At 71.7% G+C, this 55,638-nt stretch carries 56 protein-coding genes and 1 pseudogene (1 of these 57 only partly in view); 23 read left to right on the forward strand and 34 right to left on the reverse strand.

Features of this window, described 5'->3' with window-relative positions:
- Both FDO69_RS39015 and kbpA read right to left on the reverse strand, forming a co-directional pair.
- A partial coding sequence (locus tag FDO69_RS39015; RefSeq protein ID WP_324828675.1) for a serine/threonine-protein kinase occupies window positions 1–1,031 on the reverse strand: 1,031 nt, incomplete at its 3' end.
- A gap of 193 nt (window positions 1,032–1,224) precedes the next feature.
- Window positions 1,225–1,947 carry an AfsK-binding protein KbpA gene (gene kbpA / locus FDO69_RS39025; protein WP_104788511.1) on the reverse strand — a complete coding sequence of 241 codons (723 nt, stop codon included), beginning with the start codon at window positions 1,945–1,947 and terminating at the stop codon, window positions 1,225–1,227.
- Between the two features lie 122 nt (window positions 1,948–2,069).
- Here kbpA and FDO69_RS39030 point away from each other — a divergent pair, with 122 nt between their 5' ends.
- Complete coding sequence (locus FDO69_RS39030) at window positions 2,070–2,717, forward strand: TetR family transcriptional regulator (protein WP_167345935.1); 648 nt, start codon at window positions 2,070–2,072, stop codon at window positions 2,715–2,717.
- Window positions 2,718–2,812: 95 nt separating this feature from the next.
- Here the strand turns inward: FDO69_RS39030 and FDO69_RS39035 are convergent, their stop codons facing one another.
- Together FDO69_RS39035 and FDO69_RS39040 are read right to left on the reverse strand one after the other, a co-directional pair.
- Entirely contained in the window at window positions 2,813–3,283 is a 471-nt protein-coding gene (locus tag FDO69_RS39035; RefSeq protein WP_104788514.1) for a nitroreductase family deazaflavin-dependent oxidoreductase, read from the reverse strand.
- Complete coding sequence (locus tag FDO69_RS39040; protein ID WP_104788517.1) at window positions 3,280–4,596, reverse strand: acyl-CoA dehydrogenase family protein; 1,317 nt, start codon at window positions 4,594–4,596, stop codon at window positions 3,280–3,282. The genes FDO69_RS39035 and FDO69_RS39040 overlap by 4 nt, the downstream gene beginning before the upstream one ends.
- 110 nt (window positions 4,597–4,706) lie before the next feature.
- On the opposite strand from FDO69_RS39040, the gene FDO69_RS39045 reads away from it, so the two are divergent.
- A complete protein-coding gene (locus tag FDO69_RS39045; protein ID WP_104788520.1) occupies window positions 4,707–5,876 on the forward strand; it encodes a thiolase C-terminal domain-containing protein in 1,170 nt (389 codons plus the stop codon).
- A gap of 91 nt (window positions 5,877–5,967) precedes the next feature.
- Window positions 5,968–6,645 carry a pyridoxine/pyridoxamine 5'-phosphate oxidase gene (locus FDO69_RS39050; protein ID WP_104788523.1) on the forward strand — a complete coding sequence of 226 codons (678 nt, stop codon included), beginning with the start codon at window positions 5,968–5,970 and terminating at the stop codon, window positions 6,643–6,645.
- A gap of 87 nt (window positions 6,646–6,732) precedes the next feature.
- Here FDO69_RS39050 and FDO69_RS39055 read toward each other — a convergent pair whose 3' ends face one another.
- The 5 genes from FDO69_RS39055 to FDO69_RS39075 form a co-directional block, all read right to left on the reverse strand.
- Window positions 6,733–7,650 (reverse strand): GNAT family N-acetyltransferase, encoded by a 918-nt coding sequence (locus tag FDO69_RS39055; RefSeq protein ID WP_104788525.1) that lies wholly within the window; start codon window positions 7,648–7,650, stop codon window positions 6,733–6,735.
- Window positions 7,651–7,719: 69 nt separating this feature from the next.
- Window positions 7,720–7,932: a DUF4287 domain-containing protein gene (locus FDO69_RS39060; RefSeq protein ID WP_104788528.1), complete on the reverse strand. Its 213-nt coding sequence runs from the start codon at window positions 7,930–7,932 to the stop codon at window positions 7,720–7,722.
- Window positions 7,933–8,064: 132 nt separating this feature from the next.
- On the reverse strand, window positions 8,065–8,667 hold the full coding sequence (locus tag FDO69_RS39065) for a GNAT family N-acetyltransferase (protein ID WP_104788531.1): 603 nt from the start codon (window positions 8,665–8,667) through the stop codon (window positions 8,065–8,067).
- Window positions 8,668–8,813: 146 nt separating this feature from the next.
- Window positions 8,814–9,251: a Zn-ribbon domain-containing OB-fold protein gene (locus tag FDO69_RS39070; protein ID WP_104788533.1), complete on the reverse strand. Its 438-nt coding sequence runs from the start codon at window positions 9,249–9,251 to the stop codon at window positions 8,814–8,816.
- Entirely contained in the window at window positions 9,251–9,700 is a 450-nt protein-coding gene (locus FDO69_RS39075) for a DoxX family protein (protein WP_104788536.1), read from the reverse strand. The genes FDO69_RS39070 and FDO69_RS39075 overlap by 1 nt, the downstream gene beginning before the upstream one ends.
- A gap of 280 nt (window positions 9,701–9,980) precedes the next feature.
- Between FDO69_RS39075 and FDO69_RS39080 the strand changes: the two genes are divergently transcribed.
- The 4 genes from FDO69_RS39080 (at window position 9,981) to FDO69_RS39095 (ending at window position 14,992) form a co-directional block, all read left to right on the forward strand.
- A complete protein-coding gene (locus FDO69_RS39080; protein ID WP_104788539.1) occupies window positions 9,981–11,186 on the forward strand; it encodes a flavin-containing monooxygenase in 1,206 nt (401 codons plus the stop codon).
- Between the two features lie 127 nt (window positions 11,187–11,313).
- The gene (locus FDO69_RS39085) at window positions 11,314–13,539 is read left to right on the forward strand and encodes an acetate--CoA ligase family protein (RefSeq protein WP_104788541.1); all 2,226 of its coding nucleotides are present in this window, start codon (window positions 11,314–11,316) and stop codon (window positions 13,537–13,539) included.
- On the forward strand, window positions 13,539–14,330 hold the full coding sequence (locus FDO69_RS39090; RefSeq protein ID WP_104788675.1) for an enoyl-CoA hydratase/isomerase family protein: 792 nt from the start codon (window positions 13,539–13,541) through the stop codon (window positions 14,328–14,330). The genes FDO69_RS39085 and FDO69_RS39090 overlap by 1 nt, the downstream gene beginning before the upstream one ends.
- 56 nt (window positions 14,331–14,386) lie before the next feature.
- Window positions 14,387–14,992 carry a flavin reductase family protein gene (locus FDO69_RS39095; protein WP_104788544.1) on the forward strand — a complete coding sequence of 202 codons (606 nt, stop codon included), beginning with the start codon at window positions 14,387–14,389 and terminating at the stop codon, window positions 14,990–14,992.
- Between the two features lie 204 nt (window positions 14,993–15,196).
- Here FDO69_RS39095 and FDO69_RS39100 read toward each other — a convergent pair whose 3' ends face one another.
- The gene (locus tag FDO69_RS39100; RefSeq protein WP_104788547.1) at window positions 15,197–16,318 is read right to left on the reverse strand and encodes a methyltransferase; all 1,122 of its coding nucleotides are present in this window, start codon (window positions 16,316–16,318) and stop codon (window positions 15,197–15,199) included.
- Between the two features lie 283 nt (window positions 16,319–16,601).
- Window positions 16,602–17,798, reverse strand: coding sequence for an MFS transporter (locus FDO69_RS39105; RefSeq protein ID WP_234388300.1), 1,197 nt, complete (start codon window positions 17,796–17,798; stop codon window positions 16,602–16,604).
- Between FDO69_RS39105 and FDO69_RS39110 the strand changes: the two genes are divergently transcribed.
- Window positions 17,799–19,205, forward strand: coding sequence for a recombinase family protein (locus FDO69_RS39110; protein ID WP_104788549.1), 1,407 nt, complete (start codon window positions 17,799–17,801; stop codon window positions 19,203–19,205).
- A gap of 82 nt (window positions 19,206–19,287) precedes the next feature.
- Here FDO69_RS39110 and FDO69_RS43265 read toward each other — a convergent pair whose 3' ends face one another.
- From FDO69_RS43265 to FDO69_RS41695, 6 genes are all read right to left on the reverse strand, one after another.
- Window positions 19,288–19,509, reverse strand: coding sequence for a DUF7848 domain-containing protein (locus FDO69_RS43265; RefSeq protein WP_104788551.1), 222 nt, complete (start codon window positions 19,507–19,509; stop codon window positions 19,288–19,290).
- Complete coding sequence (locus tag FDO69_RS39120; RefSeq protein ID WP_234388295.1) at window positions 19,506–19,721, reverse strand: hypothetical protein; 216 nt, start codon at window positions 19,719–19,721, stop codon at window positions 19,506–19,508. Before FDO69_RS39120 ends, FDO69_RS43265 begins: the two co-directional genes overlap by 4 nt.
- A gap of 299 nt (window positions 19,722–20,020) precedes the next feature.
- Window positions 20,021–20,854: a helix-turn-helix domain-containing protein gene (locus FDO69_RS39130; RefSeq protein WP_104788557.1), complete on the reverse strand. Its 834-nt coding sequence runs from the start codon at window positions 20,852–20,854 to the stop codon at window positions 20,021–20,023.
- Window positions 20,838–21,365, reverse strand: coding sequence for a DUF6879 family protein (locus FDO69_RS39135; protein ID WP_104788560.1), 528 nt, complete (start codon window positions 21,363–21,365; stop codon window positions 20,838–20,840). The genes FDO69_RS39130 and FDO69_RS39135 overlap by 17 nt, the downstream gene beginning before the upstream one ends.
- Window positions 21,349–21,555 (reverse strand): hypothetical protein, encoded by a 207-nt coding sequence (locus FDO69_RS39140; RefSeq protein ID WP_104788680.1) that lies wholly within the window; start codon window positions 21,553–21,555, stop codon window positions 21,349–21,351. The genes FDO69_RS39135 and FDO69_RS39140 overlap by 17 nt, the downstream gene beginning before the upstream one ends.
- Before the next feature lie 587 nt (window positions 21,556–22,142).
- Window positions 22,143–22,658, reverse strand: a complete 516-nt coding sequence (locus tag FDO69_RS41695) for a hypothetical protein (protein WP_138430278.1) — start codon at window positions 22,656–22,658, stop codon at window positions 22,143–22,145.
- Between the two features lie 31 nt (window positions 22,659–22,689).
- On the opposite strand from FDO69_RS41695, the gene FDO69_RS43270 reads away from it, so the two are divergent.
- Window positions 22,690–22,803: a phage terminase small subunit gene (locus tag FDO69_RS43270; protein ID WP_442802785.1), complete on the forward strand. Its 114-nt coding sequence runs from the start codon at window positions 22,690–22,692 to the stop codon at window positions 22,801–22,803.
- A 41-nt stretch (window positions 22,804–22,844) separates the two neighbouring features.
- On the opposite strand, the gene FDO69_RS41465 is transcribed toward FDO69_RS43270, so the two are convergent.
- Window positions 22,845–23,003: a hypothetical protein gene (locus FDO69_RS41465; RefSeq protein WP_159030689.1), complete on the reverse strand. Its 159-nt coding sequence runs from the start codon at window positions 23,001–23,003 to the stop codon at window positions 22,845–22,847.
- Between the two features lie 485 nt (window positions 23,004–23,488).
- On the opposite strand from FDO69_RS41465, the gene FDO69_RS41470 reads away from it, so the two are divergent.
- From FDO69_RS41470 to FDO69_RS39175, 5 genes are all read left to right on the forward strand, one after another.
- Entirely contained in the window at window positions 23,489–23,710 is a 222-nt protein-coding gene (locus tag FDO69_RS41470) for a hypothetical protein (protein WP_159030690.1), read from the forward strand.
- 2 nt (window positions 23,711–23,712) lie between these two features.
- Complete coding sequence (locus FDO69_RS41475; protein ID WP_159030691.1) at window positions 23,713–24,144, forward strand: hypothetical protein; 432 nt, start codon at window positions 23,713–23,715, stop codon at window positions 24,142–24,144.
- 438 nt (window positions 24,145–24,582) lie between these two features.
- On the forward strand, window positions 24,583–25,149 hold the full coding sequence (locus FDO69_RS39165) for a hypothetical protein (RefSeq protein ID WP_104788572.1): 567 nt from the start codon (window positions 24,583–24,585) through the stop codon (window positions 25,147–25,149).
- 7 nt (window positions 25,150–25,156) lie between these two features.
- Complete coding sequence (locus FDO69_RS42575) at window positions 25,157–26,152, forward strand: hypothetical protein (protein WP_234388296.1); 996 nt, start codon at window positions 25,157–25,159, stop codon at window positions 26,150–26,152.
- A gap of 305 nt (window positions 26,153–26,457) precedes the next feature.
- Entirely contained in the window at window positions 26,458–27,090 is a 633-nt protein-coding gene (locus tag FDO69_RS39175) for a hypothetical protein (RefSeq protein ID WP_104788574.1), read from the forward strand.
- Between the two features lie 438 nt (window positions 27,091–27,528).
- Here FDO69_RS39175 and FDO69_RS39180 read toward each other — a convergent pair.
- A pseudogene (locus tag FDO69_RS39180) lies at window positions 27,529–27,702 on the reverse strand (MFS transporter); the annotation flags it as partial.
- 84 nt (window positions 27,703–27,786) lie between these two features.
- Between FDO69_RS39180 and FDO69_RS39185 the strand changes: the two are divergent.
- Window positions 27,787–28,800, forward strand: a complete 1,014-nt coding sequence (locus FDO69_RS39185; protein WP_104788577.1) for a GlxA family transcriptional regulator — start codon at window positions 27,787–27,789, stop codon at window positions 28,798–28,800.
- A 152-nt stretch (window positions 28,801–28,952) separates the two neighbouring features.
- Here the strand turns inward: FDO69_RS39185 and FDO69_RS39190 are convergent, their stop codons facing one another.
- From FDO69_RS39190 to FDO69_RS39200, 3 genes are all read right to left on the reverse strand, one after another.
- Window positions 28,953–30,002 carry a Zn-dependent alcohol dehydrogenase gene (locus FDO69_RS39190; protein WP_104788580.1) on the reverse strand — a complete coding sequence of 350 codons (1,050 nt, stop codon included), beginning with the start codon at window positions 30,000–30,002 and terminating at the stop codon, window positions 28,953–28,955.
- Window positions 30,002–31,150, reverse strand: a complete 1,149-nt coding sequence (locus FDO69_RS39195; protein WP_104788582.1) for an acyl-CoA dehydrogenase family protein — start codon at window positions 31,148–31,150, stop codon at window positions 30,002–30,004. The genes FDO69_RS39190 and FDO69_RS39195 overlap by 1 nt, the downstream gene beginning before the upstream one ends.
- Window positions 31,151–31,260: 110 nt before the next feature.
- Window positions 31,261–32,172 (reverse strand): SDR family oxidoreductase, encoded by a 912-nt coding sequence (locus FDO69_RS39200; RefSeq protein WP_104788585.1) that lies wholly within the window; start codon window positions 32,170–32,172, stop codon window positions 31,261–31,263.
- A gap of 104 nt (window positions 32,173–32,276) precedes the next feature.
- On the opposite strand from FDO69_RS39200, the gene FDO69_RS39205 reads away from it, so the two are divergent.
- Window positions 32,277–33,203 carry a cyclase family protein gene (locus FDO69_RS39205; RefSeq protein WP_104788588.1) on the forward strand — a complete coding sequence of 309 codons (927 nt, stop codon included), beginning with the start codon at window positions 32,277–32,279 and terminating at the stop codon, window positions 33,201–33,203.
- A gap of 511 nt (window positions 33,204–33,714) precedes the next feature.
- Here FDO69_RS39205 and FDO69_RS39210 read toward each other — a convergent pair.
- The 4 genes from FDO69_RS39210 to FDO69_RS39230 form a co-directional block, all read right to left on the reverse strand.
- Window positions 33,715–34,194 (reverse strand): ATP-binding protein, encoded by a 480-nt coding sequence (locus FDO69_RS39210; RefSeq protein WP_167526774.1) that lies wholly within the window; start codon window positions 34,192–34,194, stop codon window positions 33,715–33,717.
- A 443-nt stretch (window positions 34,195–34,637) separates the two neighbouring features.
- A complete protein-coding gene (locus tag FDO69_RS39215) occupies window positions 34,638–35,519 on the reverse strand; it encodes an acyl-CoA dehydrogenase family protein (protein WP_104788683.1) in 882 nt (293 codons plus the stop codon).
- Window positions 35,520–35,798: 279 nt separating this feature from the next.
- A complete protein-coding gene (locus FDO69_RS39225) occupies window positions 35,799–36,932 on the reverse strand; it encodes an acyl-CoA dehydrogenase (RefSeq protein ID WP_104788594.1) in 1,134 nt (377 codons plus the stop codon).
- Window positions 36,932–38,128, reverse strand: a complete 1,197-nt coding sequence (locus FDO69_RS39230) for an amidohydrolase family protein (protein ID WP_104788596.1) — start codon at window positions 38,126–38,128, stop codon at window positions 36,932–36,934. Before FDO69_RS39230 ends, FDO69_RS39225 begins: the two co-directional genes overlap by 1 nt.
- A 101-nt stretch (window positions 38,129–38,229) precedes the next feature.
- Here FDO69_RS39230 and FDO69_RS39235 point away from each other — a divergent pair, with 101 nt between their 5' ends.
- Window positions 38,230–39,738, forward strand: a complete 1,509-nt coding sequence (locus tag FDO69_RS39235) for a class I adenylate-forming enzyme family protein (RefSeq protein ID WP_104788598.1) — start codon at window positions 38,230–38,232, stop codon at window positions 39,736–39,738.
- On the opposite strand, the gene FDO69_RS39240 is transcribed toward FDO69_RS39235, so the two are convergent.
- Both FDO69_RS39240 and FDO69_RS39245 read right to left on the reverse strand, forming a co-directional pair.
- A complete protein-coding gene (locus tag FDO69_RS39240; RefSeq protein ID WP_104788601.1) occupies window positions 39,717–40,229 on the reverse strand; it encodes an EF-hand domain-containing protein in 513 nt (170 codons plus the stop codon). The genes FDO69_RS39235 and FDO69_RS39240 overlap by 22 nt on opposite strands.
- Window positions 40,230–40,397: 168 nt before the next feature.
- Window positions 40,398–40,778 (reverse strand): STAS domain-containing protein, encoded by a 381-nt coding sequence (locus FDO69_RS39245; RefSeq protein WP_104788604.1) that lies wholly within the window; start codon window positions 40,776–40,778, stop codon window positions 40,398–40,400.
- 362 nt (window positions 40,779–41,140) lie between these two features.
- Here FDO69_RS39245 and FDO69_RS39250 point away from each other — a divergent pair, with 362 nt between their 5' ends.
- Window positions 41,141–41,722, forward strand: a complete 582-nt coding sequence (locus FDO69_RS39250; protein WP_104788607.1) for a sigma-70 family RNA polymerase sigma factor — start codon at window positions 41,141–41,143, stop codon at window positions 41,720–41,722.
- Between the two features lie 119 nt (window positions 41,723–41,841).
- The gene (locus FDO69_RS39255; protein ID WP_420878582.1) at window positions 41,842–43,449 is read left to right on the forward strand and encodes a maleylpyruvate isomerase N-terminal domain-containing protein; all 1,608 of its coding nucleotides are present in this window, start codon (window positions 41,842–41,844) and stop codon (window positions 43,447–43,449) included.
- Between the two features lie 122 nt (window positions 43,450–43,571).
- On the opposite strand, the gene purU is transcribed toward FDO69_RS39255, so the two are convergent.
- Together purU and FDO69_RS39265 are read right to left on the reverse strand one after the other, a co-directional pair.
- Entirely contained in the window at window positions 43,572–44,453 is an 882-nt protein-coding gene (gene purU, locus FDO69_RS39260) for a formyltetrahydrofolate deformylase (RefSeq protein ID WP_104788610.1), read from the reverse strand.
- A 95-nt stretch (window positions 44,454–44,548) separates the two neighbouring features.
- Window positions 44,549–45,049 (reverse strand): SCO4402 family protein, encoded by a 501-nt coding sequence (locus FDO69_RS39265; protein ID WP_104788613.1) that lies wholly within the window; start codon window positions 45,047–45,049, stop codon window positions 44,549–44,551.
- A 117-nt stretch (window positions 45,050–45,166) separates the two neighbouring features.
- On the opposite strand from FDO69_RS39265, the gene FDO69_RS39270 reads away from it, so the two are divergent.
- Entirely contained in the window at window positions 45,167–46,477 is a 1,311-nt protein-coding gene (locus FDO69_RS39270) for an ABC transporter substrate-binding protein (protein ID WP_104788616.1), read from the forward strand.
- Between the two features lie 88 nt (window positions 46,478–46,565).
- Here the strand turns inward: FDO69_RS39270 and FDO69_RS39275 are convergent, their stop codons facing one another.
- Window positions 46,566–48,506 (reverse strand): chromosomal replication initiator protein DnaA, encoded by a 1,941-nt coding sequence (locus FDO69_RS39275; protein ID WP_104788619.1) that lies wholly within the window; start codon window positions 48,504–48,506, stop codon window positions 46,566–46,568.
- A gap of 201 nt (window positions 48,507–48,707) precedes the next feature.
- Window positions 48,708–50,093, reverse strand: a complete 1,386-nt coding sequence (locus FDO69_RS39280) for an NsdA family TPR-like regulatory protein (protein ID WP_104788622.1) — start codon at window positions 50,091–50,093, stop codon at window positions 48,708–48,710.
- A 305-nt stretch (window positions 50,094–50,398) separates the two neighbouring features.
- Here FDO69_RS39280 and FDO69_RS39285 point away from each other — a divergent pair, with 305 nt between their 5' ends.
- From FDO69_RS39285 to FDO69_RS39295, 3 genes are all read left to right on the forward strand, one after another.
- On the forward strand, window positions 50,399–51,061 hold the full coding sequence (locus tag FDO69_RS39285; RefSeq protein WP_104788686.1) for a bifunctional DNA primase/polymerase: 663 nt from the start codon (window positions 50,399–50,401) through the stop codon (window positions 51,059–51,061).
- Window positions 51,062–51,177: 116 nt separating this feature from the next.
- Window positions 51,178–51,969, forward strand: a complete 792-nt coding sequence (locus tag FDO69_RS39290; protein ID WP_104788625.1) for an ABC transporter ATP-binding protein — start codon at window positions 51,178–51,180, stop codon at window positions 51,967–51,969.
- The gene (locus FDO69_RS39295) at window positions 51,966–53,558 is read left to right on the forward strand and encodes a transporter (protein ID WP_104788628.1); all 1,593 of its coding nucleotides are present in this window, start codon (window positions 51,966–51,968) and stop codon (window positions 53,556–53,558) included. Before FDO69_RS39290 ends, FDO69_RS39295 begins: the two co-directional genes overlap by 4 nt.
- Before the next feature lie 31 nt (window positions 53,559–53,589).
- On the opposite strand, the gene FDO69_RS39300 is transcribed toward FDO69_RS39295, so the two are convergent.
- Complete coding sequence (locus tag FDO69_RS39300) at window positions 53,590–54,498, reverse strand: alpha/beta fold hydrolase (RefSeq protein ID WP_104788631.1); 909 nt, start codon at window positions 54,496–54,498, stop codon at window positions 53,590–53,592.
- 721 nt (window positions 54,499–55,219) lie between these two features.
- On the reverse strand, window positions 55,220–55,638 hold the 3' portion of the coding sequence (locus FDO69_RS39305) for an iron-dependent transcriptional repressor DtxR (protein WP_053671441.1). The gene runs 274 nt beyond the window's last position; only the last 419 of its 693 coding nucleotides appear in the window; the start codon falls outside the window, past its right edge; it ends in the stop codon at window positions 55,220–55,222.

The raw sequence follows: 55,638 nt of genomic DNA on the forward strand, positions 1-55,638 counted from the left end.
ACGGACCCGGCGGGCACGGGCGCCGGGACGACGGGGTCGTGCACGGGCGGGGGCGGGATGGGCGCGGGACCCGGACCCGGGCCGGGGCGTCCGCCGCCGCTGCGGCCGGTGCCCGGGGCGGGCTTGCCGGCCGGGCGGCCGTTGCGGCGGGACTCGATCAGGCCCACGGCCTGCTCGGGCAGCCACGCGGAGGCCGTGCCGCTGTCGTCGGAGCCGGAGCCGAAGAGGTGCGGGGCGAGCTGGGCCTGGAGGTCGGCCGGGTTGGGGCGGGCCGTGGGGTCCATCTGCATACAGGACTCGATGAGCGGACGCAGCTCGTCCGGGAGCCCCTCCAGGTCCGGGCCCTCGCGCAGCAGCATGAAGACCGTCTCGACCGGGTTGGCGCCGTGGAAGGGCGGGTGTCCGGTGGCGGCGAAGACCAGCATCGAGCCCAGGGAGAAGACGTCGCTGGCGCCGGTGACACTGCGGGAGTCCTTGGCCTGCTCGGGCGACATGTAGGCGGGGGTGCCGACGGCGACGTTCGTCATCGTCAAACGCGTGTTCGACACACCCGATGCGATACCGAAGTCGATCACCCGGGGGCCGTCCTCCACGACGAGGACGTTCGACGGCTTGAGGTCGCGGTGCACCAGGCCCGCGCCGTGGATGGACTGGAGCGCCTCGGCCACGCCCGCCGCCAGCCAGCGCACCGCCTGGGCCGGCATCGGGCCGCAGTCGTTCACTATCTCCTCGAGGGAGGGCGCGGGAACGTACGCGGTGGCCAGCCACGGCACGGCGGCGCGCGGGTCGGCGTCCACGACCGCGGCCGTGTAGAAGCCGGAGACGGCGCGGGCCGCCTCGACCTCGCGCGTGAAGCGGACCCGGAACAGCTGGTCCTCGGCGAGCTCCGTGCGGACGGTCTTGATCGCCACGCGCCGGCCGGACGCCGAACGCGCGAGATAGACCAGCCCCATGCCGCCGGCACCCAGCCGTCCCAGCACCTCGAACGGCCCGATCCGCCGCGGATCGTGCTGCGTCAGCTGATCCACCACTCTGCCTGCCACCTCCCCGTACGAGCCGCGCCAGGCCACATGTTCCACGCGACCTTCGTGCAGCGTCTCACCACCGCACCGCCATGGCGGCACGCACCCTGATTCTTCCTGGCCGGAGCCCTGGTGGCGAACCCGGTGACAATTGGGATGTCTCGGCATGGAAGTGATCGAATGATGACCAAACAATGCCTGCTCAGCGACGCAGCAGCGCGAACGACGCCCCCTGATTGTCCGTGACGACGGCGACCTCTCCGTACGAGGTCGTGAAAGGCGGGGCCTGGACCCGGCCACCGAGCCGCCGCACGTCCTCCAGAGCGGCCGGTACGTCCTCGACGGCGAAGTGCACGAGGAAGTGGGGCGGCATCCGGTCGGAGAACACGTCCGTCACGGGGGCCCGGCCGAAATCGGGCTCGGCGTCCGGCCCGAACAGGGCCTCCCGGAAGAGATCGCCGTAGAACGCGTTGGCCGCCTCGGTGTCCCGGGCGTACAGCTCGACCCAGGCGAAGGTGCCCGGCTCGTGCCGGGTGCCGAAGCCGGGGTAGTCCTCCGGCTGCCACAGGGCGAAGACGGCGCCCTCGGGGTCGGTGACGAGCGCGGTGACGCCCAGTTCGCCGGCCGGTACCGGGGCCGAGACGACCTGACCGCCCGCGTCCCGGATGCGCCGGGCGAGGGCCGGTGCGTCGGGGGTCGCGAAGTACACCGTCCAGACGGTGGGCAGCCGTCCGTCCACCTTGCGGACCAGAGCGGCCACGGGTTCGCCGTCTTTCAGCGCCTGCGCGAAGGAGCCGAACCAGTCCTCGAAGGTCCACCCGAAAAGTTCACCGTAGAACCGCTTGCCCGCCTCGACGTCCGGGAGCTGCGCGTCCACCCAGCAGGGGACGCCCTCTCCGTACACCGATGCCCTGTTTTCGGCCATGCCGACAACGTAACCGCGACTGCCGCACCCCGCAGACCAGGCACACCAGCCCCCGTACTCCCTTACACCCCATTTGCAGTCGGCCGAATCGCGCCCCGATCGCGCCTCGGTAAGCTGACGTCATGACAGGACAAGTGCGTACCGTCGACGGCCGCGTGGCCGGCCGGCGTGGGCAGGCGACCCGGCAGAAGCTGCTCGACTGCCTCAGCGAGATGCTCAGCTCCTCCCCGTACCGGGACGTCAAGGTCATCGATGTCGCCCGGAAGGCGGGCACTTCGCCCGCGACCTTCTACCAGTACTTCCCGGACGTCGAGGGCGCCGTCCTGGAGATCGCCGAGCAAATGGCGACCGAGGGCGCCGCGTTGACCGAGCTCCTGGAGGGCCGCTCCTGGGCCGGCAAGGCCGGCTGGCAGACGGCTCAGGAACTCGTCGACGGTTTTCTGGAGTTCTGGCGCAAGAACGACGCCATCCTCCGGGTCGTCGATCTCGGCGCCGCCGAGGGCGACAAGCGCTTCTACAAACTCCGCATGAAGATCCTCAACTCGGTGAACAACTCCCTCGCGGACGCCGTCGCCGAGCTCCAGGCCAAGGGCAGGGTCGACAAGGACGTGAACCCGGCGGCCGTCGCCGGTTCGCTGGTCGCGATGCTCGCGGCCGTCGCCTCCCACCAGAAGGGCTTCTCCTCCTGGGGCGTGAAGCAGGCCGAACTGAAGCCGAACCTCGCCCTGTTGGTGCACCTCGGCGTCACCGGCCGGAAGCCGACCAAGTAGCGCGGCGCGGCAGCCTCTTACCCACCCAAGTCCTGTCTGGCAGGCGGTGGTCCACCCGGGTGGACCACCGCCTGTCGCGCTTTCGCCCGCCGCCCCTACCTCCGTACGAGCCGGAACACCCGGATCTCCCGCTCCACCCGCGCCTGGTACGCCGCGTACGGCGGCCAGAACGCCAGCAGCGCCTGCCACGCCGCCGCCCGCTCCTCCCCCGCCAGCAGCCGGGCCGTGACCGGCACGTCCCGGCCCTTCCAGCTGATCTCCGCCTCGGGATGTGCGAGGAGGTTGTGGCTCCAGGCGGGGTGCCCGGGCCGTCCGAAGTTGGACCCGACGAGGATCCAGTGGCGCCCGTTGTCCTCCGGCATGCAGGCCAGCGGGGTACGACGGGGCAGCCCGCTCCTCGCCCCGGTCGAGGTCAGCACCACACCGGGGAGCATGTGCGCGCTGAGCAGCACCCGGCCCTTGGTGAGCCGGTGGACGGCCCGGTCGAGGGCGGGCACCACGTGCGGCGCCACCCGCGCGAAGCCCCTGGTCGACGACACCTTCTGCACCACGCGTGCGCCCCTCATGTGCCGGCCTCCTCGAAGACGTGTGCCGCGTCGGCCGCGTGCGCCCGCAGCCGGTGCACCGGCCCGAACAGCAGCTCGTCGCCCGCGGCGCGCTTGAAGTACAGGTGAGCCTCGTGCTCCCAGGTGAACCCGATGCCGCCGTGCAGCTGGATCCCCTCGGCGGCGGCCCGGCGCAGCGCTTCGAGCGCCTGGGCAAGGGCTAGAGCACCGGCCTTCTCCTCGGGGGCGGTTGCGGCGGCGGTCGCGCTCGAGGGTGCGGTGACGGCGGCGGTCGCTTCGGTTGCGGCCGCGCTTGCTGGTGCGGCGGCGGGGGCCTCGGTGGCGGCCGCGCTTGTCGGTGCGGCGGCGGGGGCCTGGGTGGCGGCCGCCCAGGCCGCGTAGTACGCCGCCGAGCGGGCCGCCTGGACCTCGACGTACGCGTCGGCCAGACGGTGCTTGACCGCCTGGAAGGAGCCGACCGGCCGCCCGAACTGCTCGCGCTGCCCCACGTACTCGACGGTCCGCTCCAGCACCCGGGCAGCGGCCCCCACCGCCTCGGCGGCGAGGCAGGCGGCGGCGGTGTCGCCGAGCCGGGCGAGGGCGGGGAGGGCGTCGGAGTCCTCACCGCCCAGCAACTCGGCGGGCACGTACCGCAGTTGGATCCGCCCCTGTGGGCGGGTCGCGTCCAGTGTGGTCTGCCGTACGCGGGTGAGGCCGGTGGCGTCCCCGCGCACCAGGAAGAGCAGGACCCGGGAGCGTGCGAACCCCCCGGTGTGCGCGGGGACCACGAGCAGCTCGGCGCTGTGCCCGTCGAGGACCTGGTCGGCCTGCCCGTACAGCTGCCAGCCGCCCTCCGCCCGCCGGGCCTGCACGCCCCCGGCCCGTCCCCCACCGGCCCACCGCCCACGCCGGTCGTGGCCGGTGAGCGCGAGGGCGGTGGCGAGGGCGGGCCCCGGCACGGCGAGGGCGGCGGTGAGTTCGCCGGAGGCGATGCGGGGCAGGAGCGCGGCGCGCTGGGCGCCGGTACCGAGGGCGAGCAGCAGCGGGGCGGCGAGGACGGCGGTGGCCGACAGCGGGGTGGGGGCCAGGGCCCGGCCCGTCTCCTCGCAGGCCAGGGCCAGTTCGGTCACGGTGCAGCCGGCACCGCCGTAGGTCTCGGGAAGGGCGAGGGCGGGCAGGCCGAGTCGCCCGGCGAGGAGGGCCCACAGGGCGGGGTCGTGCCCGGCCGGGGTGTCGACTGCGGCCCGCAGCTCCTCCGGACCGCACCGCTTGCCGAGCAGTTCGCGCAGGGTGCGGCGGATCTCGTCCTGTTCGTCGGTGAAGCGGGCGTCCATGGCGCACCTCTCTCCGCATCTGACGGTGCGTCATATTAGGGCGATGAAATGGAACAGGGAAGCCCGGAGCCCTACCGCCCCGGGCCCGTATCTGATGTACCGTCAGGTTTATGGTGGCCCGGAAGAAAGTGGCCGTCGTCGGCGTGGCCCTCTCGGACTGCGGCCGTGTGGACGACGCGACCCCGTACGCCCTGCACGCCCAGGCGGCCCGGCGCGCCCTGGCCGACGCGGGCCTGGACCGGTCGCTGGTCGACGGCTTCGCCTCGGCGGGTCTGGGCACCCTGGCCCCCGTCGAGGTCGCCGAGTACCTCGGCCTGCGCCCGACCTGGGTCGACTCCACCTCCGTCGGCGGCTCCACCTGGGAGGTCATGGCGGCCCACGCGGCGGACGCGATCGCGGCCGGGCACGCCCGCGCGGTGCTGCTCGTCTACGGCTCGACGGCCCGCGCGGACGTCCGGGCCGGCCGCCGCACCGCAACCCTGTCCTTCGGCGCGCGCGGCCCCGTGCAGTTCGAAGTCCCCTACGGCCACACCCTGATCGCCAAGTACGCCATGGCGGCCCGCCGGCACATGATCGAGTACGGCACGACGATCGAGCAGCTGGCGGAGGTGGCCGTGCAGGCCCGGGCCAACGCGGCCCTCAACCCGGAGGCGATGTTCCGCACGCCGATCACGGTCGAAGAGGTCCTGGCCGGGCCGATGATCGCCGATCCCTTCACCAAGCTGCACTGCTGCGTCCGTTCCGACGGCGGGGCGGCGGTGCTGCTGGTGGCCGAGGAGTACGCAGGGGACTGCCGTACGGCGCCGGTGTGGGTGCTGGGGAGCGGGGAGTCCGTCTCGCACGCGGCGATGTCCGAGTGGCCGGACTTCACGGTGTCGCCGGCGGCGGTGAGCGGGAGGCTGGCGTTCGAGCGGGCCGGAGTGCGGCCGTCGGAGATCGACTTCGCCGAGCTCTACGACGCGTTCACCTACATGACGTTGGTGACGCTGGAGGACCTCGGCTTCTGCGGCAAGGGCGAGGGCGGGGCGTTCGTGGAGAAGGGGCGGCTGCGGGTCGAGGGCGGCGAGCTGCCGGTGAACACCGACGGGGGCGGGCTGTCGGCGCAGCATCCCGGGATGCGGGGACTGTTCCTGCTGGTGGAGGCGGTGCGGCAGCTGCGCGGGGAGTGCGGGGAGCGGCAGGTACGGCGGGGCGACGGTTCGCTGCCGCGGCTGGCGGTGGCGTCGGGGACGGGTGGCTGGTTCTGCTCGTCGGGGACGGTGGTGCTGGGGGTGGGGTGAGGGGCGGGGGATGAGAGGGCTGGGACATGGGGGTTGCACCTCTCTCGGCGTGCACGGTCCGTCCCTCGGGGGAACCGGTGACAATCGAGGCATGGCAACCGATCTTCACGAGCTGCTGAGGTCACTGCGGGTCTGGGACCCGAAGGTCACCGACCTGCCCTCCTTCGAGCCGGCCGGCGCACCGGCCACCCCGCTGCCCCTGTTCACCGAGTGGTTCGCGGCGGCGGTGGCGGCGGGCCAGACCGAGCCGCACACCATGTCGCTGGCGACGTCGGACGGGTCGGGCCTGCCCGACGTACGGATCGTGATGCTGCACGGCGCGGACGCCGACGGCTGGTCCTTCGCGTCCCACACCGGCAGCCGCAAGGGCCGGCACCTCGCCGGCCGCCCGTACGCCGCGCTCGGCTTCTACTGGCCGGTGCTGGGCCGGCAGGTCCGGGTGCGCGGCCCGGTGACGGCGGCCCCGTCCGAGGAGGCCCAGGGCGACCTGCACGCCCGGTCGACGGGCGCGCTGGCGGCGGCGCTGACCGGCAGGCAGAGCGAGGTCCTGCACTCCCTGGACGACCTGGCCCGGGCCTCGGAGTCGGCGTGGGAACGGGCGTCGCGGGAGCCGGAGGCACCGGTCCCGTCCTGGACGCTGTATCGGCTGCGGGCCGAGGAGGTCGAGTTCTTCCAGGGCGACGAGCGACGGCGGCACGTCCGGCTCCGCTACCGCCGGGAAGGGCAGCGGGACGGAGAAGGGTGGTCACGGGAGCTGCTGTGGCCCTGACGACGGGCGGCCCCGGGCCTCGGCCTGGGGGCGTCCTGGGGGCGTCCTGGGGGCAGGGCCGGGGGCGTTGGCCGGCGATGATGACGCCTACGTGAAGTCGTACACCGCGAAGTCCGCGACCGGGCGGTAGCCGATGCGCTGGTAGAGACCGTTGCTGGTCGGGTTGGACAGGTCCGTGAAGAGGAGGACCTCGTCCGCTCCGGCGGCCAGGGCGGTGCGGCTGACCTCGGCGGTCGCCGCGCCCGCGTAGCCGCGTCCGCGGCGGTGGGGCGGGGTGTAGACCGTGGTGACGCGGACCTGACCGGCCACCCGGGGGCTTGTGCCGGCCATGGCGACGGGTGTGCCGTCGGGCGTCTCCCAGAAGGTGATGCTGCCACTGTCGATGCGGGCGTCCGCCCACTCCGCGGAGTCGCGGACGGTGCCCAGGCCGACGGATTCACTGAACTCGTCGTGCCAGCGCCACAGCCGCTCGCGGTCGGACTCGACGGCGACCCTGGGGCGGCCGGGCGGTACGGGCCCGGGTGCGGTGAGGGTACCGAGCCGGTAGAGCCGCTGGCGCTGGCGCAGGGCCGCCGGGGCGCCCGTGTGCCGCTGCCAGGCCGCGGCGAAGGCGGCTGCGGTGTCGCTGTCCGCGTTCACGCCGGGCAGGCGTCGGCCGAGGGCGGCCAGACGGGCGGCGAGGGCGTCGGCGTCCTCGGGGGTGAGGGCCGTGAGGTTCAACCAGTGCGGCGGGGTGCGGAAGAAGGTCGCCCGGACCCCACCGTCCCGTTCCAGTACGCCGAACTGCGGTGCTCCCTGTCCGTACACGCTCCGGCCGCGGGCCCGCAGTGTCTCCGTGACCGTCAACGGCACGGTGTGCAGCGCCGGCCGGGAGCGGAGGAAGGCGCCCGCTCGGGTCAGGAACTCGTCGAGGTCATGGGTGAGATGCCAGCCGCCCGTACCGGGATGGGGATCGGTATCGGTATCGGTGTCGGTATTGGTGTCAACTCCGGTTCCGGTGTCCATGGTTCATGGTGCCGTGTGCCGCCGCCCGGGCACCCTTGATTTTTCGGCGGTCCCGTCGGCCGACACCGCTCATGTGCCGCCGGCCTCGGCGAGCGTGTGTGCCACCAGCGCGTTGGCGTGGCCGTGGCCCAGGCCGTGTTCGGTCTTGAGCCAGTTGACGAGCTCCATGTGCCGGGTCAGCGGCGAGGAGCGGATGAGCTCCTGCCAGTCGGCGATCGGTCGGCCGTACTTCTTCTCGATGGAGGGGAAGTAGGCGGCGGGGCCCTTCACGGGTGCGGTCATCTCGGCCGGTCCCTTCACTTCTCGGCGGTGCGGCTGCGGTCGCGCTGCGGTTGCCGGGTATGACCGGCGGGGCCGGGCGGACTGATCGCCCAGCCGACGTGACTCGCGTCACACCGCCCCGTTCAACCCTCCTCAGGGATCCGCAGGCTCCGGGTCCGTGGCCAGGCGGGCGTGCAGATGGGCGTCCCGGAACGCGTCGTGCCGATCCTCCTGGAAGATCGCGCCGCGCAGGGTGCCCTCGTACGGGAAACCGCATCTCTCGGCGATCCGGCACGAGGCGTCATGGCCGACGGCGTGGTCCAGCTCCAGTCGGTGCAGGCCGAGTTCCGTGAGGGCCCAGCGTGCGGCGATCAGGAGGGCACGGGTGGCGACGCCCTGACCGCGGGCCTCGGGGAGCACCCAGTAGCCGACCCGGGCGACCTTCAGGTGGTACTTGATCTCGTTGACGCCGATGTGCCCCAGCGGGGTGTCGCTGCGCGCGTCCGCGACGCGGAACGACACCGACGTCCCCTCCAGCGCACTCTGCGCCCGCGCGAGCAGCGACTCCCGTGCACTCGCCCGGTCGATGACCGGCCGCAGCGGGGTGTTCCAGCGCCGGAACTCCGGATCACGCAGCCCCCGCAACCAGGTGTCCACATCGGCCCCCGCCCCTGCGTCCCAGGGGCGCAGGGCAAGGCCGTGGCCGTGCAGATGCGAGTGGGGGCCGGTCGGGGAGTGGTCGCGTATGGGGGCCATGGGTCTTATTGAATCCCGTGGTGCCGGGTGATCGACCCGTCATGTCGGAAGGACGGCCACGTTTCGGATCGCCTCGACAGGCCGTGCCGACCGGCCGTGCCGACCGGTGGCGGTCGCTCGCCCGCCCGCCCCTCCGGCGGCTCCGCTCAACCCCTCGACACCGCCCGGAACACCGGGACCCCCTCCCGGAACGCCACCTCCAGCTCCGCCCCGGCCGACAGGGTGGGCGGAGGGTCCGGATCCGCACCCGCGCGGGGGTGCAGTGGGTCCCCCGCGTGCACGATCTCCGTCATCATCCGCGGCCCCTCGGCCAGTTCGACCAGGGCGGCGACATACGGGACGCGGTCCGGGAACGGCGGCAGGTCGTTGCGGTGGACGACGGACCAGGTGTAGAGCGTGGCGCGGCCGCTCGCCGTCTCCCACCTCACGTCCTCGCTCCAGCAGTGGGGGCAGAACTCGCGCGGGTAGTGGTGGGCCCGGCGGCAGGCCACGCAGCGGCGGATCAGCAGCCTGCCCTCGGCGGCAGCGTCCCAGTACGTCCGTGTGAAGGCGTCCGGCTCGGGCAGATCGAAGCGGCCGGTCATCAGAACAGCCCCAGCGCGCTGTCCAGCGACCACGTCTGCCAGGACATGCCGAACAGCCCCACCACCGACATCAGCGCCATCATCGAGCTCTGCCCCTGCTCGGCGACGTCGTGGACCATGAGCGTGAAGTACAGCGCGTTGAGGAGGAACCCGCCTACCAGGGCGATGGGGGTGAGGAAGCCGGTGATCAGGCCCAGTCCGAGCGCGAGTTCCGCGTAGACGACGACGTACGCCATCACGCGCGGGTGCGGCGCCACGGCCGCCTCGAATCCCGAACGGACGGCGCTCCAGCGGTGCTCGGCGGCTATGCCGGCGGCCCACGTGATGCCGGTGCCCCGCTCGAACCACGCCTTGCGGTCCTTGTGCCGCCAGCTCTCCAGCCACCACAGCCCGAGCCCGAGCCGCAGCACGGCCAGCCATTCCGCTCCGGTGAGCCAGATCGCGTCCATGCAATCTGACGGTACGTCAGATCAACGGATGCGCAAGCCCCCCGCGCAGCGTCCGGACCCCGGCCGGCCGGCAGACCCCGGCCCCGGAACCCAGGGCCGAGCCCGCACCCAGCACCCTGCGCCCCACACCCCGCACCCCGCACCCGCCACCCCGCCACAACCAGCCCCCCCCTCCCGGCGCCACGAGTCCGACCCCCTCCCCTGCAGCCGTGATCAATCCGAAATCAATTCAGGTCTTGACCGAGACCCATCAAGCAGTCCCGTGATTACGCTCGCGCTCATGGCCGACTCCACACCTCCCACACACGCCTCCGCACAGCCCCCACCCGACCGCCCCGTCTACGTCATCGGCGGCGGCCCCGGCGGGCTCTCCGTGGCGTACGCGCTGCGTGCCCGGGGCGTACGGGCCGTCGTCCTGGAGAAGTCCGACCATGTCGGGGCGTCCTGGCGCCGCCACTACGACCGGCTGCACCTGCACACCACCCGCCGCCTCTCGGCCCTGCCCGGACTGCCGATGCCGCGCCGGTTCGGACGGTGGGTGTCCCGGGACGACGTGGTGCGGTACCTGGAGAAGTACGCCGAGCACCACCGCCTGGAGATCGTCACCGGCGTCGAGGTGTCCCGCGTCGAGCGCACCGCCGACGGCACGGGCTGGCTGCTGCACGCGACCGGCGGCCGGGAGCTGACCGGCGCGGCGGTGGTCGTCGCCACCGGCTACAACCACACCCCGCGCCTGCCCGACTGGCCCGGCCGGTCCGCCTTCACCGGAGAGTTCCTGCACGCCGGCGAGTACCGCAGCGGCAAGCCCTACGCGGGTCGGGACGTCCTCGTCGTCGGGGTCGGCAACACCGGCGCCGAGATCGCCGTCGACCTGGTGGAGAGCGGTGCCTCCCGGGTCCGGCTCGCCGTGCGCACCGTCCCCCACATCGTGCGCCGTTCCACCGCCGGCTGGGCCGCCCAGTACAGCGGCGTCCTCGTCCGCCGGCTGCCGGTCGGCCTGGTCGACCGGATCTCCCGGCTGCAGGCCAAGGTGGCCGTGCCCGACCTGTCCGCCCACGGGCTGCCGCGTCCCGACACCGGGCTGTACACACGGGTGAAGCAGGGGGCCATCCCGGTGCAGGACGTCGGCCTGATCGACGCCGTGCGCAAGGGCAGGGTGGAGATCGTGGCGGCCGTGGAGGGCTTCGAGGGCGGCGACAAGATCGCCCTGGCCGACGGCAGCCGGATCTCCCCGGACGTGGTGGTCGCCGCCACCGGTTACGTCCGCGCCCTGGAGGACCTGGTCGGCCACCTCGACGTCCTCGACGACCGCGGCAGGCCCGTAGCGCACGGCGCCCGCACCCCGAGGACCGCTCCCGGCCTGTACTTCACCGGCTTCACCAACCCGATCAGCGGCAACCTCCGCGAGCTGGCGCTGGACGCGGTGAAGATCGCGAAGGCCGTCGCGCGGAACGGGGCGGGGAGCCTGTCCCGCCTGCCGGACTGAGAGGCCGGGGCTCCTCGGTCGACAGCTTCGGCAACTTTGCCCGCCCACACCGTTCCTGACGTCGCATCAGTTCAGTAACCTGACAGAGCGTCAGTTAGCGGCTGTCTCACAGGAGCGGGCGGAAACGATGCTTGGATCGACTCACGGCACCCTCACCACCGACTCCCGCCGGACCCGGGCCATCGCCTGTGGCGAGCGGTCCGGGCCCGTCGTGCACGGCAGGCCGGCCCAGTCGGGCGACCTCGACGTCAGCGGACGGCCACTGCACGCCGACGTACCCGATCTCGACCGTTTCTTCCGCCCGCGGTCCGTCGCCGTGATCGGCGCCTCCGACGCCGAGGGCCGCCCGAACACCGGCATCACGCGGCAGCTGGCCGACTGGGCGGAGCGGGTCGGCGCCCGGCTGTACCCGGTGCATCCCAGCCGGCCGTCCGTCTTCGGCATCCCCTGCTCCCCTTCCGTCACCGGTCTGCCCGAGCAGGTCGATCTGGCCGTGGTGCTGGTCGGCGACCCCCTGCCGGTGATCGAGGAACTGGCCGAGGCCAAGGCCCGGTTCGCGGTCGTGTTCGCGTCCGGGTTCGCGGAGACCGGGCCCGAGGGCGAGGCCGCGCAGCTGCGACTGACCGCCGCCGTCGCACAGTCCGGGCTGCGGCTGCTGGGCCCCAACACCAACCTCAACGCCTTCGAACGGTTCCGCGACGACCTTCAGGGCCCGGCGATCGCGCTGATCACCCAGTCCGGACACCAGGGCCGCCCCGTCTTCGCCCTCCAGGAACTCGGCATCCGCCTCACCCACTGGGCCCCCACCGGCAACGAGGCCGACCTGGACAGCGCCGACTTCCTCTCCTACTTCGCCGAGCAGCCCGAGATCGGCGCCATCGCCTGCTACCTCGAAGGGCTGAAGGACGGCCGCTCCTTCCTGCTCGCCGCCGACCGGGCCGCCCGGCGCGGAGTCCCGGTCGTCGCCGTCAAGGTGGGCCGTACCGAGACCGGCGCCCGCACGGCCGCCTCCCACACCGGCAAACTGACCGGCGCCGACGCGGTGGTGGACGCGGCGCTGCGCCAGTACGGCGTGATCCGCGTCGACGGGCTCGACGAACTCCAGGACACGGCCGCCCTCCTGGCCCGGGCCCGGCCGCCGCGGGCCGACGGCGTCGTCGTCTACTCCATCTCCGGGGGCACGGGCGCGCACGTCGCCGACCTGGCGACCGAGGCGGGCCTGAGCCTGCCGGTCCTGTCCGAGGCCAAACAGGCCGAGCTGCACCAGTGGATCCCCGAGTACCTGTCCGTCGCCAACCCGGTCGACAACGGCGGGCATCCGGTCGGGGACGAACGCGGCCGGAAGATCATCGACGCCCTCCTCGACGATCCCGCCGTGGGCGTGCTGATCTGCCCGGTCACCGGGCCGTTCCCGCCGCTCAGCGACCGGCTCGTACGAGACCTGGTGGACGCGGCCGAGCGGACGGACAAGCTGGTGTGCGTGGTGTGGGGGTCGCCGGTCGGCACCGAGCCCGCCTACCGCGAGGTGCTGCTCGGCTCCTCCCGCGTGGCCACCTTCCGCACGGTCGGCAACTGTCTCACCGCCGTCCGCGCCCACCTCGCCCACCACCGCTTCACGACCGCCTACCGCTCCCCCTTCGACGAGGCCCCGCGCACCCCCTCGCCCTCCTACCGCAAGGCGCAGGCGCTGATGCAGCCCGGCCGGCAGCTGAGCGAGCACGCGGCGAAGCAGCTGCTGCGGGCGTACGGCATCCGCGTACCGCGCGAGCAGCTGGTGACCAGTGCGGCGGCGGCCGTCCGCGCGGCCGGGCTCGTGGGCTACCCGGTGGTGATGAAGGCCTCCGGCGCGCGGATCGCCCACAAGACGGAGCTGGGCCTGGTGAAGATCGGGCTGACCTCGGCCAGCCAGGTCCGCGACGCCTACCGCGAGCTGACCGACATCGCCCGCTACGAGGACGTCGCCCTGGACGGCGTCCTGGTCTGCCAGATGGTCGAGCAGGGCGTGGAGATGGTGGTCGGGGTCGCCCACGACGACCTGTTCGGCCCGACGGTGAGCGTCGGACTCGGCGGTGTGCTCGTCGAGGTGCTGCGTGACACCGCCGTGGGGGTGCCGCCCTTCGGGGAGGAGCAGGCGCGGGACATGCTCGCCGGGCTGCGCGGACGGGCACTGCTCGACGGGGTCCGGGGGCGCCCCCCGGCGGATCGGGACGCGCTGGTCGAGGTCGTCCTGCGGGTGCAGCGCATGGCGCTGGAACTCGGGGACCAACTGGCGGAACTGGAGATCAACCCGCTGCTGGTCCTGCCGCAGGGGCAGGGTGCCGTGGCGCTGGACGCGCTGGCGGTGTGCCGCTGATGACGGAGCCCGCGGTGCTGCACACGACCACGGACCAGGTCCTCTCCCTCACCCTCAACCGGCCCGAGAGCCTCAACGCCCTCACGCCCGGGCAGCGCGAGGAGATCATCCGGCTGATGGCGGAGGCCTCGGCCACGGCGGAGGTGCGGGCTGTCGTGATCACCGGGGCGGGCCGCGGCTTCTGCTCCGGAGCGGACCTCCGGGGCGCCGGCACGCCCGGCAAACGCCTCGCGGGCGATGTCGCACGCACGCTGCGCACCGGTGCCCAGCGTCTGATCGCCGCCGTACTCGACTGCGAGAAGCCGGTGATCGCGGCGGTGAACGGCACGGCGGCCGGCCTCGGCGCGCACCTCGCGTTCGCCTGCGATCTGGTCCTCGCGGCCGAATCCGCCCGGTTCGTCGAGGTGTTCGTCCGGCGCGGACTGGTCCCCGACGGGGGCGGCGCCTACCTCCTGCCGCGGCTCGTCGGCCCGCAGCGGGCGAAGGAGCTGATGTTCTTCGGCGACGCGCTCACCGCGCCGGACGCCGAACGCCTCGGGCTCGTCAACCGGGTCGTGCCCGACGAGGAGCTTCAGAAGACGGCGCGCGCCTGGGCCGAGCGCCTCGCCGCCGGCCCGACCCGGGCCCTCGCCCTGACCAAGCAGCTCGTCAACGCCTCCCTCGACACCGACCGCGCCGCCGCCTTCGCCGCGGAGGCCGCCGCGCAGGAGATCAACATGACGACGGCGGACGCACGAGAGGGCATGCGGAGCTTCGTGGAGCGGCGGAGCGCGGAGTTCGGGGGACGCTGACCCTTCCTATCTGACGAAGTGTCAGCTTCAATGACGGTGTGATGGGACAAGCAGGGATGGCGGAAGCCGCCGTCCGTTACCTCAGGTCCGTGGGCACAGCCGTCCCGGCGCCGGTCGAGGCGCTGCCGCGGCCCGAACTGCGCTGTGTCGGCGCCGACGAGCGGGCCCCGCTCGACCCACGGGAGTTCCGCAGGGTCCTGGGGAACTTCGCGTCGGGCGTGGCCGTCGTCACGGCACCCGCCGCCACGGTCGGCGACCCTCCCGCCGGCTTCGCCTGCCAGTCCTTCGCCTCCCTCTCCCTCGACCCGCCCCTGGTCGCCTTCATGGTGGGCCGGACGTCGACGACCTGGCCGCGGATCGCCCGCGCGGGGGTGTTCTGCGTGAACGTCCTGGGGTCCGGCCAGGGCGAGTTGTGCCGCTCCTTCGCGGTGAGCGGCGCGGACAAGTTCGCGGGGGTGGCGTACGACGCGGCGCCGCTGTCGGGCTCGCCGCGGCTGACAGGGGCCGTGGCGTGGATCGACTGCGCGATCCACGCCGTACACACCGGCGGCGACCACCTCATCGTGGTCGGCCGGGTGAACGCCCTCGGTGCGGGCGAGGACGATCCGGACGGACCGCTGCTCTTCCACCGAGGGCGCTTCGCGCGAGTGACGACCCCGTAGGGCTCAGGCTGCCGCCTCCCCAGGCCACAGGCTGCCGCCCCGAAGGGCTCAGGCCGCCGTCCCGGAGGACTCAGGCTGCCGCCCCGGAGGCCACAAGCTGCCGCCCCGGAGGGCTCAGGCTGCCGCCCCGAAGGCCACAGGCCGCCGCCCCCGTGGGGCTCAGGCCGGCGCCCCGGAGGCCACAGGCCGCCGCCCCCGTGGGGCTCAGGCCGGCGTCAGCCGCCACAGGGACGTGACCTCGGCGGATCGCGCGGCATGGAGCGGATCGCCGGTGTCCCGTACGCGAGAGTGGCGCGGGCGGGTGTGGAGCCGGTCGGCGACGCGCAGGCCCGCCGCCGCGATGGCGGCCGGCACCGCGCCCCGGTCGCGCAGCCCGAGCCGTTCGGCGAGGTCGGACAGGACGAGCCAGCCCTCGCCGCCGGGTTCCAGCCGTTCGGCGAGCCCGCTCAGGAAGCCCTGGAGCATCGAACCGCCCGCGTCGTAGACGCCCAGGTCGAGGTCGGAGGTGGGCCGGGCGGGGAGCCAGGGCGGGTTGCAGACGACGAGGCCGGCACGGCCGTCGGGGTACAGGCCGGGCCCGGTGACGCGGACGGTGCCCGCGAGCCCCAGCCGCCGTACGTTCGCCCGGGCGCACTCCCGTGCCCGGGCGCCGACGTCGGTGGCGACCACCTGCCCGACCCCGCGCCGGGCCAGCACGGCGGCCAGCACACCGGTGCCCGTGCCCAGGTCGAACGCCGTACGCACGGTCCCGCCGCCCGGCAGGGGCGCCCGTGCGACGAGGTCGACGTACTCGCTCCTGGTCGGCGCGAACACCCCGTAGTGCGGGTGGATCCGCGCGCCGAGCGCCGGTACGGCAACGCCCCTCTCCCGCCACTCCCGGGCGCCGATCACCCCCAGCAGTTCGGTGAGAGCGACGGCGACGGGCCCGCCGGACGGGGGCCCGTAGGCCTCGTCGCACGCCCGGCGTACATCCGGCGCGCGGCGCAGCGCCAGGGTGTGGTCGGCCTCCAGCAGGACGAGCAACTTGCCGAGCACACGCGCACGGTGGGCGCGGTACCGGCGGTGTGCGTGAAACGCCTCGGCCGGGCATTCCGGCGCTTCGGGCGCGCTGCGGCCGACACGGCGGTCCATGGCACGCAGCAGCTGTCGGGCGTTGTGGAAATCCCCGCGCCACAGCAACGCGGTGCCCTCGCAGGCGAGTCGGTGGGCGACGGCGGCCGGCATCAGGTCGTCGGCGACGACGACCCGGCGGGGCAGGGGCAGCCCGGACTCAGAGTGCCAGCGGGCGGAACGGGGTTGAGCCTCGACCCAGTGGATCGTGGACACGGCAGACTCCTCGGAAGGTCGAACGTGAGCGAACGCGCGAAGTCACGACGACCACGTCACCGAGGACCATGCCGAGTGTCATCAAGTCACCTTTCGAGGCAGTGCGGTAGCAGCACTCAGAATAGGCCGACCAGCCGGAGCGTCGCGGCGGATCGGGGAGACAGAGCCATGAACACCGAGCGCACAAGCGGATCCGCAACACCGCCCGGACGGGCCTCGGGCGGCGCGGCAAGGGCTGAACGCCGGTGACCGGCCCGGTCTCGAGCCGGGTGACGGCCCGGGTTCAGGCCACCGCCACCTCGCCCCCCGCCCTCCGCCGGATCACCAGCGCCATCAGCGCCGCCGCCGCGCACAGCGCCCCCGACGCGTACCAGACCACGTCGTACGTGCCGAACGTGTCGCGGGCGACACCGCCCAGGAAGGCGACGAGGGCGGCGCCGACCTGGTGGGAGGCGAGGACCCAGCCGAAGACGATCGCGCTGTCCTCGCCGTACTGCTCGCGGCACAGGGCGAGGGTGGGCGGGACGGTGGCGACCCAGTCGAGGCCGTAGAAGACGATGAAGAAGATCATCGGAGGGTGGACCGCGGGGCCCAGCAGGAGCGGCAGGAACATCAGCGACACGCCCCGCAGCGCGTAGTACACCGCCAGCAGGCGGCGCGGCTCGAAGCGGTCGGTGAACCACCCGGAGGCGATCGTGCCGACGACGTCGAAGACGCCGATGACGGCGAGCAGGGACGCGGCGGCCTGGACGGGCATGTGGTGGTCGTGGGCCGCGGGGATGAAGTGGGTCTGGATCAGGCCGTTGGTGGAGGCGCCGCAGATCGCGAAGGTGCCGGCGAGCAGCCAGAACGGGCCGGTGCGCACGACGGAGAGCAGCACGGTCACGGCCCGGCGGGCCGCACCGCGGACGGGCGGGGGCTTCGGCACGAACTCGGCCGCCCCGTACGGCTTCTGGCCGACGTCGGCCGGGTGGTCGTGCAGCAGGAGCCATACGAACGGCACGACCGCGAGCGCGGCGAGCGCGACCGTCACGGCCGCCGGTCGCCAGTCGTACCGGTCGATGATCCAGGACAGCAGGGGCAGGAAGATGAGCTGGCCGGAGGCCGAGGCGGCGGTGAGGATGCCGCTGACCAGGCCGCGTCGTGCGGTGAACCAGCGGTTGGTGACGGTCGCCGCGAAGGCCAGCGCCATGGAGCCGGAGCCGAGGCCGACGAGCAGGCCCCAGCAGAGCATCAGCTGCCAGGCCGCGGTCATCCACACGGTGAGCCAGGAACCGGCGGCGATCACGGTCAGGGCGACCGCGACGACCCGGCGGATGCCGAAGCGGTCCATCAGGGCCGCCGCGAACGGGGCCGTCAGACCGTACAGGGCGAGGTTCACCGAGACGGCGGCGCCGATGGTGCCGCGCGACCAGTCGAACTCGTGGTAGAACTTTGGGGCATACAGCACGGTGAGCAGGAACAAGGGGGGCCAGGCCAGATGGATGTCACCATCTACGTACGACTCAGCCTCGATCAGCACGGCGACGAGTTGGGCGTTCAGCGGCAGCAGGACGAGTGTCGGGCGTTCGCCGCAGCCCGTGGCTGGACCGTACGAGAGGTGATCGCGGACAACGACATCAGCGCTACCTCGGGGAAGGTGCGACCGGGGTTCGAGCGGCTGTTGGCGTCCAAGCCTGACGCCATCCTCTGTTGGCACACCGACCGGCTCGTCCGCAAGACCGAAGATCTGCTCCGAGTGATCGAGCTCGGGGTGAACGTCCACGCCATCCACGCCGGACACCTGGACCTGTCCACTCCTGCCGGTCGGGCCACGGCCAAGACGGTCACAGCGTGGGCGGAGTACGAGGGCGAGCAGAAGGCGCTACGGCAGAAGGCGAGCAACCTTCAGGCGGCGAAGAACGGCACCCCGCACAAGGCAGGCATCCGCCCCTTCGGTTACGCCGACGACTACGTGACCGTGGTCGAGGAGGAGGCCGAGGCCATCCGCAAGGGTGCCGAGATGATCGTTCAGGGTGAGACCCTGGCGGCCGTCGCTCGTCTCTGGACCGGCCTCGGTCTGCTCGCCCCCCGCTCCTCGTCCGGGAAGGCGAAGGGCGAGGCGAAGGGGTGGGGCGTCGGCGGAGTCAAGAAGGTGTTGATCTCCCCCCGCTACATCGCTCAGGCCACCTACCACGGCGAGATCGTGGGGGCGGGGCAGTGGCCCGCCATCCTGGACGAGGCGACTCACTACGCCCTCGTCTCGGCGCTGACCAACCCGAAGCGCTTCACGGGCGGCGCCCGTACCGGCTCGGCCCCTCAGACCCTTCTCGCCGGACTGGCAACGTGCTCCCGCTGCGGAGAGACCGTGCGAGGCGGCATGTACCGAGGCACCCCCGTCTACCGGTGCGGACAGAAGCACGTCAGGGTGCCCCGAGAGCTGGCCGACAAGCGGGCCGGTAACGCCGTGATCGCCCGGCTCGCCTTCCCGGACTTCCTGCCCTCGATCCTCGCCGCTCGACAGGAGCAGGGCGATGACTCGGCCCACCTTCACCGGGAGGCGGAGACTCTGCGGGAACGGCTCGACGGTCTGGCCGTGGCCTACGCCTCGGGAGCCATCACCCTTTCGCAGATGACGGCCGGTTCCGGAGCGATCCGGGCCCGACTCGACGAGATCGACGAGAAGCTGTCCGGGATCACTGGCCTGCCTCCGATCGACCCCGTGAAGGGGGTCGCTGGCCTGATCGAGGACTGGCCGACCACTCCCCTTCCCGTCCGTCGCGCGTGGGTCAAGTTCGTCACCGCGATCACGATGCACCCGAACGGCTTCAAGAAGGCGGCGAAGATGACCGTGGACGACTACATGACCGTGAGCTGGAACCACACCGCAGACGACGACAAGGAGTGACGGCCGACTGAACTCTCCGCAGTCGCCGACTCGGCCCCGCCAGGCCCCTTCTCTGGGTGTCTGGCGGGGTCTCTGCGTTCGGCTACTCGGCTCGCTCGACGAGGGCGAGCGACGTGCACGACCGACGGACCGTCGCGTGTCCTGTCCGGCCGGTATGGCTCATGCACTGGACGTCGACCCCCGCGCCGTCTGTCGACGGCTTGGCCTTCCAGTCGCACGTCATGCACTCGGCCTCGAACGTCATGCAAGTGTCCGGCTGCTGGGTGATCCGGTGCTTCACGTACCGCAGGACGGAACGGGTCACTGCGCGCCCTCTTGGGCTCTCATCGCCTCGGCCATCCGCTCGGCCACGTCCGCGCGCACCATGCCGACGTGCACGTACGCGGTTCCCTTGAAGGTGACGACGGGGCGCAGCGTTCCCCAGACGCTCTCTGGGACGCCGAGGGAGTCCAGGGCCGCCCGCAGTGCCTCGGTCGCTGCGACGGCCGAGGCTCGGCTGTCTCGCCACGTCTGCATGTCCATCACTCGGCCCCGTGGTCTTCCCGCAGGTGCGTACGTAGCACGACGTTCGCGTCCGACACCTTCGAGTAGTCGCCGACCGATCGGGCGTTGGTTCGAGTCACGGCGAGGCCGAGGCATTCCCGGCAGCTTGCTACGGGTTCCGGCTCCTGATCCGGGGCCGTCAGGTGCACCGGCCCCGTGATCGTCGTCTTCGGTGTACTCATTCCGTACGGCCTCCCGGACTTCGTATCTGCCGAATCATGATTCCGCGGAATGGGCACCGATCCTCGGTTCATGCGTGTTGTCGACTGAAGTCATGCACGGCAGGCAGCCGACCACTCGGCGAGCCTCGCTCGAACTTCCTCACCGAACAGCGCACATTCCTCGTATCCGGCGAATTCCTTCAAGTAGGCATGCACGTCTCGACCGTCACGCAGTACGAGACTGCCCGCGGAAGTTTCGATGGTGACCAACGACGCGTCGTAGATGGTGAAGGTATTCAGTGGCACCCGAGGAGTTACCGTCCCCACGGGGATTACACCGATGTGCACATTCGGAAGGTAGGACAGGGAAGACAGGCGGTCCATCTGTTCGGCCAGAGCCAACGGCGAAACGACAGGCCAGCGAACGGCTTGCTCAGTCAGCAGGAACGTGAACTGTTTCGACGCGTCGTAGAGAACGGCTTGCCGTTCCAGCTTTCCCGCAACCGCCTTACTCGTATCTGCCGGGGAGTGAGCGAGGCTCGCCCGTACGTATTCCGGCGTGGCGAGGCGACCGGTAATCATCGAGAGCAGGAAGTAGCGCATGCGCGTCGAGGACGCTTCAAGCCCTTTCAGCTCCGCCTGTCGTGTTTCGAGCCCCTTACGGCGAAGCTCCCGAAGGTTCCGCCATTCCGTGTTGGCCATCCTGGCGAGCGCGGATGCCTCGGCGACCAGCTCGGGCGGCGCCTCCAAGGCTCTGAGGATCGCCTCCACGTCGACCAGGGACGGCCGCGTCCGGCCGTTCTCGATCCGGCTCACCTTGGACTGAGACATGTTGCAGCGCGCGGCGAGCCGATCCCCTGAGAGACCGGCTCGCTTGCGTAGCTCTCGGAGCAGTGAGGCAAGTTCCGGGCCGGACTCGCCAAGCTGCTCAGCTTCGAACGTCACCCTTCACGTACTCCAAGAACGGGACCGACTCGGCGACGGCGATGCGCTGGTACTCGACGAAGTCGGCCGGCTCGCTCTCGAACAGCTCCCGACTTACCTGCGTGCCGTCGCTCTCGTAACGCATGAGAACAACCGTCGAGCGGTCGAACATCCAGAAGTCCTGGACTCCCGGCAAAGGATTCTCTCGCTCGGTCACGTCGAGAATTCGGATGTCTTCCCCGGCGAGTACGTGCGGCGCGTAGTACCGGGAGAACTCGAATTGCAGATACTCGGAGAGTGGCCGAGTCACGATGTGCACTCGCCCCTTACGCCTCCCCTCACCGCGAAGCCTCTTCAGGTCTTCCGTGTACGGCGACGAGTAGGTTTCCGGGTCGACTCGCTTACCCGATCGGAAGGCTTCGAGCTCTTCGGACTCCTGCGGTACGAGGTACTGCGGCAACGTTTCCAGTCGCCACGCCTCGGACTGGAATCCCCGAAGAGTCGCCTTCCAGTCGTCACCATCCAAGAGCACGAACAGCCTCCCGAAGAACGCTCTCGGGAATCTCCACAAGCCCTTCCCCCTGCGGCGGATCGAAGGCACTGGAAACGTCGCCCTGCACGACGAACGTTCCCCGCTCGGTCCGGTAGACATTCGGGCAGTCGTCTTCGCCGCACTCGCCGTTTCCGTTGCCGGTAAGCCGAGTCAGTTCTTCGCGTGCCATCGAAACCCCCTTGTCTGACGGCCCGGCTGGGCCGTTGGACACGACCGTACGAGCGTCATGCTCGGCCGTCCATGCACGTTCGCGGGTATGCACGTTGTTGCATGAACTGCCCGGCGTGACACCGCCTCGTGGGAGAAGGGGGCGCCCCTCCTGCGCGGCCTTGATGTGCTCGGGCTTCAGCGCCTCCTCGCCGTACCGGGCAGTGAGGGCGCGCACTCGACCGAGGGGGGAGTCTGGCGGGGGTGGCTCCTCGCTCACCGTGCCGCCGAGGATCAGGGCGCCGAACGCGGCGCCTACGTCTTGCGGATCGCTCATGTCCATGCGAGGACGGTAGGCCGAGGGTCTGACAGTCGGGTGACCGGCGTCACGACGGACCAACCCTGACAAACCAAGATCGTTCTCCCACCAGTAAGTGAGGGCAGTCGACCCCTCGGCCAACGGGTGACCAGCGTCACTCAGGCCCCCTTTCTGGGGCCATGATCAACTTCCGTACAGTAAGTGAGGGTGGTTGGCTCCTCTCGTTGAGGTGCCCCTCGGGCTGGGCGAGCGCCGCCCCCCCCCTGGCCAACCACCAGGGGGCCGAGACTTCACCTTCGAGGCGGAGCAGACAGTAGGCCCTGATCGGAGGCGCGGAGAACGCGCGAGGCCGCCTGCAAGAACATCTCCGTCGCGGCCCCGATGTCGGTGCTGGGGTAATCGTGGTAGGTGTCCCCCGGCGACGGGTCTCCGTGTTCGTATCGCAGTGCGTACCACCACTCTTGCGCCAGATGAAACACCTCCAAGGCCAGCTCGTAGATCTCGTCAGGACCTTCGAGCATTACAGCCGAGAGCGCTTCGCCGGCCTGCGTCATCTCCTCCGGCCAGCCGTCCGGCACTGGCCTCCCCTGGAGGGCAGCATTACTTGTCTCCCCAACGACCCGTTCTACCCGGTGCAGGCAGGCGACGAAGTGCGCGTAGGCATCCCTGCGCACTTGCCTCAGCCACTGTTCATGTTGGCTTCGTCGCTGCCCACGTCCAGCCAGCCATGCTGCGCTGACGGTGCCGATCACGCCAATCGCGCCGCCAACTGCGGCCCCCAGCAAGCCTGCTACCCCCTGATCCATACAGCGAAATTACCCAAGGGGCAACTTGCTGGTGACCGAGGAAGATCGGCGCCGTGTGCGCATCGAACTGACCGAGCCCGTACCCGAGCAGGACTCTGCTGCCGTAGTCGCCATCGCGGACTACAAGAAGGAGCTCGGGCTCTGAACGCCGTCTACCCCCACCAAGAGGCAGGGGTAGACGGTTGGTCATTCGCGCTTCGCCCTGAACTCATCCGCTACAGCACGGATGGATCGGACGGCGGCGATGGCCTTCTCGGCGAGCGGCGGAATACGTTCAAGCAGTCGCTCGAACACCACCAGCGCAGCCACGAGGACGGCGCCGAAGATCGCCCAGTATTCGTTCATTCTTTTCCTTCGAAGTAGACGGCGTAAGTGGCGATGTCACCCGCCAAAGACACGCGTCTTCTCCTTTCCGTCTACCACGGTACGGCACCTCGCCCTCGACGCCAACGCGCAGGTGAGGCAAGTGACTTCGAGAGGTAATGCATGGCTGCACCTGCGCCGCTCACCCTCGAAGAGATCGAGCTCCTGGAGCCGAACTACCTTGGCCCCACCTGGCAGAAGGATGCCTTCGACCGGTGGAGGCTCCCCGAGTTCATGCTCGGCTGGCGGATCGCCGGCTGGTGCGAAGTTGACCGGATCGGTCGGCAACATGTAGAAACTCTCGTCCGCCTCTTCGAGGCGCACCGTAGCTCCCGCCGCTCGACGGCGGTTGAGCTGGACACTCCGCGAGAGTCCGCCATCCCGAGGGGCTGGCAAGGGAAGCCGAGGGCACCCCGAGCGCGAACGGTACGCGCGATCTCCCACCCACAGAAGGAGGTCGCACCCCCGTGCCCAAGACCAACCCCGCCGCCCCGTCCTGGGTCGGCTACACGTCCCGCTACCTCTCACTCCCCGCGAGCGAGCCGTTCCGGCTCTCCCCTCGGAAGCTGGCCCGCAAGTGCTCAATCCCCGCAGCCGAGTTCGAGTCCGGTCTCCGCTCCCTGCAAGAGGAGGGCTTCCTCCGGCGCCTCGGTTACGACACCTGGCAGCTCGCTCGGCCGGTGCGGTGACCATGCCCGAAGACCTGTTCCCCAAGATCGAGGAGAACCGAACCAAGCTACGGAAGCGTGGATACGCCCTGGCGGCCGAGCACTACCCACCGACCGGACAGGCTGCGCAGTGGTACGCCGACGTCATCCAGTGCGTGCCTCGCAGCGGCCAACGGGTGGCGAAGCAGCTTGCCCGGCTCTGCGCTGACGACTCGCGGGTGACGGTGCCGTGGCGCTCACTGGCCGATGCGGTGGGCGTCCGGGACAGCGCCGGTAGAGAGCGCGCGTACACCGAGCGAGGCGTACAGGTGCTCGTCGAGGCCGGATGGCTGACGGTCGAGACGATCGGCGTCAGGCGCGGAGCGAAGACGACGTTCAGTCTGGAGCCCGGAGACCGGGCCACAGAGTGGCTGGGCTGGGTCGACGCTGATGACTGGCTCGACGATGCCGCCTGAGAAGTTTTGGCCAGAGTAGGAGTCTCCGGCTCGGCCCCGAGCCTGCTCCTGCTGAGTCGAGAAGTTTTGGCCAGAGTAAGGATGCCTGGCGTATCGCCGGTCCATCCCGAACTTTTGGCCAGAGTAAGAGCACTGTCGTGCTCGACTCCTGGCGGAGTCTCCGCGCGGACAGACACAGTCCGTCTCGGGCAACGGCGAGAGCAAGCAGTAAGTAGCTCTGCGCTGTGGCCGGGCTCCCGCCCGGCACCTTCCCAAGACGTCTTGCAGCTCTGCTCTGTGGCGCCCTCCGGGCGCCCCTGACGCATGCCCGTTTACTCACTGGGGGCGCTACCGCGCCCCACATCCGAAGACACACACGGCAAGCAACTTCACCTTGCCGTTGCAGCTCTGCCCAAGTGGCCGCCGACAGGCGGCCCAACCCCAAGGAGGACAACCACAGTGGCACCCCGCAAGCTCGACCTGTCCGGCAACCGCTACGGCGCTCTCGTCGTCGTCGCCCAAGCTCACACCCACAGTCGTCCCGGTGGGGACGTCGTCACCTACTGGCGCTGTGACTGCGACTGCGGCCGGACGGTCGACGTTCCCGGCCCGTCGCTCCGACGCAAGAACAACCCGACCGTGACTTGTGGTGACCGAGGCGCCCACCGCTCGGGGAAGGCTCACCCGATGTTCGGCAAGCTCCGCGAGGAGTCCGGCAACTGGAAGGGCGACGCTGTCGCCTACACCACCGCTCACGCCCGAGTGAAGGCCGAGCACGGCCCTGCCTCGGGCTGGCGCTGCGCCTGTGGCTGCGGACGACAGGCCGCCGAGTGGGCGTACCTGGGCACGGACCCCAAGCCGAAGGTGTCGACGCACGCCGACTCCAAGGGCTCCCTGTATTCCACCGACCCCGAGCACTACGCCCCGCTCGCCAAGCCCTGTCACCGCAGCTTCGACGTGTGGCAGGCACAGCGCCATACCGGCGTCCCGATCGGTCTCGTCATCGCCGAAGCCCTGGCCGCTTGAGAAGGAGTTGATCCCCCTGTTTCTCGTCTCTCACGTCCACCACGCCGGCCGCCAGGCCGCCGAGCACTTCACAATCCTGCTCGACTCGCTCACCCTCCCCGGCGTGAACGTCCGGCTCATCTCTGCCGACGCACACCAGGGGCGAGGCTCTGCCCGCTGGCTCGACGTCGAGCTCTACGCCACGAAGGGTCACGGATACCCGAACGCCGACACGACGGACGCTCTCGACGCCGTGGTGCTCGCCCTGGACGTCATCACCGGCCACGAAGTGAAGGGCTTCGGTTCGGTCTGCGGTGGCGCTCTCGCGGGCTCTCATGCCATCCGCGAGGGTCTGGCTCTCTCGCTCCGACTGGACGTCGAGGCGGACGCACAGAGCCTTCCTGACTCTCACTTCCGGCTCGACGACCGGGAGCCCCGGCCCGTCGAGGAGGTGGCCGCGCAAGTCAGTGACCGCACCCAGGAGGGGCCGGCTCGGGAGTCTCGAAGCCAAGTCATCAAAACTCAGTACGAGTTGGTCCGCTCCTGGCGCCACACTGAAGGCATGGACGAACTGTATGTAGTCCGGCATCAGCCGACCTGGCGTGAGGAGCCGGACCCGGAGCCGGACGACGAGTACGACAACGACACGGACCACAAGACCGTGTACGCCCTCTTCGGGCTGGCCATCTACAAGGCCAACGTCCTCGAACACACCCTGGTCAACACCCTCGCGATGGCCAGGATCATCACGGCCGAGGAGCAGGGGGAACGACTCATCCGCGACCCTTGGGCGCAGGGGTTCAAGGACATGATGGGCAAGCTCATCCGGCGAGCCGAGCCGTACGTCAGCGCCTACCCGGAAGTGGTCGACGACCTCACCAACAGCTTGAAGCGGCGTAACTTCCTGGTTCACCACTTCTGGCGCGAGCGCATCCAAGAGATGATCACCGAGTCGAGCCGGGCCAAGCTGTGCGCGGACCTAAGGCGGACTGTCGACTCTTCACCCAGACGGACGAGCGTCTGACCGAGAGGGTCTTTGACCCCCTGGCGAGGAAGCGGGGGATCACTCCCGAGATGATCGAGGCTCAGTACGCGAAGGAACGCCGCGAGGCCATGAAGCGCTACGAGCCCGAGTCGTTCACCGAGGGGGAAGGCTCGGCCTGACATCAGTTTCGAGCGGGCCACCGAAGCGCCGACTCCGGCCCGGACTTCGCTCGCGCCTCGCCGATGAGGTCGGGTACGACAAGCTGACCGACGATCACTTTGACCTACCAAGCTGGGATTGCCGTAACAGGCTTACCCAGGGGGAAGCTCCGGTATTTTCAGCGCATGAAGATGCTGGCGGGGCAGTGGTGGTCGAACGTCGACGTCTGGGCGATCATCGTCTCGTCCGTCGTCGGCATTCTCTTTGGGGTCCTCAGCACCTGGGCCACGTTCAGGTCGGCCAATCCAAAGCTGCGCCTGCAATGGTGGACTACGGCGCAGCCCCCACTCTTTGATACGCGGTTCGGGGGTCGGATCACCGTCAGCGCACACGACATCACCGCGGACGATCCTCGCATCGTGCAGCTCAGCGTCGCGAACGTCGGCCGCAGGGACATTACTTCGGCCATGTTCCACAACGGCGAGTGTCTGGAGTTCGAGTTCGGCTCCCCGGTCCTGGCAACTCTGGCGGTCGACCAAGAGCCCGAGGAGGGGGCGTATGCCGGCATCTTGCTGCCGGCGGTGGGAGGCAATGAGATCGCCTTCTCACCGGGCCACATCAGGCGAGGCCAGGTGATCACCTTGACGTGCCTGCTCGACGGCCAGGACGTGGGGGTGCGATGCAGGCGCATGCCTCTGGTTGACATTGACTTCGTCAATGCGGCCCCTGGTGATCGAGCTCGCGCGGTGGGTCTCACGTTCTACGAGACGCTTCGCCAGGCGGCCCCCCTTCCCTTGCCGCGCCTCACTCGCCGCTGAGACGAACTGCCGACCGACTGCCCAGGTCGACCCTGAAACCGTGGCGCAAGGGCAGGCGGTAAGACGTAGCGGTGAGGAAGAACGCGCCCAGGGGGTCATACCCCACCCCTTACGGCCGACCGGCGACGCGTCGACAGCCACCAGCACAGCCGAGGACGGGCCACGTCGACCGCTCGCAACCACTCACGCACGCATCGGCCCAACTCCTCAGCCACTCACTCAACGGCCAACACAGCGGCACTCAGCGGCTCGACGAGAACGACGACGACGGTCGCAAGCAGGCAATAGACCAGAGCCCCGGCTCATCTCTCCTCGCGAGGGTTGAGACCGAGGCCCTTCACGTCGTTGTGAGCTCAACCACATCCGACCGTCTCAGGCTTGACAAGATCGACTCATCCGAGAGAGAACCGGGACGCAAGTTTGTTCCCCCAAGCATCACCACACGAACTCGTCGTGCAGCGGATCGATGAGCAGGCCCGGCACGGACCGGAAGGCGGCGGCACCGATGATCGTCACGAAGGTCACGGCGGCGACGAACCAGGCGCGGTGCACCCGCACACGGGTCGGCTTCGGCGGCTGCTGGACGGCCGCTGCTTCGGTTGTCTGGGTCACGACATAGAGCTTCCGGCCTGTGGCGTACTCCATCGAGTGGCCCGAAGGACAGCATTCGTCAGGATCGGGCCATAGCATCGGGGCATGAGCCGTGAGCCGGAGTTCCGCCCGCACCGGGTCGTCGTCCTCGCCCTGGACGGCCTGCTCCCCTTCGAGCTGGGCATCCCGCACCGCATCTTCGGCCGCCCCCGGGACGCCCGGGGGCGCCTGCTGTACGACGTCGTCACCTGCTCGGTCCGTCCCCCGGGCCCGGTGCAGACCGACGCAGACTTCGCCATCCAGGTCGAGCACGGCCCGGAGGCACTGGCCACCGCCGACACGGTGATCGTCCCGGCGTCGTACGAACTCGGCCCGGTCTTCGAGCAGGGCGTGCTGACCGGCGAACTGGCCGCCGCCCTCGCCCTCATCCGTCCCGGCACCCGGCTCGCCTCGATCTGCACCGGCGTCTACGTCCTCGCCGCCGCCGGTCTCCTCGACGGCCGCCCCGCCACCACGCACTGGGCCGACGCCGACCGCTTCCAGCGGCTGTTCCCGCAGATCGAGGTCGACCCGGGCGTCCTGTTCATCGACGACGGTGATGTCCTGACCTCCGCCGGCGTCGCGGCCGGCATCGACCTGTGCCTGCACATGGTGCGCCGCGACCACGGCACGGCGGTCGCGAACGAGGTGGCCCGCCGCACGGTCGTACCGCCGCACCGCGACGGCGGTCAGGCGCAGTACATTCACCGGCCGGTGCCGGACCCGCAGCAGGCGACCACGACCTCGGCCCGCGCCTGGGCCCTGGGCCGTCTCCACGAGCCGATCCAGCTGCGCGACATGGCCGACCGGGAGTCCATGTCGGTGCGCACCTTCACCCGCCGCTTCCGCGAGGAGACCGGCGTCAGCCCCGGCCAGTGGCTCACCCAGCAGCGCGTGGAGCGGGCCCGCCACCTCCTGGAGTCCACCGACCGCTCCGTCGACCGGGTGGCGCGGGACGCGGGCTTCGGCACGGCCCAGTCGATGCGCCAGCACCTCCAGTCGGCCCTGGGGGTCACGCCCACGGCGTACCGGCGGACGTTCCGTGCGGAGAACGACGGGCCCGCCACCCTCAGAAGCTGAGCAGCCCCGCCCTCCTGAGGCTGAGCGGCCCCGTCTCAGAGGCTGAGCACCGGCGCCCTCCAGAGGCTGAGCGGCCCCGCCCTCAGAAGCCGAGCACCACCGCCCTCCTGAGGCTGAGCGGCCCCGGCCTCAGAAGCCGAGCACCACCGCCCTCAGAAGGTGAGCACCGCCCGCGCCACCCGCCCCGCCTCCGCGTCCGCCGCCGCCTTCTCGAAGTCCTCGACCGGATAGGTCCGGGTGACCAGTTCGTCGAGCAGGAGGCGCCCCCGGCGGTACAGCTCGGCGTACAGGGCGATGTCCCGCTGCGGGCGGGAGGAGCCGTAGCGGCAGCCCAGGATGGACTTGTCGAGGTACATCGAGGAGACGCGGAAGGACGCCTCGGCCGTGGCGGGCGGAACCCCGAGGAGGATCGCCTGGCCGTGCCGGTCCAACGCGTCGATCGCCTGCCGGATCAGCTCCACCCGGCCGACACACTCGAAGGCGTGGTCCGCGCCCGTGGGCAGGAGGTCGCGCACGCCCTCGGCCGAGGTGAGGAAGTCGGTCGCGCCGAACCGCCGCGCGACCTCCTCCTTCGCCGGGTTGGCGTCCACGGCGACGATCCGCCCGGCGCCCGCGAGCCGCGCCCCCTGGAGCACGTTCAGGCCGATGCCGCCCGTCCCGATGACCAGGACGCTGTCGCCGTGGTCGACCCGCGCCCGGTTGAGTACGGCGCCGACCCCCGTCAGCACCCCGCACCCGATGAGCGCGGCCGACGTCAGTGGGATGTCGTCGGGGACGCGGACCGCCTGTACGGCCTTGACGACCGTGCGCTCGGCGAACGCGGAGTTGGACGCGAACTGGTGCACCGGCGAGCCGGCGTGGCCGAACGGCCGGCCCGGGCGTCCGATGGCCCGCCGGCACATGGTCGGCCGCCCCCGGTCGCACTCGGCACACGTGCCGCAGTTCGCCAGGGTGGACAGCGCCACATGGTCCCCGGGCACGACATGGGTGACGCCCGCACCCACCGCCTCCACGACCCCGGCCCCCTCATGGCCCAGCACCACGGGAACGGGGAAGGGGATGGTCCCGTCCACCACCGACAGATCGCTGTGGCACAGCCCGGCCGCCGAGATCGCGACCCGCACCTCGCCCGGCCCGGGCTCGCGCACCTCCAGGTCCGTCACGACCCGGACCTGCTTCCCGTCGAAGATCACGCCTCGCATCACACGGCCCCCTTGGGCTCCCTGGGCAGGCCGAGCACGCGCTCGGCGATGATCGTGCGCTGGATCTGGTCCGAGCCGCCGTAGATCGTGTCGGCCCGTGAGAAGAGGAACAGGTGCTGCGCGGCGTCCAGTTGGTACGGGTCCGAGGCCGACCAGTCGGCGGGGCCCACCCCTGCCGCCGCGCCCCGCACCAGCACGGCCAGCTCCCCGAGCCGCTGGTGCCAGCCCGCCCACAGCAGCTTGGCCACGCTCGGGGCGCCCGCGTCACCGGAACCCCCCAGCGTGCGCAGGGCGTTCCAGCGCATCGTGCGCAGTTCGGCCCACTGCCGCACGAGCCGCTCCCGTACGACGGGGTCCCGCACCGCGCCCGACTCCACGGCCGCCCGCACCACTGCGTCCAGTTCCTCGGCGAAGCCGATCTGCTGGGCCAGCGTGGACACCCCGCGCTCGAAGCCGAGCAGGCCCATGGCGACGCGCCAGCCGTTGCCCGCGCCGCCGACGACGTGCTCCGCGCGGGCGCCGTCGAAGAAGACCTCGTTGAAGTCGGCGGTGCCGGTCATCTGGCGGATGGGGCGGACCTCGATCCGGCCGGGCTGGTCCATGGGGACGAGCAGGAAGGACAGGCCGTGGTGCCGCACCGAGCCGGGTTCTGTCCGGGCCAGCACGAAACACCAGTCCGCCTCGTGGGCGAGCGACGTCCAGATCTTCTGCCCGGTGACGCGGTACGTACGGCCGTCCGGCTCGGGCACGGCCGCGGTCCGGATCCCGGCCAGGTCCGATCCCGCGCCGGGTTCGCTGTACCCCTGGCACCAGAGTTCCGCACCGGCGGCGATCGGCGGCAGGAAGCGCGACTTCTGCTCGTCGGTGCCGTGGGCGAGGAGCGTGGGCGCGAGCAGGTTCTCCCCGATGTGCCCGGACCGCGCCGGCGCCCCCGACCGCGCGTACTCCTCGGCCCAGACGACCTGCTGGGTGAGGGTGGCCCTGCGATTCCCGTAACCGTCCTCGCCCCACCCGAGCCCGATCCACCCGGCAGCACCGAGCGCACGCTCCCACGTGCGGCGGTCCGAGACGCCGTCGGCACGCACAGCGAGCCAGGCACGAGCTTCGCTGCGGAACGCGTCGTCCTCCGGCCCGAAGTCGAAGTCCACCAGGGTGCTCCTCTCGATGCCGCGGGGGCAGATTCCCTAGGGGCGCGGGGAACTGCGCGACAAGCCACAGCGCACCCGCACCCGCCGAAAGGCCGAAGGTCCCCGAGCTACTAGGCGTTCGGCCGCTCCCCCTGACCCGCCGCCCTCTCCATCTCCCGCACCCGCTCCAGCAGCGGCATCGGATCCACCCCCACCGACCCGGGCAGAAACTCCGCGATCCGTTCAACGCTCCACCCGCCGGAGGCATACGCGGCCCGCAACTCCCTCGGCTGCGCCCACACCGCGATCTTCGCCCCGGCCACGGTGTACACCTGCCCGGTGATCCCCTCCCGGGAGGCGGCGTCGGACAGCAGGTACACCACCAGCGCGGCGACATCCTCCGGCTCCCCGATCTCCGCCAGCTCCATCGGCACCCCCGCCGACATCCTGGTCCGCGCCACCGGCGCCACCGCGTTCGCGGTCACCCCGTACTTGTGCAGCCCCAGTGCGGCGCTGCGCACCAGCGAGATGATCCCGCCCTTCGCGGCGCTGTAGTTGGCCTGGGAGACGGACCCCTGGTGGTTGCCGCTGGTGAAGCCGATCAGCGTCCCGGCCCGCTGCTTCCGCATGACCGCGGACGCCGCCCGGAACACCGTGAACGTGCCCTTCAGGTGCGTCGCGACGACCGGGTCCCACTCCTCCTCGGTCATGTTGAACAGCATCCGCTCGCGCAGGATCCCGGCCACGCAGACCACACCGTCCAGCCGCCCGTACGACGCCAGCGCCACGTCCACGACCCGCTGCCCGCCCGCCATCGTGGAGATGTCGTCGGCGACGGCCACCGCCTCCCCGCCCGCCGCCTCGATCTCCTTCACCACGGCCTGGGCGACCTCACTCGCCGGTGAGCCCCCGTCGACCGCGACGCCGTAGTCGTTGACCACGACCTTCGCACCCTCGGCCGCCGCCGCGAGCGCGACCGCCCGGCCGATGCCCCGCCCGGCACCCGTGACGGCGACGACCTTGCCTGCCAAGAAGTTCCCCACGCCCGGCCCCTTCCCGTCCCACGGTTTCTGACGGACCGTTAGATTGTCGGTTCCCGAATTCTACGACCCGTCAGATACAGGAAGACAAGCCCCGGGGAGGACTCATGTCGCTGCCGGACGCGTTCCACGACATCGCCAAGCGCGTGAACAACTGGGGGCGTTGGGGCGCCGACGACGAGATCGGCACACTGAACCTGATCACCGACGAGGTCGTCAGGCAGGCCGCGGCGACCGTCCGCACCGGCCGGCGCATCCCCCTCGCCCTGCCCCTCCAGCAGGACGGTGTGCAGACCGGCGTGATCCCCGGACGCGTCAACCCCCTGCACGCCATGGTGCAGATCAACCAGGAGATCTTCGGCCCGGGCACCGTCGCGTGCAGCGACGACGTCGTGACCATGGGGCTCCAGGCGGCCACCCACTGGGACGCGCTGCCGCACGTCTCGCACTCCGGCCGGCTCTACAACGGCCGGAGTGCCGACACCGTCACCCCGCACGGCGGCGCCGGGTTCAGCGGCATCGGCACGGTCCGGCACGTGGTCTCACGCGGAGTGCTGCTGGACGTCGCCCGGGCCCGGGGCACGGACCGGCTGGACGGCGGGTACGCCGTCACACCCGAGGACCTGGACGCCGCCGAGGAGCTGGCGGGTACGCGGGTACGGGCGGGGGACGTCGTGCTCGTGCGGACCGGGCAGATCCAGGCCTGTCTGGCCGGGGACCGGCACGGCTACGCGTATCCGTCGCCGGGGCTGTCGATCCGTACGCCGGAGTGGTTCCACGCGCGCGATGTCGCGGCCGTCGCCAACGACACCCTGACCTTCGAGGTGTTCCCGCCGGAGGTCGCGGACCTCTGGCTTCCGGTGCACGCGCTCCACCTCGTGGAGATGGGCATGCCGCAGGGCCAGAACTGGAATCTCGAAAAGTTGTCCACAGCCTGTGGAGAAGCGGGCCGGTACGCGTTCCTGCTGACGGCCACCCCCGAGCCGTTCACCGGAGCGACCGGCTCGCCGGTGGCCCCCGTCGCCGTCCTGTAGGCCGTCCTGTAGGCCGTCCTGTAGGCCGACCGGCAGGCCCGCAGGCCGGCGGGGCACAGCGAGCGCGCGCCGCGCGGGCACCGGGCCGCCACCCGCTGCAGCTGGATGGCGGCGCCGCGCTGCTCGCCCCGAGCACGGCAGCGCGCGCCGCCACCCGACTCCGGCGCTCCCGCCCCGACTCCCTGGCCCTGAAGGAAGCCGACGCCGAATCGCGACTCACACTCGCCGAGGGCTGCCGTCCACCGAAGCCCTCGTCGTCCCCTCTCGGCGAATCGCTGCCCCCAAGCGTGAGCAAGCGGTCACGACCCGTCAACACCCGTTCGGCAATATGTCGCAGTTGAGGCTTTTGCCGTAGGCGCGCACGGAAGCACGTCCCGGCGCATCGCCGCATGGCCCGACCGAACCCGGCGGCCCGGTGCATCCGTGCCCCGGCCCCGCCGCACACACCCGCGGCATGTGCCGCCGTACACCGCGTCCGGCAGGCGCGGGCGCCGGGCGACAAGCCGTGGCACTACACCGCCTCGTACGCCAGACCCTCAAAAGCCGTCCCGCCGCCGTACGCCACCGCGCCACCACCGCACGAGGTCGTGAGGTCGCCGGACTTCGCGCACCGGTCCAGTTCGCACCAGATGCGCTTGCCGGTGGCCTCGACACTCCAGCCCCAGCGGTCGGCGAGGCCGTCCACGAGCGCCAGGCCCCGGCCGCCGGTCGCGTCGTCGCCGGCGCACCGGGGCACGGGGGCCCGGCCGCTGCGGTCCGCGACCTCGAGCCGGACCGTGGCCTCCTCCGTCACCACGTGCGGCAGGGACAGCCGCAGGACGGCGGGACGGCCGGTGTGCACCACGGCGTTGGTGACGAGTTCGGAGACGAGCAGGATCAGCGTCTCGGCGAGGGGTTCGTCGGCCTGTATGCCGGACCCGGCCAGGCGGGAGCGGGCCCACCGCCGGGCTCGCCCCACTTCTGCGGGGTCGGGCCGGATCTCCAGCTGCACTTGAAGCACCTGCACCGCTCACACCATCCGAACCGGCGGACACTTAGGCTCGCGCCTCACGAGGGCCACGATCGTAGCCATTTTCTGCATGGCCAGAACAACGGCCGGGACAAGGATCACGGAACGTGAATCCCTTGTGGGACAGCATGGTTGACGTACAGTCACGCCAACAAGCGCTTCGGGCATATTCCAGCGCGAAGGAGTACCCGTGCGGCATACTGTGCGACGCTCGCCGCGGGCAGTCGAACAGGCGGCGCCACGGGGTCGCACTGCGCTCGGAGCCACTCGCATTTGACACAAGGTACCGGAGCGGGCAATCGACTCCAGGCCGTAACGAGTCACACTGAGGACACAAGCCGATATCAACGCTCCGTGATTCCGGTATGCCACGATCCGCGACATCTCCGGGAGCGTGCACGGCGATACCGCAGCCAGACGGCGCGTCAGACCGTTTCGGACGCCAGAGCCGCCGCGAGCAGATCCTCACTCTGGGTGACTCCGCCCGCACGCTGGGTTCGAACCCATGCGCGTTTCAGATGCAGATGGACCTCGGACTCCCAGGTGAAGCCCATGCCGCCGTGCACCTGGAGACAGTCGCGGGCGCCGCGCACGGCGGCCTCGTCGGCGAGGATCCGGGCCGCGGCGATGTCGGCCGGGTCGGCCGTGACGGCGGCCGCGTACACCGCGGCACGGGCCGTCTCCGCCCGGACCAAGATCCCCGCGCACAGGTGCGCCACCGCCTGGAAGGCGCCGACGGGCCGGCCGAACTGTTCGCGCGCCCGGGCGTGTTGCGCCGCGAGTTCGCCGACGCGGACGGCCGTGCCGAGTTGTTCGGCGGCGCTGAGCAGGATCGCGACGGGGTCGGGTGCGGGGCGCCCGGCGGGGACGCGGTGCAGGGGCGTGAGCGGGTCGAGCGAGCGCAGGGGCACGGCCCCGGTGGCGTCCCCGCGCACGACGTCCGCCTCCGCCAGCCATTCCACGAGCCCGCCGTCCACGGCCGCGACCACCGTCTCCCCGGTGGCGGCGCCCGGTACGGCCCCGGCCGCGAGGTGGGTGGCGACGAGCGGCCCGGGCAGCAGCACCCGCCCCGCCTCCTCGAACACCAACACGGCCTCCACCAGCCCGAGTCCGACCCCGCCCTCCGCCTCCGGCATCCTCAGCGCGAAGAACCCGAGGTCTCCGAGGGCCCGCCACAACGCCCGGTCGAGCCGCGGCGACCCGGCCGTTCGACGGGCCCCCGCGGCGCCCCCGTCCGCCTCGGCAAGGCGTACTGGCCGGCCACCGGCCCCGGCACGGCCCGCCCGTTCGCCACCGACCCCGGACACACCCGCCCGCTCCCCGGCTGACGCGGAACCACTCGCCCCGCCTGCGCCGTTCTCGGAACGGACCGTCCCGTCGCCGCCCGCACCGCCACCGCCGTTTCCGGAAGAGCCGGCCCCCACCCCGCGACGGCCCATCCCCTCACCCTCCGTGCCGCCCTCCGCCCCGGCAGCACCCTCCGCGGCCGCCCGCAGGGCGTCCGCGTCGAATCGGCGGGCCAGCGCCTCGCGCACGCCCTCCCGCAGCGCCCGCTGGTCGTCCGTCAGGCGGAACCGCACAGCGCCTCACCGTCCCTTCGGCAGGTCGAGGATGCGCTCGGCGATGATGTTGTGCTGGATCTGGGAGGTGCCGGCGGCGATCGTGTACGCCAGGGAGGACAGCCGGTCGAGGGTCCATGGCCGGTCCAGGTCGAGGCAGTCGGGGCCGAGTACCTCGGCGGCGGCGTCGTAGAGCTCCTGGCGGGCGTGCGAGTAGCGGAGCTTGAAGACCGAGCCGCCGGCGCCCGGCACCCCGCCCGACGCCTGCGCCGCGCTGACGTTCCACTGCGTGAGCCGCCACAGCGCCCGGAACTCGGCGTGCAGTCTGCCCAGCCGGCGCCTGAGGCCGGGGTCGTCCCAGCGGCCGTTCTTGCGGGCCTCGACGGCCAGTTCGCCCAGCACGCGCCGGCAGGCCACGACCTCGCCGGCGAACGCCGTACCGCGTTCGAAGGACAGCGTCACCATGGTCACGCGCCAGCCGTCGTTCTCGTCCCCGACCCGGTTCGCCACCGGCACCCGCACCTCGTCCAGGAACACCTCGGCGAACTCGGCCGACCCGGCCAGCGTGCGCAGCGGCCGCACGGTGATGCCCGGCGCGTCCATGGGCAGGGCGAGCCAGGTGATGCCCCGGTGTTTGGGTGCGCCGGGGTCGGTGCGGACCAACAGCTCGCACCAGTCGGCGACTTCCGCGTGGGAGGTCCAGATCTTGGAGCCGGTCACCACGTAGGCGTCGCCGTCGCGCCGCGCGCGGGTGCGCAGGGCCGCGAGGTCGGAACCGGCGTCCGGTTCGCTGAAGCCCTGGCACCAGACCTCCTCCCCGCGCAGGATCGGCGGCAGCCAGCGCTCCCGCTGCTGTGCGGTGCCCTCGGCGGCGATGGTCGGACCGGCGTGCAACAGGCCCACGAAGTTGGCTCCCACGTAGGGCGCGCCCGCCTTCTCGGTCTCCTCAAGGAAGATCAGCCGGACGCTCGGCGGGGCGCCCCAGTGGACGTCGGCGTACCCGGCGTCGTGGAGCCGGCGCTGCCAGCCGAGGTCGTAGGCCCGCCGCCCCGGCCAGTCGTCGGGGGACGGCTGGTGCGGGAGGCCGGGGAGCACCGCCGCGAGCCACTCCCGCAGCCGGGCCCGGAAGGCGGCCTCCTCGGGCGTGTCCGACAGGTCCATCAGCGGTCGAGGTCCAGGTCGAGCATCCGGATGGCGTTGCCCCGCATCAGCTTGTACACCGTCTCGTCGTCGAGACCCTCGACGTGGTCGAGGGCGACCTCCTTGGTGTGCGGGAAGGTCGAGTCGACGTGCGGGTAGTCGGTCTCGAAGGTGGCGTTGTCGCGGCCCACCACGTCCAGGGACGCCACGCCGTGCTTGTCGCGGAAGAAGCAGCAGTACATCTGCCGGTAGTAGTACGTGGACGGCGGCTCGGGGATCGTGTCGCGCACGCCGCCCCAGGCCCGGTGCTCCTCCCAGACGTCGTCGGCGCGCTCCAGGGCGTACGGGACCCAGCCCATCTGGCCCTCGGAGTAGGCGAGTTTGAGGCGCGGGAAGCGCACCAGGACGCCGCTGAAGAGGAAGTCCATCATCGAGGCCATGGCGTTGTTGAAGCTGAGGGAGGCCTGGACGGCGGGCGGGGCGTCCGGGGAGGCGGCCGGCATCTGCGAGGACGAGCCGATGTGCATGTTGACGACCGTCCCGGTCTCCTGGCAGATCGCGAAGAACGGGTCCCAGTAGCCGGAGTGGATGGACGGCAGCCCGAGGTGGGTGGGGATCTCGGAGAAGGTCACCGCCTTCACCCCGCGTGCGGCGTTGCGGCGGATCTCCTCGACCGCCAGGCCGACGTCCCACAGCGGGATCAGGCACAGCGGGATGAGCCGCCCGCCGCTGTCGCCGCACCACTCCTCGACCATCCAGTCGTTGTAGGCGCGCACGCAGGCGAGGGCGACCTCCTTGTCGTGCGCCTCGGCGAAGGTCTGGCCGCAGAACCGCGGGAAGCTGGGGAAGCAGAGGCTCGCCTCGACATGGTTGAGGTCCATGTCCTTCAGGCGCTCCTTGGGGTCCCAGCAGCCGGGCCGCATCTCCTCGCGGGTGATGCCCTCCAGGGTCATCTCGTCCCGGTCGAAGCCGACGGCGGCGATGTTGCGCTTGTACGGGAACTTCAGGTCCTCGTAGATCCACCAGTCGGTGGGCTGGCCGTCCGGGTCCATGGTGATCCGGTACTTGCCGCCGATGTAGGCGAGTTCACCGATGCCGGCGGTCAGGGCCCTGGGGCCGCGCTCGCGGTACTTGGCCGGCAGCCAGGTGTCGAAGAGGTGGGCGGGCTCGATCACGTGGTCGTCGACGCTGATGATGCGGGGCAGTTCGGTCGCCATGGGTCCCCTCCGCCGGACGGTACTTATCTGATGCAGCGTCAGATAGCATCGCATCTGACGACTCGTCAGCCAAGCAGCGCGCCGAGGAGCAGGGGGCACCCGTGAACGAGACCCCGCACACCCTGAGTGCGTCTCGCACGCTGTGGGAGCTGGTCACCCGCCGTGCGGCCCTCACCCCCGACCGGCCGTTGTTCCACCAGGACGGCCGCACGCTCACCTTCGAGGCGCTGCGCGCCCGCGCCGAGCGGGTCGCGGCCGGGCTGTACGACATGGGCGTACGCCCCGGCACGGTGGTCGCCTGGCAGCTGCCCACCCGCATCGAGACGGCCCTGCTGTCCGTCGCCCTGGCCCGCCTCGGCGCCGTGCAGACCCCGGTGATCCCCTTCTACCGGGACCGCGAGGTCGGCTTCGCACTGCGCGAGTCGAAGGCCGAGTTCTTCGCGGTGCCGGGCACCTGGCGCGGCTTCGACCACGCGGAGATGGCCCGGCGGCTGGGCGCGAAGGGTGTCTTCGAGGCCTGGGACGACCTGCCCGACGGCGATCCGTCCCTGCTGCCTCCCCCGCCCTCGGACGGCACCGCCGTCCGCTGGATCTACTGGACGTCCGGCACGACCTCCGACCCCAAGGGCGTGCTGCACACGGACCGTTCGCTGCTGGCGGGCGGCTCCTGCCTGGCGCACGCGCTGCGCCCCTCGCCGGACGACGTCGGCTCGATCGCCTTCCCCTACGCCCACATCGGCGGCCCCGACTACACGGTGATGCTGCTGCTGTACGGCTTCCCGGCGGTGCTGTTCGAGCAGTTCGCGCTGCCGGACGCACTGACGGCGTACCGCGCGCACGGGGTGACGATGGCGGGCGGGTCGACGGCGTTCTACTCGATGTTCCTGGCAGAGCAGCGCAAGCGGCCGGGAGAGCCGGTCGTGCCGTCGCTACGGCTGCTGGCGGGCGGCGGGGCGCCCAAGCCGCCGGAGCTGTACCACGCGGTCGTGCGCGAGATGGGCGTACAGCTCACCCACGGGTACGGCATGACCGAGGTGCCGATGATCACCATGGGGGCGCCCGACGACGGCCCCGAACTGCTGGCGACGACCGAGGGACGGCCGCCGGAGGGGATGGAGATCCGGATCGTGGACGGGGAGGTGCGGCTGCGCGGGGAGGCCGTGTGCCGCGGGTACCTGGATCCGCGGCAGACGGCGGAGGCCTTCGACGAGGAAGGGTTCCTGCGCACCGGCGATCTCGGGCGGCTCACGGACACCGGGCACCTGGTGCTCACCGGCCGGCTGAAGGACGTGATCATCCGCAAGGGCGAGAACATCTCGGCCCAGGAGATCGAGGACCTGCTGCACCGGCATCCGGCGGTCGGGGACGTGGCCGTGATCGGGCTCCCCGACGCGGCGCGCGGCGAGTTGGTGTGCGCGGTGGTGGAACAGCCACCGGACGCCGACACCTTGACGCTCGCGGGCGTGACCGCCTTCCTGCGCACCGAGGGACTGTCGGTGCACAAGCTGCCGGAGCGGCTGGAGGTGGTGGACGCCCTTCCGCGGGGCGAGACCCTGCGGAAGGTGCTGAAGTACAGGCTTCGCGAACGCTATTCGGGCACGGTGAAGTAGCGGGCGAAGGCCGGGACGACCTCGGTCTCGCCGACCTTGCCGTCACCGTCCGCGTCGAGCGTGGCGGCGGCCGGTCCGGCGACGTCCTCGGGGACGCCGAGGCACTTCAGGACGCGGCCGGCCTCCTCGACCGTCACCGCTCCGTCACCGTCGGTGTCGGCGACGTCCAGAGCCGCATGCAGGAAGGGGCGGGCGATCTCGGCGAACCGGTCGGGGTTGTCGCGCAGGCGCTTGACCGCGCCGTTGACGAACTCCGCGCGCGTGATGCGCTGGTCGCCGTCGCGGTCCGCCATCCCGGCCATGCCCTGCCAGAAGGCCTCGGCACCGCCGTACAGGGCCTGCCCCTTGTCGGACCGGGCCGCCACGGCGAACTCCGTGAGCAGCGCCTTGGCCGCGCCGTAGAAGTCCTCGCGGTCGATGTAGCCGTTGCCGTCCTGGTCGAAGGTGGCGAACCGGGCGGCGATCCTGCGCTCGTACTCGCTGCTGACCATGTCTCTTTCGGGCCGCCTTACGTCGGGTGGGGTACGTCTGGGTCGGAGCGTACGACGGAGGGCGCCGTTCGGGCGCGCGAAAACGTCACTTGTGCCAAGACCGGGGGAATTCCGGGACAACGGCGTGTCGGAACGGCGACATTCGCCGTACCGTGCGTCATCGGGCCGTCACGCGGACAGGGGTTCGCCCTCGTCGCCGAGGGCGGCGTCCACATCGCCGTACACGTCGAACAGTCTGCGTACGCCCAGCGCGCCGAGGACCCGGTTGACGTGGGATCCGTCGGCCGCACCCCGGGCGGGCAGCACGAGGCGCAGCCGGCCCTGGCAGGAGCGGATCAGCCGACGGGCCGCGATGAGCACGCCGACGCCGCTGGAGTCGCAGAAGAACACCTCGGACAGATCCAGGACGAGGCAGTGATGCCCCTCGGCCACCACGTCGTGCACGCGTTGCCGCAGCATCGGCGACGTCACCAGATCCAGCTCGCCCGACACCTGGAGCACGGCCCATTCGCCCTGCTCGCCGCCGGTCACTTTGAAGGTCACCACCAAGCCCTTCGATCGCCAAACCGGAAGCAGTCCCTACGCTTCCTTGCAGCGCGGCTGCCCAGCGGCGGTTCCCTGAAACGCAACCCGGAAAACGGATACCCCGCAGAAGAGGCTTGATTTAGCCGACTTCGATCCTGTTCGATCCTTTTCCAGTCATGTCTGATCGGACGACGGCGGGGTAGGCGCGAGCCCAAAGGCCTCCGGTGCGAGCGCCGGCGCCTTCTACCACTTGCAGCCGGTCAGGGGGCGCACATTGCCACAAAGGGGCGTGCGCCACCGGACGTGCCGACTACATTCGAGGAGACATCGGGCACAGGCTGGACAGAGCACGGGCGCGGGACACGAGCAGGGGGTGAGGGGGCCGCATGGCGAAAAAGGACGTACCGCCTCGCTGGGACCGCAAGATGCAGCAGCGGCTCGCCCGCGGCGAAGCGGCCGCCCTCGGTGAGCTCTACGACCGGTTCGCCTCCCTTGTGCACGGCCTCGCCCACCGCGTGCTCGGCGACGAACGCGCCGCCGACGGCATCACCCGCGAGGTCTTCATCCACGTCTGGGAGCATCCCGACTCCTACGACCCCAGACAGGGCCCGCTGCGTACCTGGGTGGCCACCCTGACCCACCGGCTCGCGGTGCAGCGGCTGCGCGCCACCGAGACCGCCGCCCTCGCCCGCGAAGGCTCCGGCGCCACGGAGGAACTGGAGCACAGGGTGCGCCGCGCCTCGGTCGCCGCCCGCGCTGACTACATCGTGCAGTCCATGCCGGTCCCTCTGCGCTCGGCCCTGGAGCGGGCCTACTTCCAGCGCCGCGACTACCGCCAGACGGCCGCCGACCTCGGCATCACCGAGGACGAGGCCCGTCGCCGCCTGCGCCTGGGCCTGCAACTGCTCTCCACCGCCCACGACACCGAGGCACCGGGCGCCCCGCCCGGATACGGGGGTGCGGTGTGAACAGGCCGGACCGTTTCGAGGCGCACGAGGACGGCGAAGGGGACGACGGCCGCGAGGAGAAGGCCAACACCCGGGACGAGAGCGACATTCAGCATGAAAGCGGCAACAGCGGGCACGGCATCGGCTCCCCTCCGGGACCCGGCACGCCCGCCGGACCGCCCGGGCCGGGGGGACCCGAAGGGCCGGGAGGACCCGAAGGGCCGGGAGGGCCGGGAGGACCCGAAGGGCCGGGAGGGCCGGGAGGACCCGAAGGGCCGGGAGGGCCGGGAGGGCCGGGAGGGCCGGGAGGGCCAGCGGGAACGGGCAAGCCGGGCAAGCCGGACGGACCAGCGGAACCGGGCGAGCCGGCAGGAGCGGGCGGGCCGGCGGAACCGGGCGAGCCGAGCAGGCCGGACGGACCGGCGGAACCTGGCGAACCGAGCAGACCAGCGGGACCGGGCGAACCGGCAGGAGCGGGCGGGCCGGCGGGGCCGGTCCGGGCCGAGGCCGGTGATGCTCCGGAGTGCGGGGGTCCGCCGCGGATCCCGATGCCCCGGGCCTCCGTCGAGGACAGTGGGCTGCCGCTGCCCACGTGCGCGGAGCTCGGCGACCTGCCGGCGCCGCCGCCCGCCCCGCCCGTCTTCGCCCACCCCGTGCTGAAGGCCCTGCTCGGCGCCTGGGCACTGGCCGCGTGTTCGGCCGAGGAGGCCACGGCCGTCGAGGAGCACCTCGGCGCGTGCGGCTCCTGCGCCGACGAGGCCCGGCGGCTGCGCGAGGCGGTCGGGCTGCTGCAACGCCCCGAGAGCCTCGACCTGGACCCGGGACTGCGCACCCGCGTCCTGGACACCTGCCTGGAGCGGCGCCCGCCACGCATCCCGGTACCGGAGTGGGCCGCCGCGTACGACGCCGAGACCGCGCGCCTGGACGCCCTGCTGCAGGACTTCGGCGACGCCGAGTGGCACGCGCCGGTACGGCTGCGCTGGTTCCGCTCGGACGCTTCGACGAGCCGTCGCACCACCGTCGCCGGGGTCATCGCGCATCTGCTCAGCGTCGACGGCCTGGTGGCTGTCGCGCTCGGCCTGGACGACCCGCTGGGCGACGTCCCGTCCCGGCTCCCCACGCCGGCGGCCCGCACCGAGGCGTTCTGGCGCGCCTCCCACTTCCCGCCCACCCGGTCCGTCCGGGCGCCCTGGCGGGAGCAGAGCCACAGCCTCGTACGCACGGTGTCGTTCACGGGCGGCGGCGCCGGGAAGATGCCGGTGTCGTACGGCGACTTCGAACTGCCCCTGCACGACGCGATGCTGGATCGCGCCTTCGAGTGCTGGGTGCACGCGGAGGACATCGCCGACGCGGTCGACTACCCCTACGCCCCGCCGTCGCCGCGCCATCTGCACCGCATGATCGACCTGGCGGCCCGCATGCTGCCGACGGCCCTGGCCCACCGCCGCCGGGCCGGTCTGGCCTCCCCCGCGCACCACCGCCATCTCGTCGCGGCGGGCGAACCCGGCCGCAGCCTCCGGCTGGAGATCGAGGGCTCGGGCGGCGGCGAGTGGCTGATCCCCCTCGACTCCCCCGCGGCGAAGGGCTCCGCCGAGCACGAGGTGGCCCACGTGGCCCTGGACGGCGTCGAGTTCTGCCGCCTGGCCGCGGGCCACGTCCCTCCGCAGGAGGCGGCGGCGGGCCAGGTCGGAGACAGGGAGGCGATCAGGGACGTCCTGTTCGCGGCGGCTTCACTGAGCAGGATGTAGACCCCGACCTCAGGGACGCACCCCCAGGGGCGCGGGGCTCTGTCTGATGTGCGGCTCCGCCGCGTGGGCGCGACAAGCCACAAACCACCCGCACCCGCCGCCGAACTGGACGAACCGAGCTCCTAGGCGAAAATCACCGTCCGCCGTCCGTTGAGCAGAATCCTCCGCTCGGCATGCCACTTCACACCCCGGGCCAGCGCCTGGCACTCCACATCACGCCCGATCGCGACAAGCCCCTCAGGCGTCACGTCGTGCCCGACCCGCTCGACCTCCTGCTCGATGATCGGCCCCTCGTCGAGATCGGCCGTCACATAGTGAGCCGTCGCCCCGATCAGCTTCACACCCCGGGCATGAGCCTGGTGATACGGCTTCGCCCCCTTGAAGCTCGGCAGGAACGAGTGGTGGATGTTGATGATCCGCCCGGAGAGCGCCTTGCACAGGTCGTCCGACAGCACCTGCATGTACCGGGCGAGCACGACCAGTTCGACACCCTCCTCACGCACGATGTCGAGCAGCCGCCCCTCGGCCTCCGCCTTCGTGTCCTTCGTCACCGGAATGTGGTGGAAGGGGATGTTGTACGACTTCACCAGCTCGGCGAAGTCCGTGTGGTTCGACACGACCCCGGCGATCTCCACCGGCAGCGCCCCGGTTTGCGCCCGGAACAGCAGGTCGTTCAGGCAGTGCCCGAACTTGCTGACCATGAGCAGGATGCGCATCTTCTCGTCGGCCCGGTTGATCTGCCAGTCCATCTGGAAGGAGTCGCCGATCGCCGCGAAGCTGGCCCGCAGTTTCTCCACGGTCACCGGGGCGTCCGCCGAGAAGTGGACCCGCATGAAGAACAGTCCCGTGTCGTGGTCGCCGAACTGCTGACTGTCCTCGATGTTGCAGCCGGTCATGAACAGGTAGCTCGACACGGCGTGCACGATGCCCTTCCTGTCCGGGCAGGAAAGGGTGAGGACGTACTGGTCGGCCGGGACCGCGGCGCTGGTGGACTGCTCGTTCATGCAGGACAGGTTCCCACAAGGAACGACACCACCGGCAATCGTCCCGCAGGGCGGACCCCCGGCGGAACCGCCGGGCCGGCCCGGTCGCGAGACCGCTACGCGGACCTGGTCACGATCCGCAGCACGTCCAGGCTGCTCGGCGCCGCGTCCGGCTCCTCGCCGTCGCTCGTGGCGAGCCGCACATGCGCGTCCCGGGCCGCCTGGACCGCCTCCGGCCACGCCTCGTGCTGGAGGTACGCGGCGACCGGCGCGTCCGGTCCGACCTGGTGCATGATCCGCAGCACCCGCAGCACCGCGGTGTCGACGAGGGCCGCCTCCTGCGAGTCGCGGAAGATCGTGCCGACGTACTTCTCGGCGGACCAGTGATCCAGCCAGGTGTCCTCGACCAGCCGGTACACCGCGTCGGTCACGTCACCGTAGCCGTCCACACCGGCCAGCCAGACGTCCCGCTGGAACCCGGGGTCGGAGAGCATGTGCAGCGCCGAGCGCACGTTGCTGCGCCAGCGCCACCACGGCATGTCATTGACAGGCATGCCGCCCATGGTGGATGAGCGACGGCCACGACGGGAAGAGTTCTCCGAAGCTTGCACGGTCATCGATCGTACGTTCCCCTCCACATCGGTCACACCGGCCCCTGCAATTCACCTGTGCGTCACCGATTGTCGATCCGGTATCACGCACGGGTTGGCCATGTGACGGAATCGTGCGGAACCATGACCGGCAGGCGACACACCCGCAGCACATTCCTCCCCGGCCTCCTCACCCGTCACGCCAGACACGGCATCGTCTCGGCGGGCACGGCGGTCGCGTGCGCGTCGCTCCTCGCCGGATGCGGGGTCGTCCCCGGCACCACGGGGGATGTCGGGGACGACACCATCACCGTCATGACCTGGGCCCCGCAGGACACCAAGGCCACCAACAAACCCGGCATGCCCGCCTTCGCCCGCGCCTACGCCCGCTGGATCAACGCCAAGGGCGGGATCAACGGCCGCAAGCTCAACGTGCTGACCTGCAACGACCACAACGACAGCGTGGACGCCGCGAAGTGCGCCCGGCGGGCCGCCAAGGAGAACGTCGTCGCGGTCGTCGGATCCTACAGCCAGTACGCGGACTCCTTCTTCCCCTCGCTCGAGGGCGCGGGCATCCCCTACATAGGCGGCTACGGCATCACCAACGCCGAGTTCACCAGCCCCCTGTCCTACCCCGTCAACGGCGGGCAGCCCGCACTGCTCGCCGGTCTCGGCAGCGCTCTCGCCGGTTGCGGACCCGTCGCGCTGATCCGGCCCGACACCATCGCGGGCGACCAGCTGCCCCCGCTGCTCGACTCCGGCCTGAAGGCGGGCGGGCACCGGGCCTCGAACGACCAGCGGGCGGCGGAGGACGCCACCGAGTACGACGGCCAGGCCGAGCGGGCCCTGCGCACGACGGCCGGCGACGCGACGGACGACGGGTGCGTGGTGCCCGCGCTGGGGGACCGCAACGGCACCTTCATGGACTCCTTCCGGCGGGCCCGGGAGGACTTCCCCGAGGTGCGGACCGCGACCGTGCTGGGCAGCGTCGACCAGACGGTGATCGACGCGACCGGCGGGGCGACGGGCCCGTACGAGGGCTCGTACATCACCGGCTGGTACCCGGTGGCGAGTGATCCGCGCTGGGACGGGATGAAGCAGGTGATCCGCGAGCAGGCCTTCGGTGACAACCGCATCGACCCCGCGGACGCCGGAGTGCAGACCACGTGGATCGCCTACACGGTCTTCCGGCAGATCGTCGAGTCGCTCGGCGACGGCGAGGTGAGTGCCGACACCGTGACGCAGGCCCTGGACGACGGCCTGCAGGTCGGCACGGGCGGACTCACGCCGAGGCTGCGGTGGCGATTCCAGGACAAGCTCGCCGCCGTGGGCTTCCCACGCCTGGTCAACGCCAACGTGACCCTTCAGGTGGTGCGGGACGGGCGGCTGGTCTCGGCGCGCAAGGGCTTCGTCGACACGACGCGGACGCTGGAGAACGCCGACCTGAACGACTGAGCCTCCCCGCTCGGGTGGTTCACGCCGAGCGGGCCGTCCCCGTCACAGCCGCTTCGGTGTCTCCGTCACAGCCGCTTCGGCGTCTCCGTCACAGCTGCGTCGGCTGGCGCTCGGTCAGCCCGTACTTCTTAGCGATCCCGTTCCACAGCCCGGCCGCCTTGGCCTTCTCGGTGCTGGCGACGCCGCTGGCCCGGTTGCCGGCCAGGGTCTGGTTGGTGGCGCGGGCCTGGCCCTTCTTGCAGCCCTTCTTGCCGGCGGTCTGGTCGGCCCAGGCCGCGTAGTGGTTGTCGGCCGAGGCGGAGGCCTGCCAGGCCTTGGTGAGGGCGGTGGTCAGCGCGGCGTGGTCGGGCAGCTTGTCGACCTCGATGCCGGAGAGCCGGGTGACAAGCCCGCTGCGCTGCTTGGCCGCGTCCCGCAGGTTCTTGGCCGCCTGGGGGAGGTTGTCGCAACCCTTGACGTCGGCGACCGCGTTGATCACGGTGCTGCGGCTGTTGCCGCTGTCGGAGAGCAGCTTGTCCAGCTCGACCGCCTGGGCCCGGGCCGGGTCGGCCGACGGCGAGGCCGAGCCGTCCGTCGCGGGGGCCGAGGCGGCCACGGTCTTCTTGTCGCCGCCGTCCTCGTCACCGCCGCCTCCGCCACCGGCGAGCAGCGCCCCCGCGCCGACGCCGAGCACGGCGATGCCGATGCCGACGGCGGCGATGACGGGGACACGCGATCCGGAACGGCCACCGCGCGAGCGGCCTCCGGCGGGCGGGGCGTGGGAGGGCTGGGGAGCGCCGCCGTACGCGGGCTGCGGCCGCGGCTGCTCGATGCGGGGCATCTGCTGGGTGGCGCCGGCCGGGCTGTCGACGCCCTGGTCACTGCGGAAGAGGTTGTCGAACTCGGCGGGCGGCTGCTTGCTCCCACCGGGCACCGGCGGGATGTACTGCGTCGCCTCGGCGTCCGGGTGCGGGCCCGACGGCAGCGGCCCGGCTCCCGCACCCGCCAGGGGCCCGGTCCCGAGGTACCGCGTCGCCTCCGGGTCCTCCCCGGCAGGCATCTCGGGCGGCAGCGCCCCCGGGGACACCGGCGGTATGTACTGGGTCGCCCCCTCGTCGGCGGCCTGCGCGACGGGCGGCAGGTACTGCGTGGCCGCGGCGTCCCCCGCGACGGGCGGTATGTACTGGGTCGCGCCCTCGTCGGCGGGCGCGGGCAGCGGGGCGCCGCCGTACGACTGCTGGGGGGCTCCCCCACCCGGAGCGCCGTAGGCCCCACCGGCGGCCGGCTGACCGGCCCCGTACCCACCGGACTCCGGCTGCTGCCGGGCTCCACCCCCACCCGGAGCGCCGTACGCCCCACCGGCGGCCGGCTGACCGGCCCCGTACCCACCGGACTCCGGCTGCTGCCGGGCTCCACCCCCACCCGGAGCGCCGTACGCCCCACCGGCGGCCGGCTGACCGGCCCCGTACCCACCGGACTCCGGCTGCTGCCGGGCTCCACCCGCGGCGGGAGCGCCGTAAGCGCCGCCCCCCTGCGGGTATCCGTAGCCGGAGCCTCCGTGCGGCTGGTCGGGCCCGGCGGAGCCCTCCGGGGGCAGCGGGGCGCCCCCGCCCGCGGCGCCGTACGGGGCGTACCCGGCGGTGCCCGCGGGCGGCTGGGCCGTGCCGTACGGGTCGGGGTTCGCCGGTGTGCCGGCGTACGGGTCCGGGGACCGGGTGCCCTCCGGGGGGAGGGCGCCCGCGGCCTGGGCGTCCCACGCGGGCTGCTCCGGCGTGCTCCACTGCTGGGGCTGGGACTGCCAGGTCTGGCCCGGCGGCGGGGGCGGGGTCTGCTGCTGACCGGGGCCCCACGGCTGGCCCCAGGTCTGGCCCTCCGCAGGGGCCGACGTCTGCGGCGCGCCCGCCGAAGGCGGGGCGGGCCGGCGGCCGGAGGCTTCGGCGGGTCCGCCCGTCATGCCCGGCAGCAGGGGTTCGCCACCGTCGGAGGGCAGCACGATGCCTTCGCGCGCGGGGCGCGCCGAGGGCTCCTCGCCCTGTCCACTCTGCGTCACCGGGACTCCTACTTATGGGGGACCTTGTGAATCGTCGGGTCACGCTACCGGGTCCCCAGAGCCCCGTGCCACGCAGCACAGGGCCCGACCGCATGCCCTGTGAGCGTGGTAACACCGGCGGGGCACGGCGCGTTGGCCTTGTCACCTCCCGCGCACGCCGCAGCCGTTTCCCGCATGTTCACGCATGCGCAGACCCTGTGTTCACGCAGCCGCCTGCAGGTCGAGCCGCGCCCCGAACTCCCTCACCACCGCCTCGTCCCGGTACGGCTCCAGCCGCTGCTGGAAGTCCTCCAGGTACTCGGCGCCCCGGTTGGACCGCAGCCCCTCCAGCAGCTCCACGGCCTTCATGCCGGTGTTGCACGCCTCCTCGATCTCGCGCTGCTGCACCTGCGCCGTGGCCAACAGCACATAGCCGATGGCCCGGCGGCGCGCCCGCGTCTCGGGATGCCCGGCCAGCGACTCCTGCGCACACCGCGCCGCCGCCTCGGCCTGCCCGAGGTCCCGGTGGCAGTGGGCCAACTCGTCGGCGAGATAGGCCTCGTCGAAGTGCGCGATCCACACCGGGTCGTCCCCCGCGGCCGGGTCGGCCGCCTCCAGTGCGCTCACCGCACGCCCCGCCGCGGACTGCGCGGCGCGCACGTCGCCCATGAGGGCGTGCCCGCGCGCCTCCGCCGCCAGGAACATCGACTCCGCCCGCGGCGACACGCGCCCCCGCGCCCCCTCCTGCGCCGCCCGCGCCAACTGCGCGATCTCCCGCGGATTTCCGAGCTGCGCGGCGAGATGGCTCATGGAGGCCGCGAGGACGTACCCGCCGTAGCCGCGGTCCCCGGCGGCCTGCGCCAGCCGCAGCGCCTGGATGTAGTAGCGCTGGGCCAGACCGGGCTGGCCCGTGTCGACGGCCATGTACCCGGCGAGCTCCGTCAGCCGGGCCACCGCGGCGAACAGGTCCCGCCCGACCGCCTCCCGGTACGACCCCGCCAGCAGCCCCGAGACCACGCTGTTGAGGTAGTGCACGACGACCGGCCGCACATGCCCGCTGCCGTACTGGTGGTCGAGGTCCACCAGCGCCTGCGTCATGGCCTGCACCGCCTGCACGTCGGACTGCCCCACCCGCGGCCCCGCCGAGCGCGACACCTGCGCGTCGGGCGCGGAGATCAGCCAGTCCCGGCTGGGCTCGACCAGCGCGGACGCCGCGACGGAGGAGCCGGACAGGAAGTCCCGCCGCCCCACGTCGCTGCGCCACAGCTCGCAGACCTGCTCGATGGCCCCCAGTACCGTCGGCGAGAACTGCAGGCCCACGCCCGAGGCGAGGTTCTTGCCGTTGGCCATGCCGATCTCGTCGATCGTGACCGTACGGCCGAGTTTGCGGCCCAGGGCCTCGGCGATGATCGCCGGTGCCCGGCCCCGTGGCTGCTGCCCGCGCAGCCAGCGCGCCACCGACGTCTTGTCGTAGCGCAGGTCGAGGCCGTGTTCCGCACCGCACATGTTGACCCGGCGGGCCAGGCCGGCGTTGGAGCATCCGGCTTCCTGGATGAGCGCCTGGAGCCGTTCGTTCGGCTGCCGGGCGACGAGCGGCCTTGCGGCCATGACATACCCCCTGTGGCTGCGGTGCCTGCCCACGCACCGAGTTGTGTGTCTTCCGCGGCCGAGCCCCTCACGTCCCAGCTAAAAGATCCGGCCGTGAAGATCAATGCCCCGCCCACCAGGTGAAAATGCGAGGCATGTGAGGATTGCCGGGGTAACGGCTGTTGCCGGCCCCACACCTGGCTACCCAGCTCCGGCCACCGTTCCTCCTGCGCGCCCCCGCACATGCACCCATGCGCCCCGGGAACAGGGGCGATGCTCTCCCCCGCGCACAGGGACGGGCGTAACCCGTGGTGACGACCAGAGTTGTGTTCATCGTGGAAGAGACGATCGCCGGCACCGAAGCCGCTCAGATCCCGAAGCAGCGCGGGGAATCGCTGCTGGAGACCGCTGTTCGCTACGCCGAGGAGCGCCACTGGGACGTGTTCCCCGGCACCTGGCTGGAAGCCGTCGAGGGCAGCCAGCGCTGCTCCTGCGGTGACGCGGCGTGTCCCGCGCCGGGGTCGCACCCGGCGCGTCCGGACTGGGCGACGCAGGCGACCGGCAGCGCGACGGTCGCGCGGCGGATGTGGCAGAAGCAGCCGACCGCGTCGATCCTGCTGCCGACGGGGCGGACGTTCGACGCGATCTCCGTGCCGGAGACGGCCGGGTTTCTCGCGCTCGCGCGGATGGAGCGGATGGAGCTGACGCTCGGGCCGGTGACGCTCACGCCGGACCGGCGGATGGAGTTCTTCGTGCTGCCGGGGGCCGGGGTGAAGGTGCCCGATCTGGTGCGGAAGCTGGGGTGGTCGGTGTCGTCGCTGGATCTGACCGTGCTGGGTGAGGGGGCGTATGTGGCTGCGCCGCCTACGCGGTTCGGGTCTCGGGGGGCCGTGCAGTGGGCCTGCCGGCCGACCCCGGCCAATCGGTGGTTGCCGGATGTGGAGGAGTTGATCTCGCCGTTGGCCTATGCGTGCGGCAGGGATCGATAGCCGCGCCTCTTCCTCTGCCTGGTTGCCGTTGTTCGGCGACTGCCGGTCGCCTGTGGTCGATCGGGCAGTTCTCCGCGCCCCTGAAAGAAGGGCGCCGGCCCACCGTAGGGTTCTCCGTGACGGAGGGAGGCGCGGTGGGGACCAGCGCTGTGCGTGTGCAGGGGCTCTGGAAGCGGTTCGGGGAGCAGGTCGCTGTTGCCGGGGTCGATCTCGAGTTGCCCGCGGGCAAGTTCATCGGGCTCGTCGGGCCGAACGGGGCCGGGAAGACCACCACCTTGTCGATGGTGACCGGGCTGCTCCGGCCCGACCACGGGACCGTCGAGGTGGTCGGGCACGACGTCTGGCGGGACCCCGTCGAGGTGAAGGCCCGGATCGGGGTGCTCCCGGAGGGGCTGCGGCTCTTCGAGCGGCTGTCGGGGCGGGAACTGCTGGCGTACACGGGGCGGTTGCGCGGGCTGCCCGGTGCCGAGGTCGACAAGCGGGCCACGCAGCTCCTCGACGTCCTCGACCTGGCCGGGGCCCAGCACAAACTGGTCGTCGACTACTCGACCGGCATGCGCAAGAAGATCGGGCTCGCCACCGCTCTCCTCCACAATCCCGAAGTGCTGTTCCTGGACGAGCCGTTCGAGGGCGTCGATCCCGTCTCCGCGCAGACCATCCGGGGCGTCCTGGAGCGGTACACGGCCTCGGGCGCCACGGTCGTGTTCTCTTCCCACGTCATGGAGCTCGTCGAGTCGCTGTGCGACTGGGTCGCGGTGATGGCCGCCGGGCGGATCCGCGCCACCGGCACCCTCGCCGAGGTGCGCGGGGACGCGCCCTCGCTGCAGCGGGCGTTCCTCGAACTCGTCGGCGCCCAGAGCCGGGACGCCGGGTCCGACCTCGACTGGCTGGGCGGCGGGTCGCGATGACTACCCCCGCGATCACTCCCGTCTTCGTCCGGCTGAAGCTGTCGCTGCTGCGCAACGGACTGCGGCAGTCCGGCGGGCGCAAGGCCGCCTACATCACGTCGGCCGTCTTCGCCCTGCTGTTCGCCGCGCTCCAGCTGATCGGCCTGATCGCGCTGCGCGGGCACGCGCACGCCGAGTCGGTGGTCGTGCTGGCCGTGGCGGTGCTGGGCCTCGGCTGGGCGGTGATGCCGCTGTTCTTCCCCAGCGGCGACGAGACCCTCGACCCGACCCGGCTGGTGATGCTGCCGCTGCGCCCCCGGCCGCTGGTACGGGCGCTGCTGACGGCCTCGCTGGTGGGCATCGGGCCGTTGTTCACGCTGTGTCTGCTGGTCGGCTCCGTGATCGCGGTGGCGCGGGGCGGGGCCGCGTTCGCGGTGGGTGTGCTCGCCGTCGTGCTGGCGCTGCTGGTGTGCGTGGCCCTCGCGCGGGCCGTCGCCGCCGCCAACGTACGGCTGCTGACCAGCCGCAAGGGGCGGGACCTCGCGGTGCTCAGCGGGCTCGTCATCGCGATCGGGGCGCAGGTCGTCAACTTCGGCGCGCAGCGGCTCGGGGCGTCGGGGCTGGGCGAGCTCGACCCGGTGGCCGAGGTACTGCGGTGGGTGCCGCCGGCGTCGGCGATCTGGGCCGTGCACGCGGTGAGCGAGGGCTCCTACGGTCTCGCGCTCGCGCAACTGGCGCTGACCGCGGGTGCGCTGGTGGCGCTGCTCGCGCTCTGGTCGCGGCATCTGACGCGGCTGATGACCTCGCCCGACGGTTCCACCCTGCCGAGCGCCGAGTCGGCCGCCCGGAAACGCTCCTCGACCGGACTGGGGAAGCTGCTCCCCGCAGGACGTACGGGCACGGTCATGGAGCGCAGCCTGCGGTATGTGTGGCGCGACCCGAAGACCAAGGCCGCCTGGGTGACATCGCTGGCCATCGGGCTGATCGTGCCGGTGTTCAACGCCTGGCAGGGCACCGGGTCGGTGTACTTTGCATGCTTCGCCGCCGGGATGCTCGGCATCCAGATGTACAACCAGTTCGGGCAGGACACCTCCGCGTTCTGGATGGTCGCGATGACGATCGCGTCGTCCCGGGACGCCTACGTCGAGCTGCGCGCCCGCGCGTACGCCCTGCTGCTGATCACCCTGCCGTACGCCACGCTGGTGACCGTGGTGACGACCGCCATGCTCGGCGACTGGCGGCGGCTGCCCGAGGCGCTGGGGCTGTCCTTCGCGCTGCTCGGCGCGATGCTCGCGACCGGGGCGTGGACGTCCGCCCGCTTCCCCTACTCCATCCCCCAGGAGGGCTACAAGAACGTCGCCCCCGGGCAGACCGGGCTCGCCTGGATCTCCATCTTCGGCGGGATGATGGCGGCCGCCCTGCTGTGCGCGCCCGTCATCGCGCTCACGATCTGGCTGAACGTGAGCGCCGACGGCGACGCCTGGACATGGCTGCTGCTGCCGGTGGGCACGGCGTACGGGGCGGCGCTGACGGCGGCGGGGCTGAAACTGGCCGCCCCGCGGACGGCCCGGCGACTGCCGGAGATCCTGGCGGCGGTCAGCAAGGGGTGAGGCGCCCCGGGCCGATACGGGGAGTCCCCCGTCAGTGGTCGCCCAGCGAATCCAGGAACGGCTCGATGGCGGCGCGCCAGGCCTCCGGCTGGTCGTAGTGCACCAGGTGGCCGGCGTCGGCCACCTCCGCGTACTGGCCGCGGGGCAGGACCCGGACCATCTCCTGGGCCTCGGCGCGGCCCAGCTCGCCGTCCAGACCGCGCACGACCAGGGCGGGGCAGCGGACCTGGGCCAGCTCCTCCCAGTGCGCGTCGTACACCCACGTCTCGCGGGAGCGGAGCATCTGCTCCGGTTCGAAGACCGGGCGCCAGCCGTCCGGGGACTCGGCCATCACCTCGGCGTAGAACTCGCCACGGGCCGGATTGGGCCGCTCCACCCAGGGGTCGTCCTCGCCGAACCACTTGCGGACGTCGGCGAGCGTGGCGAAGGGCAGCGGCCAGGACTTGAACCACTGGCCCCACTCGCGCTGCGAGGCGGCCCCGAGCGCGGAGGCCCGCATGTCGCAGATGATCAGTCCGCGGACCAGGTCGGGACGCTTGGCGGCGAGCTGCCAGGCGGTCAGCGCGCCCATGGCGTGGCCGATGAGGACGACCCGGGCGAGGCCCAGCTGCTCCAGGGCGGCCTCGGCGTCGTCGACGTAGGCGTCACGGGTGAAGGCGCCCTGCGGGGGCTTGTCGCTGCGGCCGTGGCCGCGCTGGTCGAGGGCGACCGCGCGGTAGCGCGCGGACAGCCAGCGGGCGGTGTACGCCCAGTGCGAGGCACGGCCCATGAGGCCGTGCAGTAACAGCACGCCGGGGGAGCCCTCCGGCGCGGTGTGCCCGTGGTGCGCCCCCTGCCCCTCCCGCACGTCCTGCGCCGGGTCGGTCTTGGGCGGGTCGCCGAACTCCCAGGCCGCCAGGCGTACGCCGCCCGTCCCGGTCACGTCGATGCGTCGCGCCATGTCTGGCACCCCCCAAGCTTCGCGCGGACCGTGGCTCCCGCCGTCCGGTCCTGTGAACCGTGTTCTGCCTGCTGTGCCTTCTGCTGTTCTTTCAGCCGTGCTGGTTGCGTGCTGGTCGCCGTACCTGTCGGTGCAAGTGTGCCGTGCGCCGCCCGCAGACTATCGAATGCGCATTCGAGGATGAGGTTCTCGCGGGCAACACCCCTCGTTCGAGTGACCATCCTCGGGGATTGATCGCCGCTGTCGAGGGGAGATCTTCAGCGGGAGGCGGACCGCTCGGGGAAACCGGTCCGAGGGGAATGACCCTGAGAGCTCGGGGCTCCGGGTCAGCACAGGGGAGGACAGGCCCCGGCGCCACACGGCGCCGGGGCCCTCCGCGTCTTCACGGCACATCCTCCTGCCCCCTCCCCGGCCGGGCGGCATCGCTGTCGAGCCGCGGCCAAGAGCCCCTCAGGTCATATGCCTCACGCGACAGCGTCGCACGGGAAACGGACGAGCGCTGCGATTCCGCGGACTGAATGCGGGATTCGGTCCGGATCACGCCAACGGCACAAGGGCCGCATGCGGAATGGGAGTTGACCGCACACCGGCCACCGCACACCGGCCACCGGACGGCAGACGGCAGGTTGGCGGACTCAGGGCCGGTCCCTTCAGCGCCGGTCCGCTCAGGACGGGCCGCGCAGGGCGGACCGCTCAGCACGGGCCGCTCAGCACGGGCCGCTCAGGGCTTGGCGACGAACACGTGGGAGGCGATGTCCGACTCCAGCTCGGCCGCCTCGCCGCCGCTGCCCACCAGCACCCCGCCCGCCGACTCGGTCACACTCACCACCGAGCCGGGCTGCACGCCCGCCCGCCGCAGCGTGTACATCAGCTGCGCGTCCGTCTGGATCGGCTCGCCGATCCGGCGCACCACGACCGTCTTGCCCTCGGCACCCGGGTCGAGGCTGGCCAGCGACACCATGCCCTCGTCCAGGAACGGGTCGGCACCGTCCTTCTCGCCCAGCTCCTCCAGACCCGGGATCGGGTTGCCGTACGGCGACTCCGTCGGGTGCCGCAGAAGCTCCAGGACGCGGCGCTCCACGGCCTCGCTCATCACATGCTCCCAGCGGCACGCCTCCGCGTGGACCTGCTCCCACTCCA

Source organism: Streptomyces tibetensis (genome assembly GCF_007655005.1).
GTDB lineage: Bacteria > Actinomycetota > Actinomycetes > Streptomycetales > Streptomycetaceae > Streptomyces > Streptomyces tibetensis.

Excerpts from the sequence above, each read along its gene's own strand:
- kbpA (WP_104788511.1), bottom strand. The coding sequence starts at position 1,947 with ATGGCCGAAAACAGGGCATCGGTGTACGGAGAGGGCGTCCCCTGCTGG.
- FDO69_RS39230 (WP_104788596.1), bottom strand. The coding sequence starts at position 38,128 with ATGGCGACCGAACTGCCCCGCATCATCAGCGTCGACGACCACGTGATC.
- FDO69_RS39040 (WP_104788517.1), bottom strand. The coding sequence starts at position 4,596 with ATGGACGCCCGCTTCACCGACGAACAGGACGAGATCCGCCGCACCCTG.
- FDO69_RS39300 (WP_104788631.1), bottom strand. The coding sequence starts at position 54,498 with ATGGCGCGACGCATCGACGTGACCGGGACGGGCGGCGTACGCCTGGCG.
- FDO69_RS39045 (WP_104788520.1), top strand. The coding sequence starts at position 4,707 with ATGGTGGCCCGGAAGAAAGTGGCCGTCGTCGGCGTGGCCCTCTCGGAC.
- FDO69_RS39060 (WP_104788528.1), bottom strand. The coding sequence starts at position 7,932 with ATGACCGCACCCGTGAAGGGCCCCGCCGCCTACTTCCCCTCCATCGAG.
- FDO69_RS39270 (WP_104788616.1), top strand. The coding sequence starts at position 45,167 with ATGACCGGCAGGCGACACACCCGCAGCACATTCCTCCCCGGCCTCCTC.
- FDO69_RS39120 (WP_234388295.1), bottom strand. The coding sequence starts at position 19,721 with ATGCAGACGTGGCGAGACAGCCGAGCCTCGGCCGTCGCAGCGACCGAG.
- FDO69_RS39050 (WP_104788523.1), top strand. The coding sequence starts at position 5,968 with ATGGCAACCGATCTTCACGAGCTGCTGAGGTCACTGCGGGTCTGGGAC.
- purU (WP_104788610.1), bottom strand. The coding sequence starts at position 44,453 with ATGAACGAGCAGTCCACCAGCGCCGCGGTCCCGGCCGACCAGTACGTC.
- FDO69_RS39205 (WP_104788588.1), top strand. The coding sequence starts at position 32,277 with ATGTCGCTGCCGGACGCGTTCCACGACATCGCCAAGCGCGTGAACAAC.
- FDO69_RS39185 (WP_104788577.1), top strand. The coding sequence starts at position 27,787 with ATGAGCCGTGAGCCGGAGTTCCGCCCGCACCGGGTCGTCGTCCTCGCC.
- FDO69_RS39250 (WP_104788607.1), top strand. The coding sequence starts at position 41,141 with ATGGCGAAAAAGGACGTACCGCCTCGCTGGGACCGCAAGATGCAGCAG.
- FDO69_RS39055 (WP_104788525.1), bottom strand. The coding sequence starts at position 7,650 with ATGGACACCGGAACCGGAGTTGACACCAATACCGACACCGATACCGAT.
- FDO69_RS39075 (WP_104788536.1), bottom strand. The coding sequence starts at position 9,700 with ATGGACGCGATCTGGCTCACCGGAGCGGAATGGCTGGCCGTGCTGCGG.
- FDO69_RS39065 (WP_104788531.1), bottom strand. The coding sequence starts at position 8,667 with ATGGCCCCCATACGCGACCACTCCCCGACCGGCCCCCACTCGCATCTG.
- FDO69_RS39280 (WP_104788622.1), bottom strand. The coding sequence starts at position 50,093 with ATGGCCGCAAGGCCGCTCGTCGCCCGGCAGCCGAACGAACGGCTCCAG.
- FDO69_RS41465 (WP_159030689.1), bottom strand. The coding sequence starts at position 23,003 with ATGAACGAATACTGGGCGATCTTCGGCGCCGTCCTCGTGGCTGCGCTG.
- FDO69_RS39085 (WP_104788541.1), top strand. The coding sequence starts at position 11,314 with ATGCTTGGATCGACTCACGGCACCCTCACCACCGACTCCCGCCGGACC.
- FDO69_RS39035 (WP_104788514.1), bottom strand. The coding sequence starts at position 3,283 with ATGAGGGGCGCACGCGTGGTGCAGAAGGTGTCGTCGACCAGGGGCTTC.
- FDO69_RS39090 (WP_104788675.1), top strand. The coding sequence starts at position 13,539 with ATGACGGAGCCCGCGGTGCTGCACACGACCACGGACCAGGTCCTCTCC.
- FDO69_RS39030 (WP_167345935.1), top strand. The coding sequence starts at position 2,070 with ATGACAGGACAAGTGCGTACCGTCGACGGCCGCGTGGCCGGCCGGCGT.
- FDO69_RS39240 (WP_104788601.1), bottom strand. The coding sequence starts at position 40,229 with ATGGTCAGCAGCGAGTACGAGCGCAGGATCGCCGCCCGGTTCGCCACC.
- FDO69_RS41695 (WP_138430278.1), bottom strand. The coding sequence starts at position 22,658 with ATGGATCAGGGGGTAGCAGGCTTGCTGGGGGCCGCAGTTGGCGGCGCG.
- FDO69_RS39225 (WP_104788594.1), bottom strand. The coding sequence starts at position 36,932 with ATGGACCTGTCGGACACGCCCGAGGAGGCCGCCTTCCGGGCCCGGCTG.
- FDO69_RS39190 (WP_104788580.1), bottom strand. The coding sequence starts at position 30,002 with ATGCGAGGCGTGATCTTCGACGGGAAGCAGGTCCGGGTCGTGACGGAC.
- FDO69_RS39295 (WP_104788628.1), top strand. The coding sequence starts at position 51,966 with ATGACTACCCCCGCGATCACTCCCGTCTTCGTCCGGCTGAAGCTGTCG.
- FDO69_RS39265 (WP_104788613.1), bottom strand. The coding sequence starts at position 45,049 with ATGACCGTGCAAGCTTCGGAGAACTCTTCCCGTCGTGGCCGTCGCTCA.
- FDO69_RS39070 (WP_104788533.1), bottom strand. The coding sequence starts at position 9,251 with ATGACCGGCCGCTTCGATCTGCCCGAGCCGGACGCCTTCACACGGACG.
- FDO69_RS41475 (WP_159030691.1), top strand. The coding sequence starts at position 23,713 with ATGCCCGAAGACCTGTTCCCCAAGATCGAGGAGAACCGAACCAAGCTA.
- FDO69_RS39080 (WP_104788539.1), top strand. The coding sequence starts at position 9,981 with ATGGCCGACTCCACACCTCCCACACACGCCTCCGCACAGCCCCCACCC.
- FDO69_RS39175 (WP_104788574.1), top strand. The coding sequence starts at position 26,458 with ATGAAGATGCTGGCGGGGCAGTGGTGGTCGAACGTCGACGTCTGGGCG.
- FDO69_RS39110 (WP_104788549.1), top strand. The coding sequence starts at position 17,799 with ATGGATGTCACCATCTACGTACGACTCAGCCTCGATCAGCACGGCGAC.
- FDO69_RS39095 (WP_104788544.1), top strand. The coding sequence starts at position 14,387 with ATGGCGGAAGCCGCCGTCCGTTACCTCAGGTCCGTGGGCACAGCCGTC.
- FDO69_RS39140 (WP_104788680.1), bottom strand. The coding sequence starts at position 21,555 with ATGGCACGCGAAGAACTGACTCGGCTTACCGGCAACGGAAACGGCGAG.